Source organism: Kitasatospora indigofera (assembly GCF_014655955.1).
GTDB lineage: Bacteria > Actinomycetota > Actinomycetes > Streptomycetales > Streptomycetaceae > Kitasatospora > Kitasatospora indigofera.
In genome coordinates this window covers 1-56334 of the sequence record NZ_BNBO01000004.1, presented here as the reverse complement: position 1 = coordinate 56334, position 56334 = coordinate 1, and the positions used below count along the sequence as shown (strand labels likewise).

The 56334-nt window shown below is 75.0% G+C and carries 50 protein-coding genes and 1 pseudogene (1 of these 51 only partly in view); 24 read left to right on the top strand and 27 right to left on the bottom strand.

All coding sequences use genetic code 11. The features are described from left to right. Positions 1-118, top strand: the final stretch of a protein-coding gene (locus IE329_RS05465) for an ABC transporter permease (RefSeq protein ID WP_190209653.1). Its footprint begins 665 nt before the window's first position; the window shows 118 of its 783 coding nt (coding positions 666-783); its start codon lies beyond the left edge, outside the window; its stop codon occupies positions 116-118. Positions 119-199: 81 nt separating this feature from the next. Next, entirely contained in the window at positions 200-949 is a 750-nt protein-coding gene (locus tag IE329_RS05460; protein ID WP_190209652.1) for a hypothetical protein, read from the top strand. A 384-nt stretch (positions 950-1333) separates the two neighbouring features. On the opposite strand, the gene IE329_RS05455 is transcribed toward IE329_RS05460, so the two are convergent. The 3 genes from IE329_RS05455 to IE329_RS05445 all read right to left on the bottom strand — a co-directional run bounded on the left by IE329_RS05455 (position 1334) and on the right by IE329_RS05445 (position 4789). Further along, positions 1334-2914 (bottom strand): helix-turn-helix domain-containing protein, encoded by a 1581-nt coding sequence (locus IE329_RS05455; RefSeq protein WP_308438340.1) that lies wholly within the window; start codon positions 2912-2914, stop codon positions 1334-1336. 110 nt (positions 2915-3024) lie between these two features. Then, on the bottom strand, positions 3025-3741 hold the full coding sequence (locus IE329_RS05450) for an aminoacyl-tRNA hydrolase (RefSeq protein WP_229927191.1): 717 nt from the start codon (positions 3739-3741) through the stop codon (positions 3025-3027). 118 nt (positions 3742-3859) lie between these two features. Further along, positions 3860-4789 carry a hypothetical protein gene (locus IE329_RS05445; RefSeq protein ID WP_079197483.1) on the bottom strand — a complete coding sequence of 310 codons (930 nt, stop codon included), beginning with the start codon at positions 4787-4789 and terminating at the stop codon, positions 3860-3862. Positions 4790-4891: 102 nt separating this feature from the next. Here IE329_RS05445 and IE329_RS05440 point away from each other — a divergent pair, with 102 nt between their 5' ends. After that, complete coding sequence (locus tag IE329_RS05440) at positions 4892-5263, top strand: YbjQ family protein (RefSeq protein WP_073922696.1); 372 nt, start codon at positions 4892-4894, stop codon at positions 5261-5263. Between the two features lie 150 nt (positions 5264-5413). After that, complete coding sequence (locus tag IE329_RS05435) at positions 5414-6529, top strand: NAD(P)-binding domain-containing protein (protein ID WP_229927220.1); 1116 nt, start codon at positions 5414-5416, stop codon at positions 6527-6529. Here the strand turns inward: IE329_RS05435 and paaE are convergent. From paaE to IE329_RS05405, 6 genes are all read right to left on the bottom strand, one after another. Continuing rightward, positions 6517-7581, bottom strand: a complete 1065-nt coding sequence (paaE, locus tag IE329_RS05430; protein WP_190209650.1) for a 1,2-phenylacetyl-CoA epoxidase subunit PaaE — start codon at positions 7579-7581, stop codon at positions 6517-6519. The genes IE329_RS05435 and paaE overlap by 13 nt on opposite strands. Next, positions 7582-8073 carry a 1,2-phenylacetyl-CoA epoxidase subunit PaaD gene (gene paaD / locus IE329_RS05425; protein ID WP_190209649.1) on the bottom strand — a complete coding sequence of 164 codons (492 nt, stop codon included), beginning with the start codon at positions 8071-8073 and terminating at the stop codon, positions 7582-7584. Beyond that, positions 8067-8984, bottom strand: coding sequence for a 1,2-phenylacetyl-CoA epoxidase subunit PaaC (gene paaC, locus IE329_RS05420; protein ID WP_229927190.1), 918 nt, complete (start codon positions 8982-8984; stop codon positions 8067-8069). The genes paaD and paaC overlap by 7 nt, the downstream gene beginning before the upstream one ends. 71 nt (positions 8985-9055) lie before the next feature. Continuing rightward, positions 9056-9349, bottom strand: a complete 294-nt coding sequence (gene paaB / locus IE329_RS05415; RefSeq protein ID WP_190209648.1) for a 1,2-phenylacetyl-CoA epoxidase subunit PaaB — start codon at positions 9347-9349, stop codon at positions 9056-9058. Further along, on the bottom strand, positions 9346-10356 hold the full coding sequence (paaA, locus tag IE329_RS05410) for a 1,2-phenylacetyl-CoA epoxidase subunit PaaA (RefSeq protein ID WP_190209856.1): 1011 nt from the start codon (positions 10354-10356) through the stop codon (positions 9346-9348). Before paaA ends, paaB begins: the two co-directional genes overlap by 4 nt. 494 nt (positions 10357-10850) lie before the next feature. Continuing rightward, positions 10851-12038 carry a M20/M25/M40 family metallo-hydrolase gene (locus tag IE329_RS05405; RefSeq protein ID WP_229927189.1) on the bottom strand — a complete coding sequence of 396 codons (1188 nt, stop codon included), beginning with the start codon at positions 12036-12038 and terminating at the stop codon, positions 10851-10853. Between the two features lie 1345 nt (positions 12039-13383). On the opposite strand from IE329_RS05405, the gene IE329_RS05400 reads away from it, so the two are divergent. The 4 genes from IE329_RS05400 to IE329_RS05385 all read left to right on the top strand — a co-directional run bounded on the left by IE329_RS05400 (position 13384) and on the right by IE329_RS05385 (position 16665). Continuing rightward, positions 13384-13686, top strand: a complete 303-nt coding sequence (locus IE329_RS05400; RefSeq protein WP_190209647.1) for a GNAT family N-acetyltransferase — start codon at positions 13384-13386, stop codon at positions 13684-13686. Positions 13687-13941: 255 nt separating this feature from the next. Continuing rightward, positions 13942-14985, top strand: a complete 1044-nt coding sequence (locus IE329_RS05395) for an aldo/keto reductase (RefSeq protein ID WP_190209646.1) — start codon at positions 13942-13944, stop codon at positions 14983-14985. A gap of 70 nt (positions 14986-15055) precedes the next feature. Then, positions 15056-15643, top strand: a complete 588-nt coding sequence (locus IE329_RS05390) for a TetR family transcriptional regulator (protein ID WP_190209645.1) — start codon at positions 15056-15058, stop codon at positions 15641-15643. A 113-nt stretch (positions 15644-15756) separates the two neighbouring features. Beyond that, positions 15757-16665 (top strand): ADP-ribosylglycohydrolase family protein, encoded by a 909-nt coding sequence (locus IE329_RS05385; protein ID WP_190209644.1) that lies wholly within the window; start codon positions 15757-15759, stop codon positions 16663-16665. 114 nt (positions 16666-16779) lie between these two features. On the opposite strand, the gene IE329_RS05380 is transcribed toward IE329_RS05385, so the two are convergent. Beyond that, positions 16780-17046, bottom strand: coding sequence for a GlsB/YeaQ/YmgE family stress response membrane protein (locus tag IE329_RS05380; RefSeq protein WP_190209643.1), 267 nt, complete (start codon positions 17044-17046; stop codon positions 16780-16782). 287 nt (positions 17047-17333) lie between these two features. Between IE329_RS05380 and IE329_RS05375 the strand changes: the two genes are divergently transcribed. Beyond that, positions 17334-18164 carry an SAM-dependent methyltransferase gene (locus IE329_RS05375; RefSeq protein WP_308438339.1) on the top strand — a complete coding sequence of 277 codons (831 nt, stop codon included), beginning with the start codon at positions 17334-17336 and terminating at the stop codon, positions 18162-18164. Between the two features lie 91 nt (positions 18165-18255). On the opposite strand, the gene IE329_RS05370 is transcribed toward IE329_RS05375, so the two are convergent. The 6 genes from IE329_RS05370 to IE329_RS05345 form a co-directional block, all read right to left on the bottom strand. Continuing rightward, a complete protein-coding gene (locus tag IE329_RS05370) occupies positions 18256-21177 on the bottom strand; it encodes a poly(A) polymerase (protein WP_190209854.1) in 2922 nt (973 codons plus the stop codon). Next, entirely contained in the window at positions 21177-23024 is a 1848-nt protein-coding gene (locus IE329_RS05365) for an RNA ligase family protein (RefSeq protein WP_190209641.1), read from the bottom strand. Before IE329_RS05365 ends, IE329_RS05370 begins: the two co-directional genes overlap by 1 nt. A gap of 144 nt (positions 23025-23168) precedes the next feature. Continuing rightward, complete coding sequence (locus IE329_RS05360; RefSeq protein WP_373311080.1) at positions 23169-24725, bottom strand: NCS1 family nucleobase:cation symporter-1; 1557 nt, start codon at positions 24723-24725, stop codon at positions 23169-23171. A gap of 16 nt (positions 24726-24741) precedes the next feature. Continuing rightward, positions 24742-25752 (bottom strand): TIGR03842 family LLM class F420-dependent oxidoreductase, encoded by a 1011-nt coding sequence (locus IE329_RS05355; protein WP_190209640.1) that lies wholly within the window; start codon positions 25750-25752, stop codon positions 24742-24744. 208 nt (positions 25753-25960) lie between these two features. Further along, complete coding sequence (hydA, locus tag IE329_RS05350; RefSeq protein ID WP_190209639.1) at positions 25961-27364, bottom strand: dihydropyrimidinase; 1404 nt, start codon at positions 27362-27364, stop codon at positions 25961-25963. A gap of 16 nt (positions 27365-27380) precedes the next feature. Beyond that, positions 27381-28223, bottom strand: coding sequence for a nitrilase-related carbon-nitrogen hydrolase (locus tag IE329_RS05345; RefSeq protein ID WP_190209638.1), 843 nt, complete (start codon positions 28221-28223; stop codon positions 27381-27383). A gap of 729 nt (positions 28224-28952) precedes the next feature. Here IE329_RS05345 and IE329_RS05340 point away from each other — a divergent pair. From IE329_RS05340 to IE329_RS05310, 7 genes are all read left to right on the top strand, one after another. Continuing rightward, a complete protein-coding gene (locus IE329_RS05340) occupies positions 28953-29441 on the top strand; it encodes a cysteine dioxygenase (RefSeq protein WP_190209637.1) in 489 nt (162 codons plus the stop codon). After that, positions 29435-29821, top strand: coding sequence for a rhodanese-like domain-containing protein (locus IE329_RS05335; protein ID WP_190209636.1), 387 nt, complete (start codon positions 29435-29437; stop codon positions 29819-29821). The genes IE329_RS05340 and IE329_RS05335 overlap by 7 nt, the downstream gene beginning before the upstream one ends. A 413-nt stretch (positions 29822-30234) precedes the next feature. Next, positions 30235-31365 carry an ABC transporter ATP-binding protein gene (locus IE329_RS05330; RefSeq protein WP_190209635.1) on the top strand — a complete coding sequence of 377 codons (1131 nt, stop codon included), beginning with the start codon at positions 30235-30237 and terminating at the stop codon, positions 31363-31365. Further along, the gene (locus IE329_RS05325; RefSeq protein WP_190209634.1) at positions 31355-32023 is read left to right on the top strand and encodes an ABC transporter permease; all 669 of its coding nucleotides are present in this window, start codon (positions 31355-31357) and stop codon (positions 32021-32023) included. Before IE329_RS05330 ends, IE329_RS05325 begins: the two co-directional genes overlap by 11 nt. Further along, on the top strand, positions 32020-32697 hold the full coding sequence (locus tag IE329_RS05320; protein ID WP_190209633.1) for an ABC transporter permease: 678 nt from the start codon (positions 32020-32022) through the stop codon (positions 32695-32697). Before IE329_RS05325 ends, IE329_RS05320 begins: the two co-directional genes overlap by 4 nt. A 53-nt stretch (positions 32698-32750) precedes the next feature. Next, on the top strand, positions 32751-33695 hold the full coding sequence (locus IE329_RS05315) for an ABC transporter substrate-binding protein (protein WP_190209632.1): 945 nt from the start codon (positions 32751-32753) through the stop codon (positions 33693-33695). A gap of 159 nt (positions 33696-33854) precedes the next feature. Continuing rightward, complete coding sequence (locus IE329_RS05310; RefSeq protein ID WP_190209631.1) at positions 33855-34400, top strand: DUF732 domain-containing protein; 546 nt, start codon at positions 33855-33857, stop codon at positions 34398-34400. 165 nt (positions 34401-34565) lie between these two features. Here IE329_RS05310 and IE329_RS05305 read toward each other — a convergent pair whose 3' ends face one another. Continuing rightward, entirely contained in the window at positions 34566-35894 is a 1329-nt protein-coding gene (locus tag IE329_RS05305; RefSeq protein ID WP_190209630.1) for a hypothetical protein, read from the bottom strand. A 548-nt stretch (positions 35895-36442) separates the two neighbouring features. On the opposite strand from IE329_RS05305, the pseudogene IE329_RS05300 reads away from it, so the two are divergent. The 3 genes and pseudogenes from IE329_RS05300 to IE329_RS05295 form a co-directional block, all read left to right on the top strand. Next, positions 36443-37858 (top strand): annotated as a pseudogene (locus IE329_RS05300) (glycosyl hydrolase family 18 protein); the annotation flags it as partial. A gap of 114 nt (positions 37859-37972) precedes the next feature. Beyond that, positions 37973-38503: a carbohydrate binding domain-containing protein gene (locus IE329_RS42175; protein ID WP_413789713.1), complete on the top strand. Its 531-nt coding sequence runs from the start codon at positions 37973-37975 to the stop codon at positions 38501-38503. A 432-nt stretch (positions 38504-38935) separates the two neighbouring features. Next, the gene (locus IE329_RS05295) at positions 38936-39919 is read left to right on the top strand and encodes an NAD-dependent epimerase/dehydratase family protein (protein WP_190209628.1); all 984 of its coding nucleotides are present in this window, start codon (positions 38936-38938) and stop codon (positions 39917-39919) included. Positions 39920-40164: 245 nt separating this feature from the next. Here the strand turns inward: IE329_RS05295 and IE329_RS05290 are convergent, their stop codons facing one another. The 5 genes from IE329_RS05290 to IE329_RS05270 form a co-directional block, all read right to left on the bottom strand. Then, positions 40165-41421, bottom strand: coding sequence for a multidrug effflux MFS transporter (locus IE329_RS05290; RefSeq protein ID WP_190209627.1), 1257 nt, complete (start codon positions 41419-41421; stop codon positions 40165-40167). Positions 41422-41688: 267 nt separating this feature from the next. Further along, a complete protein-coding gene (locus IE329_RS05285) occupies positions 41689-42195 on the bottom strand; it encodes a hypothetical protein (RefSeq protein WP_190209626.1) in 507 nt (168 codons plus the stop codon). A gap of 299 nt (positions 42196-42494) precedes the next feature. Next, complete coding sequence (locus IE329_RS05280; RefSeq protein WP_190209625.1) at positions 42495-43409, bottom strand: alkaline phosphatase family protein; 915 nt, start codon at positions 43407-43409, stop codon at positions 42495-42497. Positions 43410-43666: 257 nt separating this feature from the next. Further along, positions 43667-44020 carry a hypothetical protein gene (locus tag IE329_RS05275; protein WP_190209624.1) on the bottom strand — a complete coding sequence of 118 codons (354 nt, stop codon included), beginning with the start codon at positions 44018-44020 and terminating at the stop codon, positions 43667-43669. Positions 44021-44139: 119 nt separating this feature from the next. Further along, positions 44140-45318: an acyl-CoA dehydrogenase family protein gene (locus IE329_RS05270; RefSeq protein ID WP_190209623.1), complete on the bottom strand. Its 1179-nt coding sequence runs from the start codon at positions 45316-45318 to the stop codon at positions 44140-44142. A 165-nt stretch (positions 45319-45483) separates the two neighbouring features. On the opposite strand from IE329_RS05270, the gene IE329_RS05265 reads away from it, so the two are divergent. Together IE329_RS05265 and IE329_RS05260 are read left to right on the top strand one after the other, a co-directional pair. Beyond that, a complete protein-coding gene (locus tag IE329_RS05265) occupies positions 45484-45813 on the top strand; it encodes a hypothetical protein (RefSeq protein ID WP_073922723.1) in 330 nt (109 codons plus the stop codon). 253 nt (positions 45814-46066) lie between these two features. Next, entirely contained in the window at positions 46067-47062 is a 996-nt protein-coding gene (locus IE329_RS05260) for a chitinase (RefSeq protein WP_190209622.1), read from the top strand. A 95-nt stretch (positions 47063-47157) separates the two neighbouring features. Here the strand turns inward: IE329_RS05260 and IE329_RS05255 are convergent, their stop codons facing one another. Both IE329_RS05255 and IE329_RS05250 read right to left on the bottom strand, forming a co-directional pair. Then, positions 47158-48987, bottom strand: a complete 1830-nt coding sequence (locus IE329_RS05255; RefSeq protein WP_190209621.1) for a cholesterol oxidase substrate-binding domain-containing protein — start codon at positions 48985-48987, stop codon at positions 47158-47160. Between the two features lie 348 nt (positions 48988-49335). Then, positions 49336-49731 (bottom strand): MmcQ/YjbR family DNA-binding protein, encoded by a 396-nt coding sequence (locus IE329_RS05250; RefSeq protein ID WP_190209852.1) that lies wholly within the window; start codon positions 49729-49731, stop codon positions 49336-49338. Between the two features lie 192 nt (positions 49732-49923). On the opposite strand from IE329_RS05250, the gene IE329_RS05245 reads away from it, so the two are divergent. Next, a complete protein-coding gene (locus tag IE329_RS05245) occupies positions 49924-51354 on the top strand; it encodes a class II fumarate hydratase (protein ID WP_190209620.1) in 1431 nt (476 codons plus the stop codon). A 112-nt stretch (positions 51355-51466) separates the two neighbouring features. On the opposite strand, the gene IE329_RS05240 is transcribed toward IE329_RS05245, so the two are convergent. The 3 genes from IE329_RS05240 to IE329_RS05230 form a co-directional block, all read right to left on the bottom strand. After that, on the bottom strand, positions 51467-51973 hold the full coding sequence (locus IE329_RS05240; protein ID WP_229927188.1) for an SPW repeat protein: 507 nt from the start codon (positions 51971-51973) through the stop codon (positions 51467-51469). A gap of 110 nt (positions 51974-52083) precedes the next feature. Then, positions 52084-53280, bottom strand: a complete 1197-nt coding sequence (locus IE329_RS05235; RefSeq protein WP_229927187.1) for a winged helix DNA-binding domain-containing protein — start codon at positions 53278-53280, stop codon at positions 52084-52086. An 88-nt stretch (positions 53281-53368) separates the two neighbouring features. Continuing rightward, on the bottom strand, positions 53369-53848 hold the full coding sequence (locus IE329_RS05230; protein WP_190209619.1) for a YbaK/EbsC family protein: 480 nt from the start codon (positions 53846-53848) through the stop codon (positions 53369-53371). A gap of 154 nt (positions 53849-54002) precedes the next feature. Here IE329_RS05230 and IE329_RS05225 point away from each other — a divergent pair, with 154 nt between their 5' ends. Together IE329_RS05225 and IE329_RS05220 are read left to right on the top strand one after the other, a co-directional pair. Continuing rightward, entirely contained in the window at positions 54003-54545 is a 543-nt protein-coding gene (locus tag IE329_RS05225; protein WP_190209618.1) for a PadR family transcriptional regulator, read from the top strand. A 25-nt stretch (positions 54546-54570) separates the two neighbouring features. Beyond that, on the top strand, positions 54571-56289 hold the full coding sequence (locus tag IE329_RS05220; protein WP_190209617.1) for an acyl-CoA dehydrogenase family protein: 1719 nt from the start codon (positions 54571-54573) through the stop codon (positions 56287-56289). The last annotated feature ends 45 nt before the right edge of the window (positions 56290-56334 follow it).

Below are 56334 nucleotides of genomic sequence, written 5' to 3'. Positions count from 1 at the left end.
CCACCAGGACACCGCCGGCATCCACTACGGGCACTGGACCGGCCTGCTGATCATGGCGCTCTGGGCCGGGGCGGCCGCCTACGGCGGGCTGCGCTCGCTGCGCCGGCACGACGCCTGAGCCCGTGACCCCGCCTGCCACCCGTCGTCCCAGGCCTTACGCCCCGGACGACACCCGAGGCCCGACGCCCGAGGAGAGACCATGACGGTCAGCGCCGGCACCGCGCTGCGTGCCGAGTGGACGAAGATCACCACCCTGCGGACCACCTGGTCCGTCCCGCTGGCCGGCACCCTGCTCGGCATCCTGGCCAGCGCCCTGGTCTGCGCGCTGATCGGGGACGTCCAGGAGCTGCTGATCCAGGACCCGAGCGTCGGCATCCACTACGGGCTGACGGTCTTCCAGACGGCCTTCGTCTGCTTCGGAGTGCTGCTGCTCGGGCAGGAGTTCAACTCCGGCTCGGTCCTGCCCGCCCTGCTGGCGGTGCCCCGCCGTGGCCTGCTGTACGGGAGCAAGCTCGCCGTCGGCGCCGGCTACGGCCTGGCCCTGGGGCTGCTGCTCTCGGCCGGCTCGTTCGCGGCGGCCCGCGCCACCCTGGACCACCCGGCCGGCTGGACCGATCCGGGCGTACCGCGCAGTCTGGCGGCCGCCGCGCTGTACCCGCCACTGATGATCGTGTTCTGTCTGGGCGTCACCGCGATGCTCGGCAACATGACGGCCGCGATGGGCCTGCTGGTCCCCACGCTGCTGGTCGGCACCACACTGCTGGGCGCCGTCCCCGGGGTCCGCGAGCTCGTCCCGTTCCTGCCGGACAAGGCCGGACAGTACGGCATCCGCTACGCCACCGACCCGGACGTCCCCTTCCCGCACGGGACCGGGACGCTGTTGCTCGCCCTCTGGGCGGGTGCGGCGGCCTACGGCGGGCTGCGCCGGTTCCGCCGCTACGAAGGCTGAGCCAGGACCCGAGGACGGGGCACGACCCGAGGGCGGGGGCGGCAGCACGGCGGGGCCCGGGGGCGAACCCCCGGGCCCCGCCGTACAGGCTCTGCCACGCCGGCCGCGCCGCACCCCCGTGCGGTGCACCCCCGTTGCCGATCCCCGTGGGACTCGCCAGGTCGCGACGCGCGGGCCGTGGGCGCGGTCCCGGAGTGGGCCCGGAGTGGTCCCCCGTCCCCGGGGCCGCGCGGTGGCGGCCCGCTCGGCCGCGTCCCCATCCTGACCGGGACCGGACCGCGGCGAAAGCTTCGATCCGCACAGCCGGACGGCCCCCGCGTAACACCCCGCCCAGTCATCGCCCGGACGGCCGGCTCGCCCTCGGCCTTCCGCGCGGACCCCCGGTCACGCTCCGGCCGGCGCCCCGGCCCGCTCGGCCAGCCAGAGGTCGTACTTGGCACTCGGGGATGCCAGCAGCGAGCGCTGGAGCAGTTCCTCGATCCGCAGCAGTCGCTTGCGCAGCGCCGGGGCGCTGATGCCGAGCGCGGCCGCCGCCGGGGCGACCCGGGCGTCCTGGGCCAGCCAGGCCCGCACGCTGGCGGCCGCGGTCGGCGGGCCGGCCGCGTGCAGCGGGCGCAGCAGGGCCTCGGCCCAGTGCGCGGCGGCGGGGGTGGCGAGCAGCAGTTCCAGCCCGGCCGGGCCGGGCGGCAGGACGGGCGCGGCCGGTCCGGCGGGGAGGGCGGGGACGGCCCTCAGCCGCAGCGCCAGCGAGGCGGTGGCCTGGCCCGGGAGCCGCTCCAGGTCCAGCCCGAGGAGGTGCTGGATCCGGTCCAGCCGGGCGGCGAGGGTGTTCCGGTGCACCTTGAGGTGGCGCACGGCGCCGGTGCCGAAGGCCAGCCAGGAGGACAGGGTGCCCAACAGCTCGGCCGCCCCCGGATCGGCCCGGCGCGGCGGGGCGTACTCGGTGAGCGGGCGGAGCAGCTGCCGCGCCCAGCCGGCCCCGGCCGGGCCGAGCAGCGGCGCGAGGTCGCCCTGCCCGTCGAAGACGACGTGCCGGCCCGGCACCGATCGGGCCGCGGCCAGCGCGTGGAAGGCCTGCTCGTAGCCGAGCGCGGTCTCGCGCAGCGGGACGGCGCCGCTCACCCCGACCGCGCAGTCGGCGGGGCCGGCCGGCTCTCCCCCGCCGCCCGGCGCGAGGTCGGCCGGGGAGACGGCGATGAGGTGGCCGTGGTTCACCGGGCAGGGCACGATCCAGGACCGGTCGCCGGTGGCCGCGCCCCAGTCGGCGGCGATCTCGGCCCGGCGCCCGACCGGCCCCTCGACCACCCGGACCCGGACCGGGTCGGGCAGCTCGGGCCCCAGGGCCGCCGCGATCCGGTGGGCCGCCGGCAGTTCACCGATCATCAGCAGGTGCAGGACGGCCTCGCGACTGCCCGCGTCGGCCCGTTCGGACCGCTCGCGGTCGCGGGCGGCCGCCTCGACCTGACGGCACAGCTCGGCCAGCCGGGCGGCGTCGGCCAGCAGCCGCGGCAGGCCGGCCGGGCCGGGCCCGGGGCCGACCGCCGCCAGGACGGCGCGCGCCGGCCCGTTGCCGGCCGCCACGAACCAGCCGGTCAGGCCCGCCCGGTCGATCCGCGCCGAGCCGGCGCCCTGCGAACGCAAGAGCGCCACGCCCTCGGCGGCGAGCCCGGGCAGCCCGGCCGCCGGGGCCGCGCCGGCCGGGACGGCGGACGCCCGGAGGACGGCGCCGTCGGCGTCCAGCAACGCGGTCCACCGGCCGCCGCGCCGGGCCAGCCAGCCCAGCAGGGCAGCCGTGGGGTGGGGCCCCACGGCCAGGCGGTGCATCGCCAGCAGCAGCTCCGCCCGGTCACCGGACCCGGCGGGGCCGGGCGCGGCAGGGCCCGAGGCGGTCTTCGGGACGGTCTTCGGGACGGCGGCGCCGTCGTCCCCCTCGGACGGCGGCCGCCGTCCCGTCAGTTCCGGCACCGGTGTTCCCCCTCGTCGCCCTGTGCCCTGTGCCCTGTGCCCCGTTGCCGTGTGTGCCTGAGCCCCTGAGCCCTGTACGAACCGCCCGGCCCGGCCGGGGCGAGCGCCGGCTACCCCGCCCGCAGCGCCGGGTGGTCGGCCACCACGGTGGAGCTGCCGGGAGCGATCTCGGTGAACCCCGCGTCCTGCACCAGGGGCAGGCCACTGGCCGTCAGCTCGGCCCAGGCCTGCGGCGTGGCCGTCCGGACGGCGAGGGCGAAGCCGTTCCCGGCCCACTCCTTGCGCTGCGCCTCGTCCAGGCGCCACCAGGCGAGCTGGGCGGCGTGGCCGGTCTGGGCCATGGTCTTGCCGGCGCTCATCTCCAGCTCCGGGTTGAGCCAGAGCACGGGCAGGCCCGGTTCGGGAGCGGCCGGCGGCGTGGTCTCCTCCAGGTCGGTGCCGGAGACCTGGAGCTTGGCCAGCTCCTTGGGCCAGCCGTCCAGCGGGACCGGCGGGAAGACCCGGACCTCGGCCCCGGCGCCGGTCACGGTGATGCCCGGCAGCTCGCCGGCCTTGCGCCACTCGCCGCCCCGGGCCCGGCGGACCACCTTGCGGATCCGGCCGTCCGTCCAGGCAACCACCAGGGCGGCCCACTCTCCGTCCGGGTCGGTCACCCGGGGGTCGTCCAGCAGGGTCAGCACGGCGCGGGCCGAGGTCTCCAGCGCGTCGGTGCGGCCGGGCGGTTCGGTCCGCTCCATCCGGACGACGAGCGGCAGCACGTACTGGGGGTTGGCGTCGCGCCCGGCGGGCGCGTCGTCGGGGCTGGGGGCGTCGAACGGTGTGGTCACCCGTCAAGGATGCCAGCCGCCGCCGGCCCGCCCCGCCCGGGCCCCGCCGCGGTCCGCCCCCGCCCGGCCCCGCCCACGGGGGCGCGCAGCGGCGCACCGGAGCGGACCGGGCCCGCCGTCAGCGCCGGTAGCCGCGCTGCGGGTCGCGCTCCTCGGCGTCCTCGTACGGCAGGAACCAGCCCTCGGGGTGGGTGGCGGCGATCAGTTCCTCGGTGCGGCTCGCGGTGTCCGCCTCCGGGTCGCCGTCCTCGGGGCCGTAGACGCCGAACAGCTCGTCCAGGCAGCCGTCCCAGTCGTAGTCGTAGAGGTCGGCGGGCAGGTCGCCCATCATGTCGGCGACGGACTCCGGCTGGGCGCCCAGCAGGTTGCGGGCGTCGGCCAGTGCCATCCGCAGGGCGATGTCCTCGGCCGGGCAGCGCGGCAGCGGCCACTCGCCGAGGGCCAGGTCGTCGGCGAGGTCGTCGAAGGCGCGGGCCATCGAGCGGCGCCAGCCGCGGTGCAGGCCCCAGGTGCGGGTGGGCAGGCGGCCGAGGACCGCCCATTCGTGCTCCTCGCTCTCCAGCACGGGCTCGCCCTCGTGCTCCTCCAGGTCGTCGTAGGCCGCGTCGGCCAGGCCGAGGAGCTGGGCGTGCAGGAGGCAGGCGGTGCGCGGGGTGAGGGTCCAGTCGCCGACGCCGCCGCTGCCCTCCTCGTCCCCGTCGAGCGGGAAGAGCTCGGCGAAGTCGGGCGCGAAGTCCTCGGTGACGCTGATCTCCAGGGTGCCGCCGAGCGCGTCGACGCCCGGCATGGCGGCCACCAGGCGGTCCGGGTGGAGCAGCACGCCGAGGGCGGCGTTCGGGTCCTCGGACACCTCCCGCAGCAGTTCACGGCGCTGTTCGGCCGGGTCGACGCCCTCGAAGTCCAGGTCCTCGACGGCCGCTCTGGCGGCTGCGCGCAGCGCGGGCCAGTCGGTGATGCGCAGGCCCAGCACCACCGTCGCCTCGATTTCCCGCGCGCCGGAGTCCTCCGTGGCGCCCTGCCCCTGCGGATGATCGCTTCGCTCGCCCATGCGCCTACGGTACGGCTTTTCCGGCGCCCGATCACCGGTCTGGCCCAGCTTCTCGGCCCTGCCTCCGCCGACGGGGCCGGGTGGCGCACGCAGGATGGGCCCATGAGCAACCTTGACGAGTTCGGCGGCGGGCAGGGACAGAACGCCCAGGTGATGGTGGTGACCACGAACGATGTGCCGGGTTTCCGGGTCGACCATGTGATCGGCGAGGTCTTCGGGCTGACGGTCCGCAGCCGGCACGTCGGCAGCCAGATCGGCGCCTCGCTGAAGTCCCTGGTGGGCGGCGAGCTGAAGGGACTGACGAAGACGCTGGTGCAGAGCCGCAACGAGGCGATGGAGCGACTGGTCGCGCAGGCCCAGGCGCGCGGCGGCAACGCGGTGCTGATGATGCGCTTCGACGTCTCGGAGGCCGCCGACGTGGGGACCGAGGTCTGTGCGTACGGCACGGCGGCGGTGATCTCGCCGCTGACCTGAGCACCCGGCCGGGCAGGACTCCGCAGCGTCCGGCGGGGCCGGATCCGGCGGGAACAGGCCCGCCGGATCCGATGTTTCACGGGCGTGAATGTTTACGGGTCAACCGAAGTCGGCGGGGCCGGGACCGGCCCGCGCGAGGCCGCCGTCGACGTGGACGTCGTGGTGATCGGCGCCGGGCAGGCCGGCCTGTCCGCCGCCTACCACCTGCGCCGGCGCGGCTTCGCCCCGGTCACGGCCCGGCCGGGCGACCTGCCGGCCGGAGCGGGCCCCGGGGGCGGCGGCTTCGTCGTGCTGGACGCCGACGAGGCCCCGGGCGGCGCCTGGGCGCACCGCTCCCCCTCGCTGCGGATGGCCACCGTGCACGGCTTCCACGACCTCCCCGACTTCGAGCTCCCCCCGCCGGACCCGGCCGCCCCGGCGCGCGAGGTGGTGCCGGGTTACTTCGCGGCGTACGAGGCCCGGCACGCGCTGCCGGTTGTGCGCCCGGTGCGTGTCCGGGCCGTCCGCACGCTGCCCGACTCCCGGCTGCTGGTGGAGACCGACGCCGGCCGCTGGACCGCCCGGGCGCTGATCAACGCGACCGGCACCTGGACCAGGCCCTTCCTCCCCCACTACCCCGGCCGGTTCGCCGGGCGGCAGCTGCACTACGCCGACTACCGGGGCCCGGAGGAGTTCGCCGGGCGCCGTGTGCTGGTGGTCGGCGGCGGCGCGTCCGCGATCCAGGTGCTCTCGGAGGTCGCGGCGGTCGCCGAGACGGTCTGGGTGACCCGCACCCCGCCGGTCTACCGCGACGGCCCGTTCAGCCCGGAGGCCGGGCGGGCGGCGGTGGCGATGGTGGAGGAGCGGGTCCGGCAGGGGCTGCCGGTGCGCAGCGTGGTCAGCGTGACCGGGCTCGGCCCGTCCGTCGCGTACCGGCGGGCCCGGGAGCTGGGCGCGCTGGACCGCAGGCCGATGTTCGACCGGCTGACCGAGCACGGCGTCGCCTGGGGCGCGGAGGAGCTGGCGGTGGACGCGATCGTCTGGGCCACCGGGTTCCGGCCCGAGGCCGGGCACCTGGCACCGCTGGGGCTGCGCGGCCCGGGCGGCGGTATCCGGATGGACGGCACCCGGGCCGCCGCCGACCCGCGGATCCACCTGGTCGGCTACGGGCCCTCGGCCAGCACCGTCGGCGCCAACCGGGCCGGGCGGGCGGCCGTCAACGGGATCGTCCGGCTGCTCGGCGACCCGGCCCGGCGCCCGGCCGGCGTACCGGCTCAGCGGTCGTAGTCGACCGTCACCCGGTCCGTCACCGGCCTGGCCTGGCAGGTCAGCACGTAGCCCTCGGCCAGCTCCTTCTCCTCCAGCGCGAAGTTGCGGCGCATCTCGACCTCGCCCTCGGTCACCAGGGCGCGGCAGGTGCCGCAGACGCCGCCCTTGCAGGCGAACGGCAGGTCCGGCCGGGAGCGCTGGGCGCCGTCCAGGATCGAGCGGTCGCGCGGGAGCGCCAGGGTGCTGCCGCGGCCGTCGAGCACCACGGTGACCTCGCTCGACTCGCCGTCCACCGACGCCTCGGGGCGGTCCGCGACGGGCTCGTCGTCCGCGTGGAACAGCTCCTGGTGCACCCGGTCGGCCGGCACGCCGAGCCCGGCCAGCAGCTCCTTGGCCCCGGTCACCATGCCGAACGGGCCGCAGAGCCACCAGTGGTCCACCTTGGGGATGTCCACCAGGGCGTTCAGCAGCGCACCGACCCGCTCGGGGTCCAGCCGCCCGGTGAGCAGTTCGGCGTCGCGGGTCTCCCGGGAGAGCACGTGCAGCAGCTGGAACCGGCCGAGGTAGCGGTCCTTGAGGTCGGCGAGCTCGTCGGCGAACATCACGGTGTCACTGCGCCGGTTCCCGTACAGCAGGGTGACCTGGGACGTCCGGTCGGCGGCCAGCACCGAGCCGGCGATCGACAGCATCGGGGTGATGCCGGAACCCGCCGCGACCAGCACGTGCTCGCCGGGGATGTCGGTCTCCGGGCTGAACAGCCCGCCCGGCGGCAGCACCTCGATCTCGTCCCCCGCGCGGGCCTCGCGGACCAGCCGCCGGGAGAACAGCCCGCCCGGCACCTCACGGACGGCGATCCGCAGCGGGCCGCCGGCCGGGGCGCAGATCGAGTACGAGCGGCGCTCGTCGACGCCGCCCAGCACCAGGCGCAGGGTCAGCGTCTGGCCGGGGCGGAACGCGAACTCCTCGGCGAGCGCGTCCGGGACGTCGAAGGTGACCGCCACGGCGTCCTCGCAGAGCCGCTCCACCAGGGCGATCCGCAGCGGGTGGAAGACCGGTCGGCGGACGGTCATTCAGATCTCCTTGATGCGTTCGAAGGGCTCACGGCAGTCCCGGCAGCGCCAGAGCGCCTTGCAGGCCGTGGAGCCGAAGCGGGACAGCTCCTCGGTGTCGGTGCCGCCGCACTGCGGGCAGGACACCACCCGGTGCCTGGTCGGCCCGAGCCGCAGCAGCGGCGGGCCGGCCGGCCCCGGCGGGGCGATCCCGGCCTCGGCGAGCTTGCGGCGCCCGTCCTCGGTGATCCGGTCGGTGGACCACGGCGGGTCCAGCCGCAGCCGGACCCGGACGTCCGGGTAGCCGGCCGCCCGCAGCCGGGCGTCCACGTCGGCGGCCATCTCGGCGATCGCCGGGCAGCCCGAGTAGGTCGGGGTCAGCCAGGCCGTGACGGCCCCGCCCTCGGTCTCCACCCCGGCCAGGACGCCCAGTTCGGCCAGGGTCAGCATCGGCAGCTCGGGATCGGGGACGGCCGCGGCGACGTCCCAGGCGGCGGCCGGGGCCGTCACCATGTCGCACCCGGATTCGCCCTGGCCACCACCTGGAACTCGGCGAGCAGCGGCCCGAGCGCCTCGGTGTGCACCCCGTCCCGGCCGGCCCGACCGCCGACGGAGGCCAGCGGCCGGGCCTCGGGCACGGTCAGGCCCGCCTCGGCGAGCACCGCGGCGAGCGTGCGCAGCACCGGCTCCCGCAGCGCGGACGGGTCGGCGCCGATCCGCAGCTCCACCGCGTGCGGGACGAACAGCTCGTCCAGCAGCGGCCAGACGGCGTCCAGGCCGGCCTGCATCCGGGCCGCCGAGTAGGGGGTGCCGTCACCGAGCCGCAGCGTCCAGGCGGTGGCGTACTCCTGGTGGTAGGCCAGCTCCAGCACCCCGCGGGCGGCCACCGCGGCGAGCACCGGGTCGGGGTGGCCGGCCAGCAGCCGGTAGAGCGCCCCGCGGGCGGTGGCGAAGAGCAGCAGCCGGGCCACCGAGTGGGCGAAGTCCCCGTTCGGCGCCTCGACCAGGCGGACGTTGCGGAACTCGTGCTCCTCCCGCCAGTACGCCAGCTCGTCCTCGCCGCGGCCGCTGCCGTCGGCCTGGCCGGCCCGGGTGAGCAGCAGCCGGGCCTGGCCGAGCAGGTCGAGGCCGAGGTTGGCCAGCGCCACCTCCTCCTCCAGCTCGGGCGCCCGGGTGCACCACTCGGTCAGCCGCTGGGCCAGCACCAGCGCGTCGTCGCCGAGCATCAGGCAGTACGCGGCGAGGTCGGCGCCGTCCAGGCCCGCCGGCACGGTGGTGTCCACGCCCAGCAGCGGGTCCGAGAAGCCGGTGCCGTACGCCCAGCGGGCCTCGCCGTCGGGTTCCGGACCGGCCTCGCTGAGGGCCAGGTAGACGTGGTCGTCGCCCGCCCCGTGGTGGCCGGGCATCGCGTGGTGGTCGGTCATCGCGTGGTCCGTTCCCGTCACTGTGTCCACTTCCGTCTCGCGCTTTCCGCTCCCGCCGGGTACCGCCCGCCTCAGATGTGCGGGACGTCCTCGGGGATGTCGTAGAAGGTCGGGTGGCGGTAGACCTTGTCGCCGCCGGGCACGAAGAACGGGTCCTGCTCGTCCGGGGCGGAGGCGGTGATCGCGTCCGAGCGGACCACCCAGAGGCTGACGCCCTCGTTGCGGCGGGTGTACAGGTCACGGGCGGAGAGCAGGGCCATCCGGTCGTCGGACGCGTGCAGCGAACCGACGTGGACGTGGTTCAGGCCCCGCCGGGGGCGGACGAACACCTCGTACAGCGGCCAGCCGGCCTGGATCCCGTTCATCGCTGCTCCTCCGTGCTGATCGCTGCTTCTCCGTGCTCGTCGCCGCCCCGGGCGGCCTCGGCCCGGCGCTTCGCCGCGTAGGCGAGGGCCGCCTCGCGGACCCAGGCACCGTCCTCGTGGGCCTGGCGCCGCCGGTCGACGCGCTGGGCGTTGCACGGGCCGTCGCCCTGGATCACCCGCTTGAGCTCGGACCAGTCGGGCTCGCCGAAGTCCCAGCTGCCGCGCTCCTCGTTCCAGCTCAGCGCCGGGTCCGGGAGGGTGACACCGAGGTGCTCGGCCTGCGGTACGGACATGTCGACAAAGCGCTGACGCAGCTCGTCGTTGGTGTGCCGCTTGATCCGCCAGGCCATCGAGCGGGCGGTGTTCGGTGAGTCCCCGTCCGGCGGGCCGAACATCATCAGGGACGGCCACCACCAGCGGTCCACCGCGTCCTGCACCATCCGGCGCTGGCCCTCGGTGCCGCGCATCATCGTCATCAGCAGTTCGTAGCCCTGCCGCTGGTGGAAGGACTCCTCCTTGCAGATCCGCACCATCGCACGGGCGTAGGGCCCGTACGAGCACCGGCAGAGCGGCACCTGGTTGCAGATCGCCGCGCCGTCCACCAGCCAGCCGATCACCCCGACGTCGGCGAAGGTCAGCGTGGGGTAGTTGAAGATCGAGGAGTACTTCTGCCGGCCCGAGACCAGCTTCTCGGTCAGCTCGGCGCGGTCCACGCCCAGCGTCTCGGCGGCGGCGTAGAGGTAGAGCCCGTGGCCCGCCTCGTCCTGGGCCTTGGCCAGCAGGATCGCCTTGCGGCGCAGCGAGGGCGCCCGGGTGAGCCAGTTGCCCTCCGGCTGCATGCCGATGATCTCGGAGTGCGCGTGCTGGGCGATCTGGCGGACCAGGGTCGCGCGGTAGGCGTCGGGCATCCAGTCGCGGGGCTCGATCCGCTGCTCGGCGGCGATCACCGCCTCGAACCGCTCCGCCTGCACCTGCTCCGCCACGTCTGCTGTCACCACGGCTCCCATCTCGGTCGCGCCACCCCGGGCGGCCCGGCACGGCGGCCGGGCCTTGGCGATCATCCCGACTGACCGTTCGGTCGGTTCCATTGTGCGGGCTGGGCACCCTCGTGACAAGGCTTGCGGGGCGGGACGCGGCGACCGGCGGCGAACGTTGACCCGTCCGGGCCTGCGGCGGCCCTGCGGGGGGCGGCGCGGTCGGGCGGCGCGGGACGGCGCGGGACGGCAAGCGGGCGCGGGGCGGCAAGCGGGCGCGGGGCGGCGCGGGCCAGGGTGCGGGCCGGTCGCGGGGGCGGGCACCGTGGGCGGGACGGACACCGGCGGACTCCCCGGCCGAGCTGCTGAGCTGCTGACCGGGGGTGGCCCCGCCGTCCGGAGTTCGCGCATCCGGACGGCGGGGCCACCCCCGGGTTCCCGCCCTTCGGGTTTCCCCTCAGGTGCTCCTTCGGCCCCCGCTCCTGGTACCGGCCCGCGGGCCCGGCTCCTGGGAGCACCCCGTGGGGCTACCCCTTGGGCCGCTCCCGCAGTCGTGGCAGCGGGACGGCCAACAGGGCGGCCAGCAGGGCGATCCGGGGCGCGAGCTGGTCCACCCGGATGTGCTCGTGCCGGGCGTGCGGACCGGCGCCGACCGCGCCCAGGCCGTCCAGCGTCGGCAGGCCGCGCGCGCCGGCGATGTTGGTGTCACCGGCGCCACCGGCCGGCGCGCCGTCGACCTGCTGGCCGAGCGCCGCCGCCAGCGAACGGACGTGGCGCAGCAGCGGGTTGCCCGAACGCTCGGGCCAGGCCGGACGGCTGGACAGCACCTCCGTCCGCACCCGGGCGCCGGGCCGCAGCGCGGTCAGCTGGGCGAGGTGGTCGAGCGTGCGGCGCTGGGCCTCGGGGGTCGCGAAACGCAGACCGAGTTCGGCCTCCGCCCGGCCCGCGATCACGTTGGCCCGCGATCCGCCGCTGATCCGGCCGGTGTTCAGCTCCGTCCCGGGCTGGCAGGCCAGCCCGCGGACCGCGACCAGCTGGTCGACGAGTTCGTCCACCGCCGAGGTGCCCTCCGCGGCGTTGAGCCCCGCGTGCGCCTCCCGTCCGGTGACCGTCAGCAGCACCCGGGTGCTGCCCCGCCGGGCGGTCTTCAGCCGGCCGTCGGGGTGCGGCGGCTCCAGCCCCAGGACGGCTGCGGCCCCGGGGAGTTGACGCTCGACCAGACGCTTGCCGTCCGGACTGCCGACCTCCTCGTCGGAGACCACCACCAGCCGCACCGGGCGGTGCGGACGCCGGCCGAGGTCGGCAAGAAGGGCGAAGGCACCCTCCAGGAGGGCGAGTCCGGCCTTCATGTCGAGCACGCCGGGGCCGCTGAGCAGGCCGTCCTGCTCGGTGACCGGCCAGTCGGCGAGCGTCCCGGCCGGCCAGACGGTGTCGTGGTGGCCGACCACCAGCAGGTGGGCCAGGCTCTCGTCCTCCCCGGCCCAGGTGAGCACCAGGTGGTCGCCGGCCGGGCCGGGTTCGCGGCGGGCGACCGCGCCGGTGGCCTCGAAGCCCGCCACCAGTTCCTCGGCCAACGCGTCCAGCCGGGGTGCGTCGCCGCTCGGCGACTCCATCCGGGCCAGGTCCGCGCACCGGCGCCGGACGGCTCCGGCGAGCGTCCGGGCCCGCGCACTGAGTGCCCGCGGCAGGCCGGGCAGTGCGGCGGTGTCCGGCACCTGGCCGTCCGCCTCGCCCGGGGCGGCGAACGCGGGGGCGGCGGGCGCGGCAGGCCCCGACGCGGGCCCGCCAGGGGTGGCGGAAGGCGGGGCGGGGGGAAGCGGGGCGACGGAGACGGCCGCGGTGGGGCGTGCGGCGGTGGGGCGTGCGGCGGTGGGACGCGCGGCACCGGGAGGAGCCGTGGCGGGAGGAGCCGTGGCGGGGGCCGGCTTCGCCGGAACGGACGTGACGGGCGGGGCCGACGCGGTGGACGGGACGGCGGAGGAGACGGCGGTGGGCGCCGCGGCGACCGCGCGGGCCCCGGCCGCCACCACGGGCGGCACCGGGAGCACGGAGGACGGCGCGACGACGGCGAGAGGACCGAGGGGGATGACGGGAGCTACGGACGCGACGGGAGCGACGGGCGGCCTGACCGCATGCGGGCTCAACGCACGCCTCCCCGACCGCCGCCGGTACTCGACGGGCGGACCGGCGCGCCCTGCCCGGCGGACGATCCGAACCGTCCGGGACACCCCGTGCTGGCGGCGACCGCCGGTGGTCGGGTCGTCCTGGCAGGCCCGGACGGCCGGAGTGCGGTGGAACGGCTGGGCGGCATGACTGGCAACATTGCGTCCTCCTCGCTCGATCCGGGGACCCCGGTCCGATCCGGCGCCCCCGTGTACGGCGGCTTCGGTGCGACGGCGCAGTGGCGGCACCGCCGCAGGGGTAGCCGAGACGTGAGCCTAGAAGAACCGTTCGGTTTCCTGCGAGGTGGCCCTGCTCCCAGCACGCCGGTTCCGGACCTTGCCTCGGACGCCCCGCCGGAGGATCGGCGCAGGGCGCACGGCGCGCGGGCCTGGATCGACGCGCGAGCGCGGTCGCCGGATCGCGCCCATCTCCACCATGGACCGCGCACCGCGGATCGGCAGCGCAAACGGCCCGGGCACGCCCGATCCACGCCGGATGGGTGACACGAGGTCAGCGTCCGGTACGAGACGGAGGCCGAACCGGCAGTTCCGGCCACGGGAGTTGTGCGCCCGGAGCGGCCGGTCCGGGCGGCCCCCGCCCCGGGCCGGCCGAGCCGTGGGCGCCCGCGACCACAAGGCCCGGGCAAGGGGCGGACAAGGCGCGGGCAAGGCGCGAACCAGGCAGGGACAAGCCGGGGACAAGGCTCGGGAGCGGCCGCGCAAGGGCCGCGCAGGGGAGGCCCGGCCGAGGCGCCCGGCCGGGACGCGAGGGCCGCAAGGGGGTGGCCGGGCCACCGGGGCGGGCGAGTCTGCGGCCGGGCGGCTCGGGGCGACTCGAAGATGGCCGGGGGCCGACCCCGGCTCCGGATCGGGTCGAGTCCGAGCAGAGGAGTCCGGGATGGCGGTCGCGATCCGCGACAACGCGGAGCAGGGCAGGTTCGAGGCCTGGGCGGGCGACACCCTCGCAGGCTTCGCCGAGTACATCCGCAACGACCGGCTGGTGGTGTACCCGCACACGGTGGTCGGGCCCGCCTTCGAGGGCCGGGGGATCGGCGGCTCCCTGGCCCGAGCGGCCCTGGACGACGCGCGGACGCGGGGGCTGCCGGTGCTCGCCACCTGCCCCTTCATCAAGGCGTGGATGCTCCGGCACCCCGAGTACGTCGAGCTGGCGTACGAGAGCGGGAGCCAGGTGACCGACTGAGCGGACCGGGGCGGGCGCGGGGCCGGAGGGCACGGGTCCGGGGCGGGCCGGGGCCGGAGGGCCGGCAGACCTGGCAGGCGGGCCAGGCCGCCGGCGGAGATGACCGATAACCGATCACGGATGACGGACGACAGATATGCGATGACGGGTATCGGATGACAGATATTGAAATCTGTTATCCGATAGTCCATAGTTGACAGCGGCCGCCCCGGCGACCCCTCGAACCATCCGCTCCACCCACCGCAAGGACCTGCCATGACCTCCCCCACCCGTCCGTACGGCACCACCCACCCCCACCCCACCCACCCCACCCGCACTCTTGGCACCACCGGCCCCACCACCTCCGCCCTCGGCCTCGGCTGCATGGGCATGTCCGACCTCTACGGCCCGGCCGACGAGGCCGAGAGCATCGTCACCGTGCACGCCGCCCTCGACGCGGGCGTCACCCTGCTCGACACCGGTGACTTCTACGGCATGGGCCACAACGAGCTGCTCATCCACGAGGCGCTGCGCGGACGCGACCGCGACTCGGTGCAGATCAGCGTGAAGTTCGGCGCCCAGCGCGGCCCGGACGGCAGCTGGCTCGGCTACGACGCGAGCCCGGCGGCCACGAAGACCGCGCTCGCCTACACCCTGCGCCGGCTGCGCACCGACCACGTCGACATCTACCGCCCCGCCCGTCTGGACCCGCGGGTGCCGGTGGAGGAGACCGTCGGCGCGATCGCCGAGCTGGTGCAGGCCGGGTACGTCCGGCGCATCGGGCTCTCCGAGGTCGGCGCCGAGACCCTGCGCCGGGCCGCGGCCGTGCACCCCGTCAGCGACCTGCAGATCGAGTACTCCCTGCTGTCCCGGTCGATCGAGGCCGAGATCCTGCCGGCCGCCCGCGAACTCGGCATCGGCGTCACCGCCTACGGCGTGCTCTCCCGCGGGCTGCTCAGCGGCCACTGGAAGGACACCCGCGACCTGCCCGGCACGGACTTCCGCGGCTTCAGCCCGCGCTTCCAGGGTGAGAACCTCACCCACAACCTGCGGCTGGTCAACGCGCTGCGGGAGATCGCGGACGCCAAGGGCGCGAGCGTGGCGCAGGTCGCCATCGCCTGGGTCGCCTCGCGGGGCCAGGACATCGTCCCGCTGGTCGGCGCCCGCCGCCGGGACCGCCTCGCGGAGGCCCTCGGCTCACTGGACGTCACGCTCGACGCCGCCGAGCTGGCCGCGGTGGAAGCCGCCGTCCCGGCCGGGTCCGCCGCCGGGGACAGGTACGCTGCGGCTCAGATGGCCGACCTCGACAGCGAGCAGTGACCACCAGCGCCGGCGGCCGCCGGCGGGCCGGCGCGGCACGCCGCTTCACCCCGTAAGGACGTACCTCCCCGTGACCACGGACAACGCACTCACTCCCGAGCAGATCCTGAGCGCGGCGGAGGACGTCCTCCGGCGGTTCGGCCCGGCGAAGGCCACCGTCGTGGACATCGCCCGCGCGCTGGGCGTCAGCCACGGGAGCGTGTACCGCCACTTCCCGAGCAAGGCGGCGCTGCGCGAGTCCGTGACCCAGCGCTGGCTGGACCAGGCGCACGACCAGCTGGCCACCATCACCGTCGAGCGCGGCCCGGCAGTCGAGCGCCTGCACCGCTGGCTGGCGACGCTCTTCGCCGCGAAGCGCAAGAAGGCGCTGGACGACCCCGAGCTGTTCGCCACCTACATGACCCTGGTCGGCGAGGCCAGCGACACCGTCGAGGCGCACATCGAGACGCTCACCGGCCAGATCGCCTCGATCCTCCAGGACGGCATCCACCAGGGGGCGTTCACGCCGTCCCACGCCGGGACCGCCGCCCGGGCGGTGTTCCACGCCACCGCGCGCTTCCACGACCCCGAGTACGCCGCCCAGTGGTCCGCCCCGAAGGTCGAGGAGGACTTCGAGGCCGTCTGGTCGCTCCTGCTGAACGGCCTGCGCTCGCACTGACCGGGGGCGGTTCCGCCCGGGGCGCGGCGTTGTCCGGCCCGGAAAAGCCCTCGCCGCTGCCGCCGGGCAGCGGCAGACTGGCCCGCGTTCGTCCGCTCCCCCAGGAGGGAATCATGCGCGCGCCCGTCCCGGCCCTCGACAGTCTGCAGGGTCTCGCCCTCGGCGACGCCTTCGGCGACCGCTGGTTCTCCGTCCCGGCCGACCGGGCGGCGGCCGAGCTGGCCGCCAGGGTGCCGCGCCCGGCACCCTGGCACTGGACGGACGACACCGCGATGGCCCTGGTGCTGGTCCGCCACCTGATCGACCACGGCACCGTGCGGCAGGACGAGTTGGCGCGCGGCTTCGCGGCGGAGTACACCGCCGTGTACGGGCGCAAGTACGGGCCCTCGATGCACCAGGTGCTGCGGGCGGTCCAGGACGGCGCCGACTGGCGGGCGGTCACCGCGGGGATGTTCGGCGGCCAGGGGTCGCACGGGAACGGCGCGGCGATGCGGGTGGCCCCGCTCGGCGCCTGGTTCGCGGAGGACCTCGACCTGGTCGCCGAGCAGGCCGAACTGCAGGCGCTCACCACGCACTTCCATCCCGAGGCGACGGCCGGGGCGGTGGCGGTCGCGCTGGCGGCGGCGTTCGCGGCGCGCAGCCGGGGCCAGGAGGCGCCCGGGCGGGCCGAGTTGCTGACGGAGGTCGCCGGCCGGCTGCCCGACAGCGACGTGCGCTCCGGCCTGCGGGTGGCCGCCCGGCTGGCGGACGGGACGTCCGTCCGGCATGCCGCCGTGGTGCTGGGCTCGGGTTCGCTGATCTCGGCCCCGGACACCGTGCCGTTCGCCCTGTGGGCGGCCGCCGGGCGGCTGGACTCACTGCCCGAGGCGATCTGGCACACCCTGGCGGGCTGGGGGGACATGGACACCACCTGCGCCGTCGCGGCCGGCGTGGTCGCCGCCCGGACGGGCCTGGCCGAGGTGCCGGCGCCCTGGCTGGCGGCCCGCGAGGAGCTGCCCGGCTGGGTCACGGCCGAGGCCTGACGCACCTGGGCCCGGCACCCGAGAACCGGGTGCCGGGCCCAGGACTCAGGGCGCCGAGCGCCGAGCACCGCAGGCGGACGCCGAGTGCCGTGTGCCGGGGCGCCGGGGCGCCGTTCAGCTGCGGGAGTTGCCGAAGAAGATCCGGTAGAGGATCAGCAGCACCAGCGCGCCGCCGATCGCCGAGACCCAGGTGGTCAGGTCGAAGAACTGGGCCGTGACCGGCCGGTCGAAGACCCGGGAGGAGATCCAGCCGCCGACGAAGGAGCCGGCCACCCCGATGAGCGTGGTGACCACCAGGCCGCCCGGGTCGCGGCCCGGCAGCAGGAACTTGGCGATGGCTCCGGCCACCAGCCCCAGGACTATCCACGCGACAAAACCCATGACGTCTACCTGCCCTCCACCGCTCGGCCCGCCTCGGGCCGGCCTGCCGGGTAGGACGCCGGCGACCGGGTCCGCGGTTGCAGGGCCCGGCCGAGCGGGTGACCGCTGCCGGGCCCCGTCCGGCGCACCGGCTGTACGGCGGCGGTACGTCAGGTGTCCGGCGGCGGTCGACTTGGCCGTCCGGCCACCGGATGATCGTCCGAACACCTAGGCTGTGCGCGGACGGAGCAGTGCGGGACCGGTCGGCGGCGCCGGCCCGGGGGCAGCAGGGGAAGGCGGAGGTCGTCGTGGGGGAGCAGCAGAGCGTCCGGCAGCAGGAGGTCGCGGACTCCGCGGAACTGCGGCCCGAGATACCGCACCCCGCCCGGATGTACGACTACTACCTGGGCGGGAAGGACAACTTCCCCGCCGACCGCGAGGCGGCCGAGCGGGCCCTGGCGGCGAACCCGGAGTTCCGGTCCACCGCGCGGGCCAACCGCGGCTTCCTGCAGCGCGCGGTGCGCCACGTCGCGCAGCAGGGCGTGGACCAGTTCCTGGACATCGGCACCGGCATCCCGACCGCCGGCAACACCCACGAGATCGCCCAACAGGTCGATCCGCAGGCCCGCGTGGTGTACGTCGACAACGACCCGATCGTGCTGACCCACGCCCGCGCGCTGATGGCGGGGATGGGCCGGGGCCGCACCCACGTCATGCAGGCCGACCTGCGGGACCCGGCCGGGATCCTGGCCGCCGCCCAGGTGCGCGAACTCCTGGACTTCGACCGGCCGGTGGCGCTGGTGCTGGCGGCGGTCCTGCACTTCGTCCCCGAGGAGGACGAGCCCTACCGGATCGTGGCGGAGCTGCTGGCGGCGCTGGCGCCGGGCAGCTACCTGGTGCTCTCGCACGGCACGGCGGACTTCATCCCGCCGGAGGTCCGCGACCGGGTGACGGGTGTCTACACCAAGGCGACGGCGCCGCTGGTCGGCCGCTCGCGTGCGGAGGTCCGGCAGTTCTTCGACGGGCTGGAGCTGCTGGAGCCGGAGGTGGTGACCGTGCCGCTCTGGCGCCCCGAGGCGGAGCCGACCCAGGGTGCGGACCGGGTGAGCATGTACGGCGGGGTGGCCCGCAAGGGCTGACGCCGGCCTGAGCCCGGCATGGTTCGGCCCGAGTTCGGCCTGAGTTCGGCAGCCGGGCCTGGCCCGGCCCGCCGGGCCCGCCCGGCGAGGGTCAGCTCAGGGTCGGCACCGAGCCCCCGGGCAGCAGTTCCAGGCCGGCGCCGGGCAGGCCCCGGCCCCACCGCTCGGCGATCACGGCGAAGCGGTCCGCGTCCGGCGGGGTCCGTCCCAGCCCGATCGCGTACCGGACCACCGCCGGGCCGCACTCGAACGGGCGCGGCCAGGCGTGCGCGTCCACCGCGCCGGCCTCCTCCAAGGCGGTGAGCAGGGCCCGGACCCGGCCACGGGCCCGGCCCAGCACGGCCTCCAACTCCTCGGCCCCGCCCGGCCGTACGGTGAGCACCGCCCAGGCCGCGTGCCGCCGGTGCAGCGGTGGCGGCGCCAGCAGCAGGGGCCACGGGTCGACGCCGGTGCCCGCCGCCGCCTCCAGGATCTCCCAGGCCCGGTAGAGCTCCTGGGTCAGCAGGTCGGAGCCGCCGGCGCCGACCTGCTCGGTGCAACTGCGGACCGGGGCGCTCGGGGTCAGCACGGTCACCGCGCCGGAGGCCGGCGCGGCCGCGGCGGCCTCGGCCGGTGCGACCAGCGTGACGGGCTCCCGCCAGTCCCAGGCGGCCCAGCTGCCGAAGAACTCCCGCAGCAACTCGCCGTCCGGGAGCGGGCCGGCCTCCCGGACCGTCCGGGCCGCCAGCACGGACCAGGCCAGACCGGGCAGCGTGCCGTACGCCGCCGCGTCGAGCCCGCGTGCCTTCGCCCAGGCCTTCACCTGCCCGGCCAGCCGGGCGAAGGCGGGGTGGCCCTCCCCCACCGCGGCCGCCAGCGCGTCGGCGTCGCTCACGGCGCTCAGCGCGATCGCGGCCGCCTCCCCCAGCTCGGCCCGGCGGCTGACGGCCTCGGCCGGCGCCGTCCCGCCGGTGCCGACCACCACCAGGTCGACGTCCAACTCGCCCACGCTCAGGCGCAGTCCCGGCACCCGGGCGCCGGTCACCTCCCGCAGCCGGCCGGCGCCGGGCAGCGCCGCCGTGATCAGGGCGCGTACCCGCGCCGGGTCGGGCGTCCCCGGCAGCGCGGCCACCAGGTCCAGGTCGGCGTGCTCGGACGCGCAGCCCGTCCGCCGTGATCCGACGACATGGACGACGCCGTCCGCCAGCGCCGCCGTGACCCGGTCGAGGACGTCATCCGCCGGCGTACCCCGGACGCCCCGGCCCGAAGCGGCCCCGGGCCGGGCCTCGGGCCGGGCATCGGACGGGTTCCCCGACGGGGGATCAGGCCGGGCCCCCGGCACGGCATCGGGCAGCCAGCGCACCTCGCCCGTCCCCAGCGCGACGGTGGCGCGCGGCCGCATCGGCTCGTCGCCCCGGCGGGAGAGCAGCACGACCTCGCCGACCCGCGCGGACAGCGGGCCGAGCCGCGCCGCGCAGGCGGCCAGGGCCGGCCGGGGGTCGGCGGCCAGGCCCAGGGTCAGGTGCGGGGTGAAGCCGTCGGCGCGGCCCCGGCAACGCGGGAACCGCCGCGCCAGGGCGTGCCGCAGCTCCGCCCAGGGCGCCGCGTCCTCCGCGGCCGGGTCGAGCCAGACGGTGCTGTCCTCCCGGTGCCGGAAGGTCCGCGCCCCGGCCAACCGGACGCTGAACGGAGCCAGGCCGGCCAGGGCGGCGGCGAGCAGCGGCGCGGCCCGCTCGAAGTCGGCTTCGGGGACGAACCCGAAGAGCAGGTTGACGTGCGGCGGCCACCGGTCGATCTGCGGGTCGTGGTCGCGGCGGATCCCCTGGATCGCCGGCCACAGGTCCTCGGGCGGCAGCCAGGCCACGGCCGTCCGGGCGGTCGGCGCGAGGTCGAGCAGCTCGGCCGGCCCCGCCCCGGCGGGGTCCAGGTCCAGGTCAGCCTCGACGCCGTAGTGGTCGGAGACGTGCAGGCCGTCCGGGGTGGGCGTGTCACCGTGCAGGACCGCCGAGACGAGGTGCGGCCGGCCGGGCCGCAGCAGGATCCGGTCCAGCCGGGAGGCCCGGCCCGACAGCGAGGAGACCGCGGCCAGCGGGTTGGCCACCGGGTCGAAGGTGGGCGTCCGGTCGCCGGGCCCGTGCACCTCCGTCCAGGCGTCGCGCAGCCCGAGGACGGCGGCCGGGCCGGCCGGGCCGTCGGACCCGTCGTTGAAGTCGCCCACCAGGGCCAGGTCGCCGTCCACCCGGGCCAGGCCCTCGGCGATCCGGGCCAGTTCGGCCTGCCGCCGGGTCGCGCCGTCCTGGGTGTGATCGCTGGTCAGGTGGGTCGCGGCAACCACCAGCGGCCCGGTCGCGCTCTGCACGGTGACGGCGGCGACGGCCTTGTGGGGACCGAGCCGGTGGTAGCCGGCCTCCCGCACCGGCAGGCGGCTGAGCAGCAGCAGGCCGCTGTCCTCGACGTCGTCCGCGGCCGGGTCGGTGCCCAGCGTCCAGCCGGCCCGGACCCAGGGGGCCCGCATCAGCAGGGCGAGCAGCGGGGCCTCGACCTCCTGCAGCGCGATGACGTCGGCGTCGGCCCGCTCCAGGGCGGCCAGCAGCAGCGGGCGGCGCCGGGCGGTGTCGATGCGGTCGCCGTCGTAGCGGTCCCAGAGGGTGTTCCAGGTGAGCAGGCGCAGCCGGGACCGGACGGGCGGCTCCGCCGGCGGCGTGTCGCCGACCGGGTGCCAGCCGCGGTCCCGGTCCCAGACGTGGGCGGTCCGGGTGAGGAAGAACGGGGCACGCAGGCGGCGCGGTTCGCTCACCCGGCCGGCCCCGCCGGAGTCGATCCGGTCCAGTCCGGTGGCGCGGTCCCAGACGAGTTCGCCGTCGGCCTCGACGAACAGCACCCGGTGCCAGGGGATGTCGCCGCCGGGGACGAAGGCGGGCAGCGGCACCCGCTTGGGCCCGGCGTCGCGCCGGCCGACCCCGAGCACGAACCGGGCGGGGTCGAACCGGGCGTCCCAGCACACCTGGTGGTAGATCTGCTCGCTGGTCCGCATCATCGCCCCCCGGTGCTGCACGGGGTGCGGTACGTGTGCGGGGCGCCGGCGGCATGCAGGGTCTCCTCGGCGTGCAGGCTGCCGTCGGTGTCCTCGACGGTACCGCCGGCACCGACGTACCAGGTCCGGTGCGCCTCCCCCGGGTAGGGCGGGCTGAAGCGGTGCAACTGGCCGGTGAGCACCTCGTCCGGGACCGGGTGGTCCCGGACGGTGTTGCGGCGGGCCAGTTCGTCCTCGTCGACGAGCAGGACGGCGTGGGTGATCAGGGCGTCCCGGCGGTGCGCGATCCGGTGCACCAGGGAGCGTTGGTGCTGGTTGAGGGAGGTGGCGTCCCAGACCACCGTCCGCCCGTCGGCGAGGGCGGTGTCGAGGCGCTGCAGGCCCTCGCGCAGCACGTCGCCGTTGGCCCGCTGGTCGGCCCGGGAGCCGCGGGCGGTGCGCAGGTCGTCGAGGGAGATCCGGGTGTCGACGCCGGTCAGCCGGGCCGCGAAGGCGCTCTTGCCGCTGCCGGCCGGACCGGTCAGGTGCACCAGCCGGGGGAAGGCGCCGTCGCGCCAGCGCCAGCCGGCCGCCACCGCCGCCTCGACGCTGCCGGTTCGTCCCTGCGCACGGGTCTCGCGGGCCTGTGCCCAGCAGCGGTCGGCCGCGTCCGGGCCGAGGCCGGCGAGGGCCTCGCGCAGACCTGCGCGCAGCGGCTCCAGCGGGGCCTCCGCCAGCAGGCCGGCCTCCTCGGCGTGCAGCGCCGACCATTCGACCTGTTCCAGAGCTTGCTCCGCCCCGGCGCCGGGCCGGCCGGCCAGGACGGCCGCGGCGACGGCGTGCAGGATGCCCAGGTCGGCGCCGAGGGCGAGCCGGGCGAGGCCGCGGCGCCGTTCGTCGTCGGGGTACGGGCGGTGCAGTGCGGGGTGCAGCCCGACCAGGTCGGCGACCCGGCGGGCCGACGGCATCCCGAGCGGGCCTGCCAGCCGGGGTGCCAGGGCGGCCCGGTGGGTGTCGTGCAGGAGGGCGGCCAGCACGCCGGCCAGCCGGGCGTCACCCGAGCGGCCGAGCACGTCGAGGCGGGCGCAGACGTCGGCGACGGCGGCCTCGGCCGCATCGGCGGCGGCTCCGGGTCCCGCTCCGGGTCCGGCTCCGGGTCCGGCTCCTGGACCGGCCGCGGGCAGGCCGACAGCCGCGCGCAGGGCCGCCGGGTCGGCGGTGGCGCCGGAGCGGACCGCCCAGAGCGGGGCGGCGGGGCCGAGGCCGTTCTCCACCACCGCGGCGTGCATCCAGTGCGCGTCGGTCCGCACGTGCCGGGGGCGCACCCACTTGGCCACCCGCCGGCCGAACTCCGCCCGCTCGAAGCCCTCCGCCGTCCGGACGACGTACCCCTCCTGCCGCTCGGGGTCGAGCCGCAGCGCGCGCAGGGCCCGCTCGTCGAAGGTGCCGCGCCACAGCACGGGCGGGGTCGGCACGCCGAGGCCGCGCAGCAGGCGGACGGTGTCGTCCCAGCCGAGGCAGCGCGGGCCGTCCCAGACCGAGAAGCCGTAGAACCAGCTCTCCAGCGCGCGGTACGGGATCGAGTGCCGCGCGAACATGTTCTCGCCGCAGATCCGCAGGCCGGGCGCGATCCGCGGGCCGATCCTGCCCTGCAGCGCCTTGACCCAGGTCCGCGAGGGGTGGTGGGCCGAGTCGAGGGACCTGGCGTGCAGGCCGTCGGGGTAGAGCGTGGTGTTCTCGCCGTCGAGCTTCTCGGTGACCACGACCTCGGCGCCGTACAGGCCGGAGAGGTCGCCGGTCCGTACGTCGTCCGCGGTCGCCCCCGGTGACCAGGGCAGATGGGGCGTACGGGGGTACTGCACGCGCATGATCCGCTCCCGGTGACGACGACTGGCCCCGGTCACTGTAGGAGTCCGCACCGGGCGGATCCATCGAATAACCGGGGCCGGCCGGCCCGCCCGCCGGCGCGCGCGACAGGGCCGGGGGCTTGCGTGCGGGGCTTGTGTGCGGGGCTACCCTCCGGCGGTGCGCCGGGCTCCGGCCCCGAGGGCGGTGTGCAGCAGCAGCGCGGAGCCGAGGCCGACCGCCCAGCCGTAGTCGGCGAGCGGCTTGAGCGCCGGGATCAGGCCGTCCGCGGGGAACGGGCCGCCGTAGGAGCCGCCGACCGCGAGCAGCCCGCCGACGACCAGGACGGCGACGGCCCGCCAGTTCCAGCCTCCGGCGTACCAGTAGCGTCCGTACGGGCGGTAGAGGTCGGCGAGGTCGAGCCGGGTGCGGCGCAGGATCCAGTAGTCGGCGATCAGGATGCCCGCGACGGTGCCGAGCAGCCCGCCGACCACGCCGAGCCAGGTGAAGATGTAGACGTGCGGGTCGGCGATCAGCTTCCAGGGGAAGATCACGATGCCGATCACGCCGGTGATCAGCGCCCCCGTACGGAAGTTGACCCAGCGTGGGACGAGGTTGGCGAGGTCGTACGCGGGGCTGACCACGTTGGCGGCGATGTTCACCGACAGGGTGGCGACCAGGACGACCAACAGGGCGAAGAGGGTGCCGGCCACGTTGTCCATCTTGGCGGCCAGCGCGATCGGGTCCCAGACGGGTTCGCCGTAGACGGCCTGCGAGCCGGAGGTGACGAGCACCGAGAGCAGGGCGAAGAGCGTCATGGTGGTGGGCAGGCCGAGGGCCTGGCCGCGGATCTGGGCCCGCTGGCTGCCGCCGAAACGGGTGAAGTCCGGGATGTTGAGGGAGAGCGTCGACCAGAACCCGATCATGCCCATCAGGGCCGGGAAGAAGACCTTCCAGAAGTCGCGGTCCCAGCCGAGCCTGGACGGCTGGTCGAGCAGCGGCCCGAACCCGCCCGCCTTGACGGTGATCCAGGCCAGCAGGGCGAGCGCGCCGACGATGACGAAGGGCGCGGCCCAGTTCTCGAAGCGGCGCAGCGCCTCCATCCCGCGGGCGATGACGGCCATCTCGATCGCCCAGAAGACCAGGAAGGAGAGCCATTGCGTCCAGGGGTGGCCGCCGATCTCCCCCGCGGTCCGCCAGCCGTCCCCGAGGAGCTTGCCGGCCAGCAGGAAGATGCCCTCGCCGCCGATCCAGGTCTGGATGCCGAACCAGGCGCAGGCGACGGCGGCCCTGATCAGGGCCGGCAGGTTGGCGCCGCGCAGCCCGAACGAGGCCCGGGCGAAGACCGGGAACGGGATCCCGTACTTGGTGCCGGCGTGGCCGGTGAGCAGCATCGGCACCAGCACGACGACGTTGGCCAGCGCGATGGTCAGCACCGCCTGCTTCCAGTCCATGCCCAGCGCGACCAGGCCCGAAGCGAGCGTCCAGGAGGGGATGTTGTGGGCCATGCCGACCCAGAGTGCGAGGAAGTTGTAGGTGGTCCAGGTGCGCCCGGCGACGGGGACGGGCAGCAGGTCGTCGTTGGTGTAGCCGTTCGGGGGCAGGACACCGGCGGGGTCGAGTTCGACACGGCCGTCCGGGTGGGCGAGTTGGCCGCCGGCCGGCCCGCCGTGCGGTCCTTCGAAGGATGCTCCGCCGGGCCTGCCGGCCACTATGTCGGTCACGGGCACCGCCTTTCGGTCACAGGTGGGGGATGACGTCGCTGCCGTACGCGTCGATGGTCTGCTCGACGGCGTCGTGCATCGCGTAGACGGCGAACTGGTCGACGCCCAGCGCCCGCAGGCGCTCCAGCTTCTCCAGCTGGGCGGCGGCGGTGCCGATCAGGCAGAAGCGGTCGACGATCTCGTCCGGGACGAACGCGGTGTCCGGGTTCCCGGCGCGGCCGTGGTGGCTGTAGTCGTAGCCCTGCCGGCCCTTGATGTAGTCGGTGAGCGCCTCGGGCACCAGCGAGGAGTGCTCGCCGTAGTGGCCGACCAGGTCGGCGACGTGGTTGCCGACCATGCCGCCGAACCAGCGGCACTGCTCACGGGCGTGCGCGAGCGTCTCCGGCGAGTCGTCGGCGGTGACGTACGCGGGCGCGGCGACGCAGATGGTGAGGGCGGCGGGGTCGCGCCCGGCCTCGGCGGCGGCCGCCCGGACGGCCTTGATCATGTACTCGGTGAGGTAGGGGTCGGCGAGCTGCAGGATGAACCCGTCGGCCTGCTGCCCGGTGAGGGCCAGGGCCTTGGGACCGTACGCGCCCATCCAGACCGGCAGTTCGCCGTCGGTCACCCACGGCAGGTGCATCTCGGTGCCGTCGATCTCGACCGTCCGGCCCTCGGCGAGTTCCTTGATGGCGTGCATGGCCTGGGAGAGCCGGGCCAGCGTGGCGGGCTTGCGGCCGGCCACCCGCATCGCCGAGTCGCCCCGGCCGATGCCGCAGACCGTGCGGTTGCCGTACATGTCGTTGAGGGTGGCGAAGGTGGAGGCGGTCACCTCCCAGGTGCGGGTGGAGGGGTTGGTGACCATGGTGCCGACCCGGAGGCGTTCGGTGGCGGCGAGGATCCGGCTGTGGATGACGAAGGGTTCCTGCCACAGCACGACGGAGTCGAAGGTCCAGCCGTGGCTGAAGCCGGCCCGCTCGGCGCGGACCATCCGGTCGATCAGCAGGCTTGCGGGCGGGTCGGTCTGCAGGACGAGGCCGATGTCCATGAGGGGTCCACCAATCCTGGGGGTACGTGCGGCTCGCGCGGTGCGGGTGCGCGGGGCGGTGTGCGGGGGTGTGCGGGAAGTTCCGGGGTGTGCGGTGTGCGGGAGGAGGTGCACGGCGGCGTGCCGTGCGGGGGGCGCGGCCTGCCGCGGGGTCGCCGAACGCCGCCCGGGACCGGCCCACCAGCCCCGGGCGGTGCTGCCGGACGGGTCAGGTCAGGTACTGGCAGGTGTCGCGGCGCAGGAAGGCGCCGTGGCCGGCCCGGCCGAGCCACCGGCCGTCGTCCAGGACGACGGTGCCGCGGGACAGGACGGTCCTGGCCCGGCCGGTGAGCTGCCGCCCCTCGTACGCCGAGTAGTCGACGTTCATGTGGTGGGTGGCGGCGGAGACGGTCTGCACGGCGGCCGGGTCGTAGATCACCAGGTCGGCGTCGGCGCCGGGGGCGATGGTGCCCTTGCGCGGGTAGAGGCCGAACATCCGGGCCGGCGTGGCGCAGGCGATCTCGATCCAGCGGCGGCGGCTGATCCGGCCGTCGACCACGGCCTGGTGCAGCAGGTCCATCCGGTTCTCCACCCCCGGCAGACCGTTGGGGATCTTGGAGAAGTCACCCCGGCCGAGTTCCTTCTGCCCGGCGAAGCAGAACGGGCAGTGGTCGGTGGAGACCACCTGGAGGTCGTTGGTGCGCAGGCCCCGCCAGAGCGCCTCCTGGTGCTCGCGCGGGCGCAGCGGCGTGCTGCACACGTACTTGGCGCCCTCGAAGTCCGGCTCCGCCAGGTTGTCGGTGGAGAGGAAGAGGTACTGCGGGCAGGTCTCGCCGAAGACGTTCAGCCCGTCGTCCCGCGCCCGGGCCAGCTCGGCGAGGGCGCTCGCGGCCGACACGTGCACCACGTACAGCGGGCTGCCCGCCACCTGGGCGAGCTTGATCGCGCGGTGGGTGGCCTCGGCCTCCAGCAGCTCGCGGCGGACCTCGCCGTGGTAGCGCGGGTCGGTCTTCCCGGCGGCCAGTGCCTGTTCGACCAGGACGTCGATGGCGATGCCGTTCTCGGCGTGCATCATGATCAGCCCGCCGTTGACGGCGCCGCGCTGCATCGCCCGCAGGATCCGGCCGTCGTCGCTGTAGAAGACGCCGGGGTAGGCCATGAACAGCTTGAAGGAGGTGGACTCGCCGGAGTCGACGAGGCTGTCCATCTCCTTCAGCACCGACTCGTTGACGTCGGAGACGATGGTGTGGAAGCCGTAGTCGATGGCGCAGTTGCCCTCGGCCTTGGCGTGCCAGGCGTCCAGGCCCTCGCGGAGCGAGCCGCCGACCGGCTGGACGGCGAAGTCGACGATGGTGGTGGTGCCGCCCCAGGCGGCGGCGCGGGTGCCGGTCTCGAAGGTGTCGGAGGCGGCGGTGCCGCCGAACGGCAGCTCCATGTGGGTGTGCACGTCCACCCCGCCGGGGATCACGTAGTGCCCGCCGGCCTCGATGACGGTGTCCGCGCTCCAGGCCTCGGCGGCGGAGCTGCCGGTGGCGGCCAGCGCGGCGATCCGGCCGTCCTCGATCAGGACGTCGGCGTGCAGTTCCTCGGCGGCGGTGACGACCAGGCCGCCCCGGATGACTGTGCGGGTCATGGCCTCGCCCCTCCCCTCAGGCCTCGGTCAGCGGTCCGTAGGCGTCCGGCCGGCGGTCCCGGTAGAAGGCCCACTGCTGGCGGACCTCCTCGATCCGGCCGAGGTCGAGGTCGCGGACGACCAGCTCCTCCTCCTTGTCGGAGGCCGGCTCGCCGACGAACTGGCCGCGCGGGTCGACGAAGTAGGAGGTGCCGTAGAAGTCGTTGTCGCCGTACTCCTCGACGCCGACCCGGTTGATCGCGGCGACGAAGTACTCGTTCGCGACGGCGGCGGCCGGCTGCTCCAGCTGCCAGAGGTAGGCGGAGAGGCCGCGGCTGGTGGCGGAGGGGTTGTAGACGATCTGGGCGCCGGCCAGGCCGAGCGCGCGCCAGCCCTCGGGGAAGTGCCGGTCGTAGCAGATGTAGACGCCGACCTTGCCGACCGCGGTGTCGAAGACCGGCCAGCCGAGATTGCCGGGCTTGAAGTAGTACTTCTCCCAGAAGCCCTTGACCTGCGGGATGTGGTGCTTGCGGTACTTGCCGAGGTAGCTGCCGTCGGCGTCGATCACGGCGGCGGTGTTGTAGTAGATCCCGGGCTGCTCCTCCTCGTACACCGGTACGACCATGACGAGGTTCAGCTCGCGGGCCAGCGCCTGCATCCGCACCACGGTCGGGCCGTCGGGCACCGCCTCGGCCCAGCGGTAGTGCTCGGGCTCCTGGACCTGACAGAAGTACGGCGCGTTGAACACCTCCTGGAACCCGATGACCTGCGCGCCCTGGGCGGCGGCCTCCCGGGCGTACCGCTCATGGAGGCTGATCATGGACTCCTGATCACCCGTCCACTTCGTCTGGACGAGGGCCGCACGGACGATTCGAGACATGGGTACCTCCGCAACTCCGTGGCCCGTCCGGGGGAACGGGCCTTCGGTTCGAGGGTCGACGGGGCGGATCTACGTGCGTAGACCGTAGGCCCGGCCTCTGGGGCCTGACAATACGTCGGACGTAACGCGGCAGGGTCGGTCTGGTTAACCGGACACGCAGGAACTCCCGTATCGGATGAAACGGTGATGTACCCCGCGGGTGCGGCCGGTACTCATGCGACGCGTGACGACTCCCCGGCACCGGGCCGGACGGGTGGCCCGGACGGTCCGGCGGGCGGCGCGGCGGCGCGCCCGGGCCCCGGCGATCGGGTGAGCCGAGGGGGCGCGCGGCGATGGCCGGACGGCGCGGCGGACGCGACGGGCGCGGCCCGGGCCCGGCGGGACGGGCGGGGCGCCCCGTCCGCGGGGTGCGCGACACGGCCGCCCGGATCGCGGACCCGGCTTGACGTGCGGTCCTTCTCTCGGGAACTATCGGCCCATGGAATCCGGCACCACTCTGGTCTGCCGCCTGCACGTCGATCTGCGACGCCAGGCGAGTTCCATGTGTGCCTGTTGACCTTCACCTCCTGGCCGGTCCCCGCTCTGTGACGTTCTCCAGGGCCCGCACCGCGCTCTCCTGAACCGGCTCCCGCGAGCGGTTCGGCAGCACTCCCGCAGCACCGCTCTCATCCGCTCGGCGCGCCCGCCCCACGGGCCGCGCCGCACCCTCCGCTTCCCGAGGACGACCGAATGAGCCTGGACCTGGCGCCCGACCGCGCCCGCACGCCCCTCACGCCCAACGCCCTGCGCAAGATCGTCCGCACCCTCGCGGAGGAACCCGACCAGTGGATCCACAAGGTCCGGCTGGCCACCGACGACCGCTGGTACGAGCGGCTGGAGTCCTCCGAGGACCACGAGGTCTGGCTGATCAGCTGGCTGCCCGGCCAGTCCACCGGGTTCCACGACCACGGCGGCTCGCGCGGCGCGTTCACCGTCGCCCTGGGCGAGCTGGAGGAGCTGTCGCTGCCCAGCCCCGACCAGGGGCTGCTGATCCGCCGGCTCCCGGCAGGCAGCGACCGCGCCTTCGGCCCCGACTACGTCCACGACGTCCGGAACACCACCTCCGGCCCGGCCGTCACCCTGCACGCCTACTCGCCGCCGCTGAGCGAGATGTCGCACTACGACCTGCGGGCCGGCGGCCTCGTCCGCACCTCGGTGGAAGGACCTGAGCAATGGTGACCACGATCGACGACCTGGTGGAGCGCTCCCGCGAGGGCGTCCACCGCCCGCGGGCCCGCGAGGCCTACGACGCGCAGCAGCAGGGCGCCCTGCTGGTGGACATCCGCCCGGCCGCGCAGCGGGCCGCCGAGGGGGAGATCCCCGGTTCGCTGATCATCGAGCGCAATGTGCTGGAGTGGCGGCTCGACCCGACCGGCAGCCACCGCATCCCGGAGGCCGCCGGGTACGACCTGGAGATCGTGGTGGTCTGCTCCGAGGGGTACGCCTCCAGCCTGGCCGCCGCCTCGCTGCGGGAACTCGGCCTGCACCGGGCCACCGACCTCGACGGCGGGTTCGTCGGCTGGGCCGCCGCCGGCCTGCCCACCCGGGCGGGCGGCTGAAGGCCGGCTTGCGCCGGGAGTAGCGCCCGGACGGGCGGGTAGACGAGGACGGGACCGGAGCCGGAGGGCCCCGGCCACCCGTCCGGGCCCGGCATCCGTCCGGGCGTCGGCACCCGGACCTCGGCTTCCCGGTCCCGTCGGCCGGGTGACCGCGGGGAACACGGGGCGTCGCAGGCAGAGGGGGCAGCAGGGGCGGAGGGGGCGGGGCGCGGGGACGGGGGCACGGAGCACCGGCACACCGGGCGGCGAACGGCCGAACGGTGCCAAATCCAGGACACCGGAAGATCCGGATCGTAGCCTGATCAAGGTTTCCGGCGGTCCGCACCTGGGCAGCCACGCGGGCGGAGCACGATCGAACGTATGCCCGACCAGTTCAGACGACCAGCGCCGCGGCGCGACAGCTAGGAAGCTCAGTGATCAGATTCGACGGCGCAGGCAAGCGCCACCCCGACGGCACCATCGCCGTCGGGAGCCTTGACCTCGACGTGCCGACCGGGCGGATAACCGTGCTGGTCGGCCCCTCCGGCTGCGGCAAGACCACCCTCCTGCGGATGGTCAACCGGATGGTCGAGCCGACCTCGGGGCGGGTCCTGCTGGACGGCACGGACGTCGCCGAACTGGACGCGGCCAAGCTGCGCCGGGGCATCGGCTACGTCATCCAGCAGGCCGGGCTGTTCCCGCACCGCCGGGTGATCGACAACATCGCCACCGTCCCCTACCTGCTGGGCCAGGACCGCAAGAAGGCCCGGGCTCGGGCCGCCGAACTCCTCGAACTGGTCGGCCTGGCACCGGAGACGGCCCGGCGCTACCCCTTCCAGCTGTCCGGCGGCCAACAGCAACGCGTAGGCGTGGCAAGGGCATTGGCCGCCGACCCGCCGGTGCTGCTGATGGACGAACCGTTCAGCGCCGTCGACCCGGTGGTCCGCGCCGGACTGCAGGACGAACTCCTGCGCCTCCAGTCCGAGTTGAACAAGACCGTGCTGTTCGTCACGCACGACATCGAAGAGGCCGTCAAGCTCGGCGACCAGGTCGTGGTGCTGCACGAGCAGGGCCGGATCGCCCAACTGGCCGACCCGCACACCCTGCTGACCGCCCCGGCGGACGACGGCGTGGCGGCCTTCCTCGGCCGCGACCGAGGCCTGCGCGGCCTCGCCCTGCGCCCGGCCTCCACCGTCGACGTCCGCCCGACCGCGGACGGACTGCGGTACGGCAGCTGGGAGTTGACGCTCGACGACACCGGCCGCCCGATCGGCTGGATCGACCGCGCGGCGGACGCGGCGCTGCTGCCCGCCGCCGGGTACCGGCCCGCCACCGACACCCTGCGCGCCGCGCTGGACGCCGCCGTGCTCTCCCCCGCCGGCGTAGCCGTCGCCCTGGACGCCGAGGGCCGCGCCCTCGGCACCGCCACCCGGGAGGCCGTCCTGGCGGCCCTCTCCGCCGGCCTCCCAGCAGCCCCGGCGCCGGCCGGCCGCACGACCACCGGCCGGGCCGAGGACGCTCCGGCGACGGACGGCGACCCGGACGGGGCCACCGGTGGACGATGAACCCCTCGTCCGCTGGTACTGGATCGGCGACCACCTCGGCTACCTGGGCGGCCTGCTGGCCGACCACGCCGTGATCGCACTGGTCCCCGTACTCATCGGACTACTGCTCGCACTGCCGCTCGGCCTGGCCTGCGCCCGGTTCCCCCGGCTCTACCAGCCGCTCGCCGCGGTCTTCAACATCGTCTACGCGCTGCCCTCGCTCGCGGTGTTCGTGGTGCTGATCCCCTACACGGGGCTGGCCACCCGGGCCACCGTGATGATCCCGCTCACCTTCTACGCCCTCGCCGTGCTGCTGCCGACCACGGTCGACGGCCTGCGCGCGGTGCCGGAGCCGGTCCGCCAGGCCGCCACCGCGATGGGCTACGGCCCCTGGCACCGGCTCGCCGCCGTCGAACTTCCCGCCAGCGTGCCGTACCTGGTGGCGGGAGTGCGGGTGGCGGCGGTCTCCAGCATCTCGCTGGCCAGCGTCGGCGCCCTGGTCGGCCGCGGCGGTCTGGGCTACCTCTTCATCGACGGGTTCCAGCGGACCTTCCCGACCCCGATCGTCGCCGGGATCGTGCTGATCGCCGTCCTCGCCCTGGCCACCGACGTCGTCCTGGTGACGGCCCGCCGGCTGCTCGCCCCCTGGGCCGTCCGCGAGAAGGCGGTGACCAGGTGAACTGGCTCTCCTGGCTGAGCGACTTCATAGGCTCGCCGGACCGCCGCAGCGGCCCCGACTCCATCCTCAACCGGATCGCCGAGCACCTCGCGCTGTCCGCCGAGGCCCTGTTCTACGCCTCGCTGCTGGCGATCCCGCTCGGCCTCCTGATCGGCTACACCGGACGCGGCGTCACCTTCGTGACCGCGACGGCCGGCGCCACCCGCGCACTGCCCACCCTCGGGCTGGTGACGCTGGCCGTCCTGCTCGCCGGGGTCGGCGACACCGCCGTCCTGCTGCCGCTGGTCGCGCTGGCCGCGCCGCCGCTGCTGGTGGCCGCCGTCGAGGGTGTCCGGGACACCGATCCGGACGTCCGGGACGCGGCCCGCGGGGTGGGGATGACGCACCGGCAGGTCCTGCTCGGGGTCTGCCTGCCGTCCGCACTGCCGGCCCTGCTCGCCGGGCTGCGCACCGCCACCGTCCAGGTCATCGCGACCGCCACGGTGGCCGCGTACGTGGGCCTCGGCGGCCTCGGCCGGTACGTCATCGACGGCCTGGCCACCCGCGACTACGCGGTGACCGTCGGCGGCGCGCTGCTGGTGGTCCTGCTCGCGGTCGCCGCCCAGTTGTTCTTCGCCCTGCTGGCCCGCTACGCACTGCCGCCCGGCATCCGGGCGCAGCGCCGGCCCGACTGACCGTCCGCCGGCTCCCGACGCTTCCCCCTCCCCCTTCCGAAAGGTTCCACCCGATGTCGCACTCCTCACGCGCCGGAGCTGTCCGCCGCGCCCTCACCGCCGCCACTCTCGCCTCCCTCTCGCTTGGCGCGGCCGCCTGCGGCTCCTCCGGCGGCGACCCGCTGGCCTCGCCGTCCACGGCCGGCGCGGCGGCGCCGGCTCCGGCCTCCGGCTCGACCGTGGTGGTCGGCTCGGCGAACTTCCCCGAGAACGTGCTCCTCGGCTCGATCTACTCGCAGGCGCTGAAGGCCAAGGGCGTCAAGGTCGAGGAGAAGTTCAACATCGGCAGCCGCGAGGTGCTGTACGGGCAGGTCCAGAACGGCAGCCTGACCGTGCTGCCGGAGTACAACGGCGCGCTGCTGGGCTACCTGGACGCCAAGTCCACCGCGGCCAGCAAGGAGGAGGTGAACGCGGCACTGGCCAAGACGCTGCCGGCCTCGCTCGGGATCCTGGACTCCTCGCCGGCCGAGGACAAGGACTCGCTGACCGTCAGCCAGGAGACCGCCGACAAGTTCGGCCTGAAGAGCGTCAGCGACCTCGCCCCGCAGGCCGCGAACTTCGTGATCGGCGGCCCGCCGGAGTTCAAGTCCCGCCGCGAGGCGCAGTTCAAGGACGTGTACGGGCTCACCTTCAAGGAGTGGAAGCCGACCGGCGAGACCACCGCGAACGCGATCAAGGACGGCACGATCCAGGTCGGCAACGTGTTCACCACCGACCCGAAGATCCTCCAGCTCAAGCTCGTCCCGCTGGCCGACCCGAAGAACGTGTTCGGCGCGCAGAACGTGACCCCGCTGGTGAACAAGGCGGGCGTGGACGCGACCGCGACGGCCGCGCTGAACGCCGTCTCGGCCAAGCTGGACACGGCCGGGCTGACGGCGCTGATGAAGCGGGTCGCGATCGACAAGGAGGACCCGTCGGTGGTCGCCAAGGACTGGCTGAAGTCCAACGGCCTGGGCTGACCCGCCGCTCGGCCCGCCGGGTCCGTCCCGGCGGGCCGAGGTCCCCGGCCGGGGCGGCCCGCCGCCGGCCAGGGCCGCCGGGGCCCGGAGCCGTGGACCCGGCATTACGAGATCGTCACGACCGGCGACGGCCCGGCGCGAACATGACACCGTATGGCGATGCGCACACGCCTCCTCGCCGCCACCCTCACGGCGGCCGCCGCCCTCACCCTGACGGCCTGTTCCAGCGGCAGCGGCTCCGCCGCTTCGGCGCCCTCGACCGCCACCCCCGCGTCCTCGGGCCCCGCCGCGCCACCCGCCTCCCCCACCTCCCCCGCGGCCGACGCACCGGGATCGGCATCGCCCGGCGACCCGGCCCCCGCGGACCCGACCGCCGCCGATCCCGCCGCGCCGGCGGCCACCGCCAAGCCCTCGCCGCCGGCCGACGCCGGCCTGCCGCCCAAGCCCGACAGCGCCCTGCTCGCGAAGCTGGTCGGCGCACTCGACGCGATCGACCGGGACATCGTCGCGGGCGATCCCGACAAGGCCGCCGAGCGGGCCCGGAACACCTGCCAGGACATCTACCGGTACCCGAAGGACAAGGCCAAGCTGGTCGACCTGACGAACCAGCGCTTCACCTCCGCGAAGCACCCCTCGGGCTGGGGCCCCGAACAGGCCGCGAAGATCCTCGAAGCCGTCCGCGGCGCCGTCTGCCCCACGTCCTGACCCACCCACCTGTCCTGCGGCCCGGCCCACGTCCCGGCCCACGTCCTGCCCCGCGCCCCCGCCCGCTCGCCGGACGGACGCGCGGAGGTGGGTCGGGACGCCCCCCGGCGCCCCGGCCCACCGGCCCCCGCGGATCCCGCCGGCCCGGCCGGTGCGAGGCCGCGGTCAGTCGAACCTTGAGCTGCGCACCGGCCCGGACGAGCGGACCTGGTCCCGCGGGCCCGTCAGCCAACGGCCCCGGACGGCCCGGACGAAGGCCGCGAGGGCCTCGTCCGGGTCCGGCGGGGTGTCGCCGTCACCGGTGTCCGGGCCCGGGTCCGCCGCGCAGATGTCGGCGGCCAGCTCCTCGGCCGGACGCGGGTCGGCCGGCTCCTCGACCGGGTCGTCGCCGGGGAGGTAGCGGGTGGCGGCGTCCCACGGCGCACGCACGAACTGCGCCAGCAGGGTGCTGACATCGGCGGAGACCGGCGGTGGCGAGGTCCAGCAGGTCACGTGCTCGTACAGCACCTCACCCGCCGCCCGCGCGCGCAGCCCCGGGACGAGTGCCTCGTCCAGCTCGTTCAGGTCGTACGCCACCACCAGCGTGTCCGGCGTCCCCGGGCGGTAGGGCTCGGCGGGCAGCCCGGACAGCCGGGCGGCGGCCAGCCCGAGCGCGCGGCTGCCCCGGTCGGGGAGGAGCGAGACCGAGCGCGGACGCTGCCCGGCCGCGTCCAGGATCAGCCGCAGCCGGTCGAGGCCGTGCCGGCACTGCTCGTAGCTGTCGCCCAGGTAGGCGTAGCGGCCGGTCATGCCGGCCGCGAAGCCGTACGGCGAGAGGGTGCCGAGCAGGCCGCCGGTGAGGACGAAGTGCCAGGCCCGCAGGTCCTGGAGGCCGGGCGGGCCGGTCCGGCCGGCGACGGCGGCCCGGTCCAGGGCACGGCGCACCCGGTCGGCGGCGCCCTGCCGATCGGGGCCGCCGGGCGGCAGCGCGTCGAGGGTACGGCGGGCGCGGCCGAGGTCGCCGGCCAACACCGCGTTGCGGGCGAGCAGGTAGCGGTCCGGCCAGTCGCGCAGGATGCCCTGGTGCCGTTCCAGGACGTCGACGGCCTCGGCGTGCCGCTCCTCGTCCTCCAGGGCCACGGCCAACTCGGCCAGGATCACCTGCGGTTCGGGTGCCGGCTGTCGGCGCGCGCGGCCGAACAGCCCGCGGGAGGGGGGCGGTCCGACCGCCAGCCGGAGCGCCTCGGCGAGGGCGGGCACGGCCAGGAAGGGGACGCCGCGCCCGACGCAGGCGTAGCCGTAGGCGTAGAGCGCGCCGGCCCCGCCGGGGGCGTCGCCCAGGGCGCGGGCGGCGCGGGCGAGGTCCTCGAAGCCGACCGCGTCGGCGATCTCCGCCACCAGCGGGGCGGCCTCGGCGAGGCCCAGTTCGTCACCCCCACGCCTGAGTTCACGCATGGCGGCGGCGGGGTCGCCGCCGCGGAGGGCCTCCCGGACCTTGGCCGGACGATCGGTCATGCTGCTTCCTCCCAGGGGGACGGTGTCGGGTGGGCGCGGGTGCGCGGCGGCGGCCCGCGGGCGGCGGGCGGGTGCGGAACCGGGGGCGCGCGGGACGGGGAGGAGAAGTCGGGCAGGCGGTGGCCGGGGCCGTCCGCCGGGACAGGCGGAACCCTCGGGCTCATGCGCTCGGGCGGTGCACGCCCTCTCTGCCGTTGTCACTCACCGGGGGATCATCTCCGCTGCGGCGGCCGGCCCGCAAGCGATATCCCCCGGGCCGCCCGCCGAATGGCTTCGATGACGAACTGTTAGGACTCTTGACAGACAGGTGGTCTAGTCCAACTATAGGCGGTGTCCATCCGACCGGGATGCACTGTGGGGGTGTGACCACCGGCCGGCGGGGCTTGCCCTGCCCATGTCCCGACCACCCCCGACCCGCACGGCGACCGTGCCCCTGCACCGCCGTCCGCCCCGGTGCCTCCATGACCCGGGCGCCCGGCCACGGCTTCGGCCGAGACCGGACAACTGTCACCAACTGTCAACGTCAACACGTCTGTTGGAGAACACACATGCGCCTGCGCAAATCCATCCAGGCCATCGTGGCCACCTGTGCCACGCTGGTCGCGTCAGCCGGCCTGATCACGGTGGGGACAGCCTCCGCCGAGGCCGCGACCCCACTGCCCACCCGGGTCTTCGCGCCGTACTTCGAGGCCTGGACCGGTGAGAGCCCGGCCGCGCTGGCCGCGCAGTCCGGCGCCAAGAACCTCACCATGGCGTTCCTGCAGACCGCCACCAAGGGCTCCTGCACGCCGCTGTGGAACGGCGACACCTCGATGCCGGTCGCGCAGTCCACCTTCGGCGCCGACATCGCCACCATCCGTGCCAACGGCGGCGACGTCATCCCGTCCTTCGGCGGCTACACGGCCGACAACACCGGCACCGAACTCGCCGACAGCTGCACCGACGTGAACCAGATCGCGGCCGCGTTCGAGAAGGTCATCACGACCTACGACATCAGCCGGATCGACCTCGACATCGAGGACAACTCGCTGACCAACAGCGGCGGCATCGACCGTCGCAACAAGGCCATCAAGCTGGTCCAGGACTGGGCCGCCGCCAACGGCCGCTCCATCCAGTTCTCCTACACCCTGCCGACCACCACCAGCGGGCTGGCCGACAACGGGCTGGCCGTCCTGCGGAACGCGATCGCCAACAACGCGCGGATCGACGTCGTCAACCAGATGACGTTCGACTACTACGACAACGCCTCGCACAACATGGCGACCGACACCCAGACCGCCACCACCGGTCTGTACAACCAGCTCGCGCAGCTCTACCCGAACAAGACCTCGGCGCAGCTGTGGGGTTCGATCGGCATCATCGAGATGCTCGGCATCGACGACTTCGGCCCGGCCGAGACCTTCACCGTCGCCAACGCCACCACCGTGTACAACTGGGCACTCTCGAAGGGCGTCAACACGCTCTCCTTCTGGGCCCTCCAGCGTGACAACGGCGGCTGCGTCGGGCAGGCCGGCAAGGACAACTGCTCCGGCATCAGCCAGGGCACCTGGGACTTCACCCACATCTTCGCGCCGTACACCAGCGGTACCACCACGCCGGTGAACGACTTCTCGGTGAACGCCTCCCCGGCCGCCGGCACGGTCGCGGCCGGCTCGGCCACCACCGCGAACATCGCCACCGCCGTCACCTCCGGCGCCGCCCAGAGCCTCGCGCTGACCGTCACCGGCGCCCCCGCCGGCGTCACCGCCACCATCAACCCCAGCACGGTGAACGCCGGTTCGGCCGCCACCCTGTCCATCAGCACCACCGCCGCCACCGCCGCCGGCAGCTACCCGCTGACCGTCACGGCCACCGGCGCCTCGGGCAGCCACACCGCCACCTACACCCTGACGGTCACCAGCACCCAGCCGGGCAACGACTTCTCGGTGAGCACCACCCCGGCCGCCGGCACGGTCGCGGCCGGCTCGGCCACCACCGCGAACATCGCCACCGCCGTCACCTCCGGCGCCGCCCAGAGCCTGGCCCTGACCGTCACCGGCGCCCCCGCCGGCGTCACCGCCACCATCAACCCCAGCACGGTGAACGCCGGTTCGGCCGCCACCCTGTCCATCAGCACCACCGCCGCCACCGCCGCCGGCAGCTACCCGCTGACCGTCAAGGCGACCGGCGCCTCCGGCAGCCACACCGCCACCTACACCCTGACCGTGACGGGCGGCACCACCCCGACCGGCCTGGTCAACGGCGGCCTGGAGACCGGCAGCCTCGCCCCCTGGACCTGCCAGAGCGGCGGCGCCGTGGTCAGCACCCCGGTCCACAGCGGCACCCGCGCGCTGCAGGCGGCCGTGACCGCCGGGCAGACCGGCGAGTGCGCGCAGACCGTCACCCTGCTGCCCAACCACAGCTACACGCTGTCGGGCTGGGTCCAGGGCAACTACGCCTACATCGGCGTGAGCGGCGGCGCGACGGCCAGCACCTGGACGCCCGCCGCCACCAGCTGGACCAAGCTCACCGTCCCGTTCACCACCGGCGCCTCGGGCACCGTCACCGTCTACCTGCACGGCTGGTACGGCCAGGGCAGCGTCTTCGGCGACGACTTCTCCATCGCCTGACCGCCCCCGCCGGGTAGCGCCCGGTACTGCCGGGCGGCCGCCGGACGTGGTCCGGCGCCGCCCGGCGCAGGCCTGGATCCGCTCGGGATCCGCGCCGGCACCGCCCGACCCGGTGCCGCCCGACCCGCCGCCGGGCGTGGTGCAGGCTCCCCGCCCGCACCCCGCCCGGCGGCGGCGTTCCCGGGGCGGGTCGGAGGTGACCCCTCCTGGGGACGGCATGAAGCGGGGCGGCGGCGGACGGGACGATCCCACCGGGACGGGCCGGGTGTCGGCGCGTCGCGGTCAGGGCTCGACCCGTCCCGATGGGGCATGATCGACGGCGGTGGCCCGGCGCCCGCCCGCGTGACCGGACCTGGGTCGGGAACGCGTCCCGACCAGGGCCGGTGAGCGTCCGGCCGCCGCTCGCCCACCGCCGAACCGCCGGAGGTCCGCATGCGCCAGGCACTCGTCACCGGAGCCACCGGCACGGTCGGCCACCCGCTGGCCCGGCTGCTGGCCGAGCGGGGTGTGCGCGTCCGGGCGCTGGTCCGTGACCCGGCCCGGGCCGGACTCCCGCCCGGCGTCGAGGCCTGGCCCGGCGACCTGGCCGACCCCGGCTCGCTGCGGGCCGCCGTCCAGGGGTGCGACACCGTCTTCCACGCCGCCGGCCTGCCGGAACAATGGCTGCGGGACCGCTCGGCCTTCGACCGGGTCAACGTCGACGGCACCCGCTCCCTGGTCGAGGCCGCGCTGGCGGAACGGGTCGAGTGCTTCGTGCACACCAGCACCATGGACGTCTTCGAGCGCCCCCGCGACCTGCCGTTCGACGAATCGCTGCTCGCGGAGAAGCCGCTGAGCACGGCCTACGAGCGTTCCAAGCAACAGGCCGACCGGCTGGTCGCCGCGGCGATCGGACGCGGGCTGCCGGCCAGGCTCGTGCACCCGTCCGCGGTGTTCGGACCGGGGCCCGCCCGGCCCACCGCGCTCAACCGGCTGCTGGTCGACCTGGCCCGGCGGAAGGTGCCGGCCCTGCCGCCCGGTGGCATGGCGGTGGTCTTCAACGAGGATCTCGCCGAAGGCCACCTACGGGCCGCGCAGGCCCCGGTCGGCTCGCGCTACCTGTTCTCCGACCGCTTTCTGGAACTGCCCGAGATCGCCGCGCTGGTGCGGCAGGCGGTGCCGGGCGCCCGGATCCCGGTCACCCTCGCCGGCCCCAGCGCCTGGATCTTCGCCGCCTTCGGCGAGCTGACCTCGAAGGCCACCGGCCGGCCGCCCCAGCTGTCCTTCGGCGAACTGCACTTCCTCGGCTCCGAGCTGACCCCCGACGCCCGCCGGGCCCGCCACCAGCTGGACTGGCACCCGAGCGACACGGCGGACGCGGTGGCCGCCACCCTGCGGGCCTTCGGCGTCCGGACGGCGTCGCCGGACCCGGGCTGACCCGGGCTGACCCGGTGGAGCCACGGGAGCGGAGCCGGCCCGGCGGGGTGGTGAGTGCCGGCCCGGCGAAGTGGCGGGGGCCGGGTGGCGGGCGGCGAGCGGCGAGCGGCGATGACAGCTGACGGATGACGGATGACGGATGAAGGGTGGCAGTCGACGGATGACGGATGACGGATGTCACCTTTTGTCATCGCGATTTCACCATCTGTCACCCGCCATCCGTCACCCCCGGCCCGCCCCCGCCCTCAGACCGCGACCCGCCAGGGCCGGCAGAGCAGCAGGTACGCCGCGCCCGCCAAGGCCGAGCACCCGAGTACCACCGCCCCCAGCACCGATGCGGACGGCTCACCGCCGGCACTGCTCAGCGGCGCGACCAGCCCGCCGCAGAGGAAGGTCCCGACGCCCAGCAGGGCCGAGGCCGAGCCGGCGGCCGCCGGCTCCACCATGGTCAGCGCCTGGGCCGCCGAGTTCGGCAGCACCACGCCCATGCTCGCCATCATCACGAACACCGGCGGGCAGAACCCCGCCAGGCCGAGGTCCCAGACCCCGGTCAGCAGGAGCAGCACCACCGCCGCCACCGCACCGACCGCCAGCCCCGCGGTCATCAGCGCACGGGCCGAGAAGCGATGGGCGAGCAGCCGGCCGTTGAGCTGGGTCATCCCGACGATGGCGAAGGAGTTGACCCCGAACAGCAGGCTGTAGGTCTGCGGCGACACCCCGTACACCTGCTGCAGCACGAAGGACGAGCCGCTGATGTAGGCGAACAGCGCCCCGAAGGCGAAGCTGCTGGTGAGGACGAGGCCGAGGAAGCGGATGTCCCGCAGCAACCGGCCGATGGTCCGCAGGGTGGCGGCCAGCCCGCCGCCGTGGCGGTCCGCCGGGAGCAGCGTCTCACGCAGCGAGACGAAGGCGAAGACGGTGAGCAGCAGGCCCAGGACGCCCAGCGCGGCGAAGGTGCCGCGCCAGTTGGTGACACGCAGCAGCTGTGCGCCGAGCAGGGGGGCGAACATCGGCGCGAGTCCGGATATCAGGCCGATCGAGGCGAGGAAGCGGACCACCGCGACGCCGTCGTAGCGGTCCCGGGCGATGGCCCGGCCGATCACCAGCCCCGCCGCACCCGCCATGCCTTGCAGGAACCGGCCCGCCACCAGCAGCGGCAGCGTGGTCGCCAGCAGGCAGAGCAGGGTGGCGGCCGAGTAGACCAGCAGCCCGGCCAGCAACGGCCGGCGCCGGCCGAGGCGGTCGCTGAGCGGCCCGAACAGCAGCTGCCCCGCGGCGACGCCGAGCAGCGAGAAGGTCAGCGTGAGCTGGGTGGCCGCCGGGTTGGTGTGCAGGTCGGCGGTGAGTGCGGGGAGTGCGGGCAGGTAGAGGTCCGTGGTGAGCGGGCCGAGGGCGACCAACCCGCCGAGGACGACGACGCCGGTCCGGCCGATGCCGGTGAGGTCGGAGGGACGGGAGAGGGTCGACTGCGCACCGGTGGTATCAGCGGTCGGGCCGGGCATGGGGCTCCTCACGAGCGTCGGGTACTCGCTCCGTCCTACCCCAGCCTGCCGCCCGGCCGACAGCCGGGCCCCCCGGGTGGATCATCCGGGGGGCCTGCCGGCAGTCGCCCGCCCGCTCCGGCGCGGCGCCGCCAGACGTACGCGGTCACTGCCCGAGGGGTGCCCGGGCCCCGTCGACCCATCAGCGAAGCGGGCCGCACCCCCGGGTGTGCCGCACCTCGGAGGCGGGCCGCACCGTGGAAGCGTGCCGCACCTCGGAAGCGGGCCTCACCGCCGGGGGGCCGTGCCCCCCTGGCCCGCGGCCCGGGCGCTCGCGCCGTCCTGCCAGGCGAACAGCTGATCCCCCGACAGCACGACGCTGTAGTGGCCGCAGCGGCCGGACACCTCGGCCGCGGGCGAGGCCGGGAACCAGCCCGCCTTGAGCCGGGCCGCCCCGGGACGGTCCTTCGCCGTCGGCCCGGGGTGGGCCGCGCCGGTCTTCCGCTCGGTGGGCGTGCAGCCGGCCGGCAGGCGCCCGCCGGGGACGGTCGCCCGGAGCAGGCTGTCCTCGGTGGTGGTGGACCTCAGGAAGCGGACGGCGGAGGCGTCGTCCGGCAGCCAGGCCGGCACCGTGCGCTGGCTCGCCTTGGCGGCGCTGCCGGTGGAGTAGTTGGCCTGCTCGCGGTGGTGCCCCTCGTACCAGTCCGTCATCCGGGGGCCGACGGCCACCGTCGCGACCGCGAGCGCCATCCCGGTGCCCGCCACCCCCAGAGCGAGCTTGCCCAGCATCCCCATGACTGCTCCAACCCCTTCACCCGGCGACGACACAGCGCCGGCTCACCTTGACCTCCATCCTGGCCCGGCCGCCCCGACGCGGCATCAGCACGAGGTCGCGAACCTCCCTCCACCCCAGGGGGTACGGTCTCCACCTTGAGAGGTACGCCGCGCCCCGGGCGGCCTGCCATGCGGCCCGCTGCCGACCCGTCAGGCGCCCGCCGGCCTGCGGTTCCCGCCCCTCCCGCCCGCCGGCGGCCGGCCGGGCACCGGCCCGGCACCCCTAGGGGGACGGGCCCGGGCCCGGCACCGCGCCGGCCTCAGCTCCGCCCGACGGTGGCCGGCACCCGTGCCGTGGCGTCCGGTCCGGCCCCCGGCGCCGGCCGGGCGACGGGGAACGGCCGCCCGTCCAGGGTCCAGTGCGGGTCGGCCGGACGGCCCAGCGACGCGTACACCTGGGCGGCCACGTCCACATGGCGGATCACCCCGGCGGGCGGGGCGGCCGGGATGTCCGGGCCGGCGCAGGCCACCCAGGCGGTCCGCTCCTCGGGGGTGGTGCCGCCGTGCCCGCCGGCGTCCACGTGCCCGTGGTCGGTGACGACGATGACGGTCCACGCCTCCTGCCGGTGCCCCGGCCGGCTGCGGACGGCGTCCAGGAGGCGGCCGAGCCGCTCGTCCGCCGCCCGCATCGCGTCCCGGTAGCGGGAGCCGCAGCCGAGGAAGTGCGCGGTCTCGTCCACCGCGCCGAGGTAGACGAAGGAGGCCTCCGGGTCGGCGGTGGTCAGCACGTGGACGGCCTCGCGGATGACCTCCTCGTCGACCTCCTCCCAGGCCTCCGGCGTGTCGGCGGCCGGTGCGACGTACGAGGAGCGCCCGGGCGCCCGGAACAGCGGGCCGCCCGACATCGCCAGCATCAGCGGCTCCCAGCCCGCGGCGACGAAGGTGCGCCGGCCGTCGAGCTTGGCGAGCCTGGTCGCGAAGTCCGGGAAGACGTCCAGCCGGTTGCCCGCGAGGTGGTTGCCCCATACGCCGTGCTTGGCCGCCGTGACCCCGGTCACGATCGTCGCCCAGCAGGGCCCGGACATGGTCGGCGTGTCCGCGTCCACCTCGACGGGCACCAGGAACCCGGCGCCGGCGACCTCGGCCAGCCGTGGCATCGCCACCTCGGACAGCAGGTCGTGGCGCACGCCGTCGATGCCGACGACGAGCACGCGGGGTGTACGGGGCGTGGTCATGTGGGGGTTCCTTCCGGTGCCGCGGCCGGGTCGTGCGCCTGGTCGGCCGCCGCTGCGTCGCCCACCGGCCCGGCCATGCTGCCGTGGGTGGCGTACCGGACGGTGTCCTGACGGCGAACGGCCGGCGTCCGGCCGGTGGCGCTCACGCGGCCGCCCGCCCCGGGGGCGCCCGGCGCACCGGGCGGGCGGAAAGGCGCCGGGGCCGACGGCCGCAGCGCACCGGGACGGGCGGGAACAGTTCGCGGGGCCGGGCTCCGTCAGCAGGCCGGCCGGAACTCGTGGACGACCTCGATCAGCCCGACGATGTGCCGGTTGAACTCCGCCAGTTCCTCGGCCGGCACCCAGAGCTCCAGGATCGTCCGGCCGCCCGCCTGCTGGACGGGGTAGCGGGCGAGGAAGGCGGTGTCGACCTCGAACCGGGTGACGTAGCCGACCCCGGAGGCGCGGACGTTCCAGTCCCGGGCGATCCGGATCGCGTAGTCCTCGTTCAGCACCGGGTAGAAGATCGGCTGGTCCGGCAGCCTCGGCGGCCAGGCACGCCGGCCGGAGGCTTCGACCAGTGCCAGCTCCTGCGGTCCGGTGGGACGCCAGAGGGTGGTGGTACCGGTCATGTCCGGGCCTTCTTCGCTCGACGGGGGCGGGTGGGAGTGCCGACCCTAACCGGCCCGCCGCCGCGACGGCGAGCCGGTTTTCGGTGGGCCCGGCCCCAGCCCCGCCGCTTGAGGACGGCTCAGTGGTAGGCGGCCTCACCGGTGATGGCCTGGCCCAGCACGAGGGTGTGGATCTCACCGGTGCCCTCGTAGGTGAGCACCGACTCCAGGTTGTTGGCGTGCCGCAGCACCGGGTACTCGGTGGTGATCCCGTTGGCGCCGAGGATGGTCCGGGCGCTGCGGGCGATCTCCAGGGCCGCCCGGACGTTGTTGAGCTTCCCGAAGCTGATGTGTGCCGGCACGGACTCCCCCGCGTCCTTGAGCCGGCCGATCCGCAGGGCGACCAGGTAGGCCTTCTCGACCTCCAGCATCATCTCGACCAGCTTCTGCTGGGTGAGCTGGAAGGCCGCGATCGGGCGGTCGAACTGGATCCGGGTCTTCGCGTAGTCCAGCGCGGTGGTGTAGCAGTCGCGGGCGGCGCCGACGGTGCCCCAGAGGATGCCGTAGCGGGCCTCGTTCAGCGAGGAGAGCGGCCCGCGCAGCCCGGTGACGCCCGGCAGCACCGCGTCGGCCGGCAGCTGCACGTCCTCCAGCACCAACTCGCTGGTCACCGAGGCCCGCAGGGAGAGCTTGCCGTGCACGTCGTTGGCCGAGAAGCCCTTGGTGCCGCGCGGCACCACGAAGCCCCGGACGCCCTCCTCTGTCTGCGCCCAGATCACGGCGGCGTCCGCGATGCTGCCGTTGGTGATCCACATCTTGGTGCCGGAGAGCACCCAGTCGCTGCCCTTGCGGCGGGCCCGGGTCCGCATGTTGGCCGGGTCGGAGCCGAAGTCCGGCTCGGTCAGGCCGAAGCAGCCGATCGCCCGGCCGGCCGCCATCTCCGGCAGCCACTGCTGCTTCTGCTCCTCGGAGCCGAAGGCGTGGATGGCGCGCATCGCCAGCGAGCCCTGGACGGAGACGAAGCTGCGCAGCCCGGAGTCGGCCGCCTCCAGCTCCATGCAGGCGACGCCGTAGGCCACCGCCGTCGAACCGGTGCAGCCGTACCCGTCGAGGTGCATGCCCAGGACCCCGAGTGCGCCGAGTTCGGGGGCCAGCTCCCGGGCCGGGAAGACGCCGCGCTCGAACCACTCCCCGACGTGCGGCCTGATCCGCTCGTCGGCGAAGCGCCGGACGGTGTCGCGGATCAGCCGCTCCTCGTCGGTGAGCAGGTCGCCGACGGCGAGGAGGTCGGCCGGGTCGATGCGGTTCGGCTTCGTCATTGAAGCGCTCCTTGGAGTCTCGGAAGGTACCGGCGAGTATTCCGCACCGGACCGCCCGCCGGGCCGCCGGGAGGCCGCCCGGTGCGGCGCCGCCCACGGCGGGGGCCGCCGGGCGGCCCGTACTAGGCTGACCGGGCCAGGAGGGGCATTTTCCGAGGACAAGGGGTGGACGAGATGGCGCGCTGGGCACTGGTGGTCGAGGAGACCGACGGCATCGGCGACAACCGGCTGTGGGCGCCGAAGGTCCTCGCCGAGATCGAGGGCAGCCGTGAGGAGGCGCTGGCGGAGCTGAAGCGGATCGTCCCCGGCTACCGCCCGCAGCACCCGGTGACCGACCGTCAGCGCACACTGCTGCGGGACGGCGACTCCTACCTGCTGATCACCCGCGGCAGCATGCGGGACTACCACTGCGTGTTCCGGGTCTGGGAGTTGCTCTGGGACAGCAAGCGCCCGGAGATCCAGCAGGAGCGGCTGCGCGACAACCCGGCGGGCTGAGCACGGCCGCCCCGGGCCGGGCGCGCGGCACTGCCGGGCGCCCGGCCTCGCCATGTCTCCGCCCGCAGCACCGGGACCTCGCAACGGGCCTTCCGGCGGGGGCTCTTGACGTGTACCGCGACAGCTGGTTCCCTACCCTGCAAGCGTTAGGAAACTTTCCTAACGTAATGGCTCCCCTCCCCGCGCCTCCCTGCATCGCCGCACCTCGTCTCCCGCCCCCACGGGCCCCCACGGACCAACGGAACGGTGAACCATGAACCCGCGCACACCCCTCCGCCCGCTGCTCGCCCTGGCCGCCGCCGTCTCGCTCACCGCCACCGCCTTCGCGCTGGCCCCCGCCGGACAGGCTGCCACCCCGGACCCGGTCGGCCTCAACGCCCCCTACGAGTACCTCGGTTGGGGGAGTCCGCAGAGTCCGACCGCCGTGATGGCGGCCACCGGCGTCAAGCAGTTCACGCTCGCCTTCATGCTCAGCGACGGCGGCTGCAACCCCAAGTGGGACGGCAGCCGGGCGCTCACCGGCGGCAGCGACCAGAGCGCGATCAACAGCATCCGGGCGGCCGGCGGGGACGTGGTGATCTCCTTCGGCGGCTGGAGCGGCGCCAAGCTCGGCGAGAAGTGCACCTCGGCGAGCGCCCTGGCCGGCGCGTACCAGAAGGTGATCAACGCCTACCGGCTCAAGGCGATCGACATCGACATCGAGGACACCGAGGTGGCGAGCGCGACGGTCCGTCAGCGGGTGATCGACGCCCTGAAGATCGTCAAGAACAACAACCCCGGCATCAAGGAGTACGTCACCTTCGGCACCACGCCCACCGGCCCGGACGCGTCCGGGGCCGACCTGGTCAGGAAGGGTGCGAAGGCCGGTCTGGCGCTCGACGGCTGGACCGTCATGCCCTTCGACTTCGGCGGCCACAGCGGCTCGATGGGCTCGGTGACCGTCACCGCCGCCGACGGCCTGAAGAACGTCGTCGCGAGCGCCTACGGCTACGACTCCGCGACGGCCTACCGCCACATCGGGATCTCCTCGATGAACGGGAAGACCGACGAGAGCGACGAGACCGTCTCGGTCGCGGACTTCACCACCATCGCCGACTACGCCAAGGCGCACCACCTGGCCCGCTTCACCTTCTGGGCCGTCAACCGCGACCGGCAGTGCCCCTCGGGCACCCCGGCGGGCGACGCCTGCAGCGGGATCGGCCAGGCGCCGTACGCCTTCACGAAGATCGTCGCCGGCTACCACGGCTGACGGCCGCCGGGCGGCGGCGCCCGGGCCCCGAGCCTGCCCTCCGGCCGGGCACCCCGCGATCGTCCGGGGTGCCCGGCCGCACCGGGTGCCGCCGGTCAGCGCAGCAGCGAGTCCAGGAACGGGTTGCCGAACACCCGGTGCGGGTCGTACCGGTCGAGCACCGCGACGGCCTCGTCCCAGCCGGGGCCGCCGCCCGCGCGCAGGCTGTCCGGGACCACCCGGCCGAGCACCTCGGGCTCGGCCCAGGCCGCGTCCTCGGTGTACGCCCAGCCCTTGGACCACTCGACCCGCAGGCCGGCCCGCGTCCCGTCGAAGGTGCGCAGCAGGAACTGTTCGACGTCGCGGCAGAACCGGTGCAGGCCCGGCGTGTCGGGCAGGGTGAGGATGTCGAGCCAGACCGCGGTGTCCCACTCGGGGTGGTCCGGGCGCGGGCGCAGGGCGGACAGCAGCGGTGGGCGGGCGCCGGGCACACCGCAGGAGGCGGGGTCGTCCAGGCCGGTCACCCGGATCTCCACCGTCCCGTTCACCGGGAACTCGCCGCGGGCCTGGTACTGCCCCAGCAGCGACCGGTAGTGCGCGGCGAACTCGCTGACCACCCACTGGAGATCGGCCCGCCGGGCCAGCACGGCGTAGCCGTTGGCGGTCATCCGCAGGGTACTCGGCCTGACGTACTGGAGCAGGGTGCGGGACGGCCCCCAGAGGTCGGACCGCAGGCCGCCGGCCAGCAGGTGGGTGAGGGTGTCGCCGCTCAGCAGGTCACGCAGCAGGCCGCCGGAGAGCAGGATGTCGGTCAGGTCGGCGGTGAGCGCCAGCTTCGCCACCAGGTACTGGAGTTGGCCGAACAACGGGGCCGTCCCCCAGGCGCCGCCGACCAGTTGGCCGGCCAGCCGGGCCACCGGCTCCGGGATGTTGTCGGTGAACGGGTAGTTGTAGGGCTCGTCCACCTGCCGGGCGGCGAACGGCCGGGCCGGGGCCAGGCTCCAGGTCTTCAGCCAGGGGCGGTCGGTGTACGCGAACCAGATCGCCTCGGCCCGGCCGTCGTGGTCGACGAAGCTCGCGAAGGTCCGCGGGCCGCCCGCCGTGCCGGGCCGCGCGAACAGCTCGTCGGCCGGGACGTCCAGGCGGCTGACGCAGCGCAGCCGCTGGTCGGCGCCGGCCCGCAGGACGACCTCGGTGAGGAACGCCCGGCCCAGGTGGACCAGGAAGGCCGCGCTGTCGGCCTCGGCCCGGCCGAAGGTGCGCAGCACGTACCGGCCGGCGGCCTCGTCCCGCACCACCGCGGTGAGTTCGGTGACCTGGTTGCTCAGCGAGCCGTAGCCGTGGCCGGGCCGGGGGCTCTCGCCGGTGGCCGGCACGGCGGTGCCGTGGCCGCCGATCGCGAGCACGCCGCCCACCGTGACCTCCCCGGGCGCGGGGCAGGCGGTGACCCCGAGACCACGGCCGGCCAGGTGGGCGAGCAGGCTCTCCATGGTGGCGCCGGTCTGCACCCGGACGGTGTCGGCGGAGTCGGGCGAGATCGCGGTCAGGTGCCTGGAGGTGTCGACCAGCAGGACGCGGGCCGCCTCGTCGGTCCGGTCGGCGACCGTCAGCGGCGCCCAGGTGTGCCGGTACCCCTGGGCGCGCAGCCGCCAGCCCTGGGCGTGCGCCCAGTCGGCGAGGGCGGCGACCTCCTGCGGGGTGCGCGGCGCGCAGGTCCAGAGCTGGTCGGTGCGGATCTCGCCGGACCAGTTCTCGTACACCCGCCGGTAGACCTCCGTCCCGGCGGGCAGTCCGGGCGGCGCCGTGCCGGCCGCGCCGGCGCTCTCCGGTCCGACCGTCCCGCGCAGCAGCCAGGCCGCTCCGCCCAGCCCGGCCGAGGCGCCGATCAGCGCGCGCCGGGTCAGTCCCGGTCGTCGCCCGCGGTGCCGTCCTGCGTCCGTGTCCATGTCCGTCCCCACCCTCGGTGTCCGCCTGTGCCGTCCGCCGGCCCGTTCCGGACGACTCCGGCCGGACGGCCCACGGCCGCCGGCCGCCCGTCCGGTGCGCCCGGGTGCCGCCGGAGCGGCGGGCCTTCGGCGCGGGCGGACGGGGCACGGCCCGGCTGCCGGCGGGGCTCGGCCGAGCGTACGAAGCGGTCCGGGCGGGACCGGGGCGATCCCTCCGGGCCTCACCCGATCGAGTGAACTCCGGGGCACGGGAGCAGCGCGCGGGCGGCCGGGCCGGGCCCTCTTCCGGCCCGGCACCTACCGCCACGCGAGCGGACACCGGGCCTCACCGCCCCGGACGCCGGGGGCTCAGCGCGACGGGTCCTCCCCCTCCGCCGGACGGGAGACGCCGGGCCAGTCCAGCACCAGCTGCTGCCGGCGCGGGAGCTGGGTGACGATCAGGTCGTAGGAGTCCTCGATCATCTCGCGGACCAGCCGGTCGGGCACCGAGCCGTCGAGCAGCACGGTGTTCCAGTGACGCTTGTTCAGGTGCCAGCCGGGGGTGACCGCAGGGTAGGCCTCGCGCAGCCGCACGGCGGCCTCCGGGTCGCACTTCAGGCTCACCTTGAGCGGCTCGGCGTCCAGGGTGCTCAGCGCGAAGATCTTCCCGCCGACCTTGAACACCGAGGTCTCCGGACCGAACGGGAAGGTCTCCTCGGCCCCGTTGAGGGTCAGGCAGGCGGCCTTGAGCGCGGCGGGCTTCATCGTCATGGGCCCAGTCTGCCGGGCGGGCCGCCGGGGCCGCGCCGCGGGCTCGCGTCATCCGTTCGAGTGAGGGTGGAAATACCTGGGGACCGCGCGCGGCTGTGCTGATCGGCGGCTGCCGCGGGGTGGCCGCCGTGCGGGCCGCAGCCGTGCCGGCGGCGGCCCCGGGAGCCGAGCAGAAGGTGTCGCGCCATGGGTGACGAGCAGGCCAGGGCCGGTCAGCAGGCCGGGGGCGGCGAGCAGGAGTGGCGGATCGAGCACGACTCGATGGGCGAGGTGCGGGTGCCCGCCGCCGCGAAGTGGCAGGCCCAGACGCAGCGGGCGGTGGAGAACTTCCCGGTGTCCGGCCAGCGGCTGGAGCGGGAGCACATCGCGGCGCTGGCCCGGATCAAGGCCGCGGCGGCGAAGGTGAACGCCCGGCTGGGGGTGCTGGACGAGGCGACGGCGGCGGCGATCGTGGCGGCGGCCGAGGAGGTGGCGGCCGGCGGGCTGGACGACCAGTTCCCGGTGGACGTGTTCCAGACCGGCTCGGGGACGTCCTCGAACATGAACACCAACGAGGTGATCGCCACCCTGGCGGGCGAGCGGCTCGGCCGGCCGGTGCACCCGAACGACCAGGTCAACGCGAGCCAGTCGTCCAACGACGTCTTCCCCTCGGCCATCCACATCGCCGCCACCGCCGCCGTCACCCGGGACTTGATCCCCGCGCTGGAGCACCTGGCGGAGGCGCTGGAGCGCAAGTCCGCGGAGTTCGCCGAGGTGGTGAAGTCCGGCCGGACGCACCTGATGGACGCCACCCCGGTCACCCTCGGGCAGGAGTTCGGCGGGTACGCGGCCCAGGTCCGGTACGGGCGGGAGCGGCTGCTGTCGGCCCTGCCCAGGGTCGCGGAGCTGCCACTGGGCGGCACGGCTGTCGGCACCGGCATCAACACCCCGCCCGGCTTCCCGGCCGCCGTGATCGCCGAGGTCGCCGCGGCGACCGGCCTGCCGCTGACCGAGGCGCGCGACCACTTCGAGGCCCAGGGCGCCCGGGACGGCCTGGTCGAGCTGAGCGGCCAGCTGCGGACCATCGCGGTCGGCTTCACCAAGATCGCCAACGATCTGCGCTGGATGGGCTCCGGGCCGCGGACCGGGCTGGCCGAGATCAACCTCCCCGACCTCCAGCCCGGCTCGTCGATCATGCCCGGCAAGGTGAACCCGGTGCTGCCCGAGGTGGTGCTGATGGTCGCCGCCCAGGTGATCGGCAACGACACCACGGTCACGGTGGCGGGCGCCGGCGGCAATTTCGAGCTCAACGTGATGCTGCCGGTGATCGCCCGCAACGTGCTGGAGTCGATCCGGCTGCTGGCCAACAGTGCCCGGCTGCTCGCCGACCGCGCGGTCGACGGGATCACCGCCAACGTCGGCCGGGCCCGCGAGTACGCCGAGTCCTCGCCCTCGGTGGTCACCCCGCTGAACCGCTACATCGGTTACGAGGAGGCCGCCAAGGTCGCCAAGCAGGCAATCGCGGAGCGCAGGACCATCCGTCAGGTGGTGCTGGACCGCGGCTACCTGGAGCAGGGCCTGCTCACCGAGCAGCAGTTGGACGAGGCCCTGGACGTGCTGCGGATGACCCGCCCCTGACGGCGCCGCTCCCCCGCCCTGCCCGGCACCGGACCCCGACCGGGCCGGAGGGCGCGGGCCTGTCGCACCCGCGCCCTCGGTAGGCGCCCCGGGCCCAGGGGGGCGCGACGGATCAGGCGCCTCCTCCGCCCGCACGGCCGCCGCCGGTGGCACGACCGCCGGCGCCACGGCGCATGGCCGCACCGCTCGCGGTCATGGACGCCATCGAGATGGCGGCCAGGCCGAGGAGCACCATGCAGCCGCCGGTGATCAGATTGGTCGTGATGGTCCGCCGGACGTCCACGTTCCCGGAGACCACCCAAGGCGCGATCATGCACCAGACACCGATCGCCGTGGCCGCCCAGGCACGGGCGTGGGTGCGCTCGTAGGCGGAGCCGTAGCCGCCCATCAGGAGGGCGAACGCCAGCCCGAGGATCAGGTTGTTGACGACCAGCGTCGTGAAGCCGAGGAAGCCGCTGAACCCGACCACCCAGGGCGAGATCGCCAGGAAGAGACCGGCCAGGACCGCCAGCGCCTCGACGCCCTGAGCGGCCGGCGTCGAGGTGACGCGCTCGTAGTGCTCCCGGAGTTCGACGATGTCCGGGTGATGCTCCATGCCCATCGGAATCTGGGTAGACACCGATACCACCTCCTTGGTTGCGGAACATGGAAGGCGCAAGCCCACTACCCATTTTGGACCTTTTCTAACACTTTGCCCTTTTTTCGGGAACGATTCCCGGCCGCCGATCGTCACGGGCGGGCGATCCGCACCTCCGCCGCCAGCCCCAGGAACCGGCCGACGGCCGCCGCCTCCGCCCGCAGCACCTCCCGCACCGGCCCGGGGACCGGGCCGAAGGGCTCCACCAGCACGGTCATCGAGCCCCGCGCGCGCTCGGCCGCCCAGCGGCCGAGCACCCGCCCGTCGGCCACCAGCGCCGGGTGGACCACCCCGCCGCCCGCGTTGATCCGCCTGGCGAAGGCCGGGTCCAGCATCACCGTCCGGTCGCGGTAGCCGAGCAGGTAGTTGTCGTAGGCGCCGAGCAGCCGGACCGCCGGCCCGGCTTCCGTCCCGCCCTCAGGCGGCTCGGCCCCTGGGCCGGCGAACAGCCCCGGGGCCACCTCGGGCAGCCCCGCCGCCGCGACGGCCCGTCGGCAGACCGTCAGCGGCAGGCCCGACCAGGCCGCCAGATCGGCGGCGCCCGCCGGGCCGAAGGCGGTCAGGTAGCGGACGGCGAGCGCGGCCAGGTCCGCCTCCTCGGGCGGACCGGGCGGCTCCGGCGGACCGGGCGGCGGGCCCGGCAGCAGGACGTAGCCGGGCTCGCGCGGAGCCACCTCGGCGCCCCGGCAGAGCAGGCCGCGCGCCGCCGCGTACCCCACCAGATGAGCCGGGGCCTGCCCGGACGGGTCCACCTCCACCCCCCGGTCGATCAGCGCGGAGACCAGGCCGGCCCGGCTCAACGGGGCCGGCAGCACTTCGGGCAGCAGCGCGACGGCCCGCTCGCAGATCTCGTCGGTCAGCCCCAGCTGCCGGCGCCGGCCCGCACCGGCCGCGAGGTTGCGGGCACCGAAGAGCCGCAGCAGCCAGGGCAGGTCCACGGCCGGGACGAGGTGCAGGGTGCCGCGCATCAGCCAGCTGGCGACCACCTCGCCCGACCGGTACGCCGCGTCGATCTCGGCGGCCGTGGCGACGCCCCGGGCCCGCAGGCCGAGCCGGGCGGCCGCCGCGTCCTGGGCCTGGATGCCGGCGGCCCGACCGGCCACGGCCGCCACCGCGCCCGGACGCCCCGGACCGCCCGCTTCTGCCGGGCCGCCGGAGGATGCCCGGTCGTCGGAGAATCCCGGGCCGCCGGAGGATCCCGGGTCGTCCGGCAATGCCCGGCGGGGGCCGGCCGGGCCGAACTGGGCGTGCATCCGCCGGCGCAGCAGTCGCGTCTCGTCCGTCGTCATCCGGCCATTGTTCGCGCTCGCGCCCGCCCGGGCACACCTCGGCGCCGGGGCGCCGGGCACACCTCGGTGCCGGGGCGCCGGACCGGGGTCAGTTCACCGGTACCGCGGTGCCGCCGGTCAGGGCGAGGAGCTGCTCGAAGGTGGTCGGGAAGACCGTGTGCGGGTGCCCGGCGGCGGCCCAGACCTCGGGGTGCGCGGCGAGGGTCTCGTCCACCAGGGTGCGCACCGGGGCCGGGTGGCCGACCGGCGCGACCCCGCCGATGGGCTGGCCGGTGTGCTCGCGGACGAACTCGGGGGTGGCGCGCCGGATCCTGGCCGCCCCGATCAGGGCCGCCAGTTTCGCCGTGTCCACCCGGTGCGCGCCGCTGGTGAGCACCAGCAGCGGCGCGCCGTCGGCGTCGAAGACCAGGCTGTTGGCGATCGCCCCGACCGGGCAGTCGAGCTGCTGCGCGGCGGCCGCGGCGGTGGGCGCCGTCTCCGGCAGTACCCGGACGGCCGGACTGGCGCCGCCGGCCCGCAGTGCCGCCTCGACGGCCCGGACGTTCGGATGGCTGGTGATCCGCTCCATGCCGGCGATGCTACCGGCCGGCCTGCCGGGCCGGGACGGATTTCCCGGCGCCGGGCCGGGACCCACGCCGGGGCCGGGCCCGCCCGGGTGAGCTGTGTCTCATCACGCCGGGGCGGCATTGCCTATGCAACTCGTTGCATAGCAGGATGCGGGCATGGCACTGGAGCACGCGATCCTCGTCTCACTGCTGGAGCAGCCCGGCTCCGGGTACGAGCTGGCCCGGCGGTTCGACCGCTCCATCGGACGCTTCTGGACCGCCACCCACCAGCAGATCTACCGCGTGCTGCGGCGGATGGAGGCGGACGGCTGGATCGCCGCCGAAGAGGTCGCCCAGGACGGCCGGCCGGACAAGAAGGTCTACTCGGCCGCCGCGCCGGGCCGGGCCGTGCTGGCCGGCTGGCTGCGCGAGCCCGTCGAGCCGGAGACCGTCCGGCACGAGCTGGCCGTCAAGATCCGGGCGGCCGCCTTCGACGACCCGTCCGCGCTGGTCGCCGAGGTCGAGCGGCACCGGGAGAGCCACGCGGCGCTGCTCGCGCGCTACCTCTCCGGCGAGCGGCGCGACTTCCCCGCCGGCGCCGCGCTCGACGCCCAACAGCAGTTGCAGCACGTGGTGCTGCGCGGCGGCATCGAGTACGAGCGGATGACCCTCGCCTGGCTGGACGACGTGCTCGCCACCCTGCACCGCCTCGGCAACTGAACCCTCAACCCCCAGGGACGACACCATGCTGTTCAACCCGCGTACCTACGACCCCGCGCAGTTCGACGAGCCGACCCGCCGGCTGCTGCGCGCCACCGTCGACTGGTTCGAGTCGCGCGGCAAGAAGGCGCTGATCGACACCTACGTCGACCGCGCCTGGTACGGCGACTTCCTCGACTTCGCCGCCAAGGAGGGCCTGTTCGCGGCCTTCCTGACGCCGGCCGGCGAGGCGGGCGAGGAGGCCGGTGCCGGGGCGAAGCGCTGGGACACCGCACGGATCGCCGAGCTGAACGAGATCCTCGGCTTCTACGGGCTCGGCTACTGGTACACCTGGCAGGTCACCATCCTGGGCCTCGGCCCGGTCTGGCAGAGCGAGAACGAGGCGGTCCGGGCCCGCGCCGCACAGCTGCTGACGGAGGGTCATGTGATGGCCTTCGGGCTGTCCGAGCGCAGCCACGGCGCCGACATCTACTCCACGGACATGATCCTCACCCCGGACGGCGAGGGCGGGTTCACCGCGAGCGGCTCCAAGTACTACATCGGCAACGGCAACGTGGCGGGCCTGGTCTCGGTGTTCGGCCGCCGCTCCGACGTCGAGGGCCCGGAGGGGTACGTCTTCTTCGCCGCCGACAGCCGGCACGAGGCGTACCACCTGGTCAAGAACGTGGTGAACGCGCAGATGTACGTCAGCGAGTTCTGCCTGGACGAGTACCCGGTGCGCGCCGAGGACGTCCTGCACACCGGCAAGGCCGCCTTCGACGCCGCGCTCAACACCGTCAACGTCGGCAAGTTCAACCTCTGCACGGCCTCGGTCGGCATCTGCGAGCACGCCATGTACGAGGCCGTGACGCACGCCCACAACCGGGTGCTGTACGGCAAGAAGGTCACCGACTTCCCGCACGTGCGACGGGAGTTGACCGATGCCTACGCCCGGCTCGCGGCGATGAAGCTGTTCAGTGCCCGGGCCGCCGACTACTTCCGCTCGGCCTCCCCCGAGGACCGCCGCTACCTGCTCTTCAACCCGATGACCAAGATGAAGGTCACCACGGAGGGCGAGAAGGTCATCGACCTGATGTGGGACGTCATCGCGGCCAAGGGCTTCGAGGCGGACACCTACTTCGACAAGGCCGCGAAGGACATCCGCGGCCTGCCGAAGCTGGAGGGCACGGTCCACGTCAACCTGGCCCTGATCCTCAAGTTCATGGGCAACTACCTGTTCAACCCGGCCGAGTACGCGCCCGTCCCGAGCCGGCTGGACGCCGCCGACGACGAGTTCCTGTTCCGGCAGGGCCCGGCCCGCGGCCTGGGGGCGATCCGCTTCCACGACTGGCGCACGGCCTACGACGCGCACGCCCACGTGCCGAACGTGGCCCGGTTCCGCGAGCAGGCCGACGGCCTGTGCGCGCTGCTCGCCGCCCACGCGCCGAGCCCGGAGCAGCAGCAGGACCTGGACTTCCTGCTCTCGCTCGGCCAGCTGTTCGCGCTCGTGGTCTACGGCCAGCTGGTGCTGGAGCAGGCGGAGTTGACGGGCCTGGACGGCGACCTGCTGGACGAGATCTTCGACGTGCTGGTGCGCGACTTCTCCACCCACGCCACCGAGCTGCACGGCAAGTCCGGCGCCGGCGAGGAGCAGGCCGCCTGGGCACTGGCGCACCTGCGCCGCCCGGTGGCGGACGCCGGCCGCTCGGCCCGGGTCTGGGCCCAGGTCGAGGGCCTGGCCGGCGCGTACGAGATGCCGGCCTGACCACGGTCCCGCCCACGGTCAGCCGGCCGGACGGTCCGTCAGCGC

Excerpts from the sequence above, each read along its gene's own strand:
- IE329_RS05345 (WP_190209638.1), bottom strand. The coding sequence starts at position 28,223 with ATGTCTCGAATCGTCCGTGCGGCCCTCGTCCAGACGAAGTGGACGGGT.
- IE329_RS05290 (WP_190209627.1), bottom strand. The coding sequence starts at position 41,421 with ATGCCCGGCCCGACCGCTGATACCACCGGTGCGCAGTCGACCCTCTCC.
- IE329_RS05235 (WP_229927187.1), bottom strand. The coding sequence starts at position 53,280 with ATGACGACGGACGAGACGCGACTGCTGCGCCGGCGGATGCACGCCCAG.
- paaE (WP_190209650.1), bottom strand. The coding sequence starts at position 7,581 with ATGACCGTCCGCCGACCGGTCTTCCACCCGCTGCGGATCGCCCTGGTG.
- IE329_RS05370 (WP_190209854.1), bottom strand. The coding sequence starts at position 21,177 with ATGCGGACCAGCGAGCAGATCTACCACCAGGTGTGCTGGGACGCCCGG.
- IE329_RS05305 (WP_190209630.1), bottom strand. The coding sequence starts at position 35,894 with ATGACCGATCGTCCGGCCAAGGTCCGGGAGGCCCTCCGCGGCGGCGAC.
- paaB (WP_190209648.1), bottom strand. The coding sequence starts at position 9,349 with ATGAACGGGATCCAGGCCGGCTGGCCGCTGTACGAGGTGTTCGTCCGC.
- IE329_RS05315 (WP_190209632.1), top strand. The coding sequence starts at position 32,751 with ATGTCGCACTCCTCACGCGCCGGAGCTGTCCGCCGCGCCCTCACCGCC.
- IE329_RS05245 (WP_190209620.1), top strand. The coding sequence starts at position 49,924 with ATGGGTGACGAGCAGGCCAGGGCCGGTCAGCAGGCCGGGGGCGGCGAG.
- IE329_RS05440 (WP_073922696.1), top strand. The coding sequence starts at position 4,892 with ATGAGCAACCTTGACGAGTTCGGCGGCGGGCAGGGACAGAACGCCCAG.
- IE329_RS05355 (WP_190209640.1), bottom strand. The coding sequence starts at position 25,752 with ATGGACATCGGCCTCGTCCTGCAGACCGACCCGCCCGCAAGCCTGCTG.
- IE329_RS05275 (WP_190209624.1), bottom strand. The coding sequence starts at position 44,020 with ATGACCGGTACCACCACCCTCTGGCGTCCCACCGGACCGCAGGAGCTG.
- paaD (WP_190209649.1), bottom strand. The coding sequence starts at position 8,073 with ATGGTGACGGCCCCGGCCGCCGCCTGGGACGTCGCCGCGGCCGTCCCC.
- IE329_RS05460 (WP_190209652.1), top strand. The coding sequence starts at position 200 with ATGACGGTCAGCGCCGGCACCGCGCTGCGTGCCGAGTGGACGAAGATC.
- IE329_RS05220 (WP_190209617.1), top strand. The coding sequence starts at position 54,571 with ATGCTGTTCAACCCGCGTACCTACGACCCCGCGCAGTTCGACGAGCCG.
- IE329_RS05335 (WP_190209636.1), top strand. The coding sequence starts at position 29,435 with ATGGTGACCACGATCGACGACCTGGTGGAGCGCTCCCGCGAGGGCGTC.
- IE329_RS05280 (WP_190209625.1), bottom strand. The coding sequence starts at position 43,409 with ATGACCACGCCCCGTACACCCCGCGTGCTCGTCGTCGGCATCGACGGC.
- IE329_RS05340 (WP_190209637.1), top strand. The coding sequence starts at position 28,953 with ATGAGCCTGGACCTGGCGCCCGACCGCGCCCGCACGCCCCTCACGCCC.
- IE329_RS05385 (WP_190209644.1), top strand. The coding sequence starts at position 15,757 with ATGCGCGCGCCCGTCCCGGCCCTCGACAGTCTGCAGGGTCTCGCCCTC.
- IE329_RS05395 (WP_190209646.1), top strand. The coding sequence starts at position 13,942 with ATGACCTCCCCCACCCGTCCGTACGGCACCACCCACCCCCACCCCACC.
- IE329_RS05250 (WP_190209852.1), bottom strand. The coding sequence starts at position 49,731 with ATGAAGCCCGCCGCGCTCAAGGCCGCCTGCCTGACCCTCAACGGGGCC.
- IE329_RS05310 (WP_190209631.1), top strand. The coding sequence starts at position 33,855 with ATGCGCACACGCCTCCTCGCCGCCACCCTCACGGCGGCCGCCGCCCTC.
- IE329_RS05255 (WP_190209621.1), bottom strand. The coding sequence starts at position 48,987 with ATGGACACGGACGCAGGACGGCACCGCGGGCGACGACCGGGACTGACC.
- IE329_RS05270 (WP_190209623.1), bottom strand. The coding sequence starts at position 45,318 with ATGACGAAGCCGAACCGCATCGACCCGGCCGACCTCCTCGCCGTCGGC.
- IE329_RS05445 (WP_079197483.1), bottom strand. The coding sequence starts at position 4,789 with ATGGGCGAGCGAAGCGATCATCCGCAGGGGCAGGGCGCCACGGAGGAC.
- hydA (WP_190209639.1), bottom strand. The coding sequence starts at position 27,364 with ATGACCCGCACAGTCATCCGGGGCGGCCTGGTCGTCACCGCCGCCGAG.
- IE329_RS05380 (WP_190209643.1), bottom strand. The coding sequence starts at position 17,046 with ATGGGTTTTGTCGCGTGGATAGTCCTGGGGCTGGTGGCCGGAGCCATC.
- IE329_RS05225 (WP_190209618.1), top strand. The coding sequence starts at position 54,003 with ATGGCACTGGAGCACGCGATCCTCGTCTCACTGCTGGAGCAGCCCGGC.
- IE329_RS05400 (WP_190209647.1), top strand. The coding sequence starts at position 13,384 with ATGGCGGTCGCGATCCGCGACAACGCGGAGCAGGGCAGGTTCGAGGCC.
- IE329_RS05295 (WP_190209628.1), top strand. The coding sequence starts at position 38,936 with ATGCGCCAGGCACTCGTCACCGGAGCCACCGGCACGGTCGGCCACCCG.
- paaA (WP_190209856.1), bottom strand. The coding sequence starts at position 10,356 with ATGGGAGCCGTGGTGACAGCAGACGTGGCGGAGCAGGTGCAGGCGGAG.
- IE329_RS05285 (WP_190209626.1), bottom strand. The coding sequence starts at position 42,195 with ATGGGGATGCTGGGCAAGCTCGCTCTGGGGGTGGCGGGCACCGGGATG.
- IE329_RS05230 (WP_190209619.1), bottom strand. The coding sequence starts at position 53,848 with ATGGAGCGGATCACCAGCCATCCGAACGTCCGGGCCGTCGAGGCGGCA.
- IE329_RS05365 (WP_190209641.1), bottom strand. The coding sequence starts at position 23,024 with ATGCGCGTGCAGTACCCCCGTACGCCCCATCTGCCCTGGTCACCGGGG.
- paaC (WP_229927190.1), bottom strand. The coding sequence starts at position 8,984 with ATGACCGACCACCACGCGATGCCCGGCCACCACGGGGCGGGCGACGAC.
- IE329_RS05260 (WP_190209622.1), top strand. The coding sequence starts at position 46,067 with ATGAACCCGCGCACACCCCTCCGCCCGCTGCTCGCCCTGGCCGCCGCC.